Source organism: Pseudomonas sp. dw_612, from assembly GCF_018449725.1.
GTDB lineage: Bacteria > Pseudomonadota > Gammaproteobacteria > Pseudomonadales > Pseudomonadaceae > Aquipseudomonas.
In genome coordinates this window covers 1-57,671 of the sequence record NZ_JAAVVC010000029.1, presented here as the reverse complement: position 1 = coordinate 57,671, position 57,671 = coordinate 1, and the positions used below count along the sequence as shown (strand labels likewise).

At 61.7% G+C, this 57,671-nt stretch carries 26 protein-coding genes and 2 pseudogenes (1 of these 28 running past the window's edge); 19 read left to right on the top strand and 9 right to left on the bottom strand.

All coding sequences use genetic code 11. The annotated features are described in order from the left end of the window. Together HB680_RS30010 and HB680_RS30005 are read left to right on the top strand one after the other, a co-directional pair. On the top strand, positions 1–468 hold the 3' portion of the coding sequence (locus tag HB680_RS30010; protein WP_213941919.1) for a S8 family serine peptidase. The gene continues 210 nt to the left of window position 1, outside the view; only the last 468 of its 678 coding nucleotides appear in the window; its start codon lies beyond the left edge, outside the window; its stop codon occupies positions 466–468. Continuing rightward, positions 465–1,790, top strand: a complete 1,326-nt coding sequence (locus HB680_RS30005; RefSeq protein WP_213941918.1) for a tryptophan 7-halogenase — start codon at positions 465–467, stop codon at positions 1,788–1,790. The genes HB680_RS30010 and HB680_RS30005 overlap by 4 nt, the downstream gene beginning before the upstream one ends. A gap of 425 nt (positions 1,791–2,215) precedes the next feature. Here HB680_RS30005 and HB680_RS30000 read toward each other — a convergent pair whose 3' ends face one another. Beyond that, positions 2,216–3,706, bottom strand: coding sequence for an aldehyde dehydrogenase family protein (locus tag HB680_RS30000; RefSeq protein WP_213941917.1), 1,491 nt, complete (start codon positions 3,704–3,706; stop codon positions 2,216–2,218). Between the two features lie 448 nt (positions 3,707–4,154). Here HB680_RS30000 and HB680_RS29995 point away from each other — a divergent pair, with 448 nt between their 5' ends. From HB680_RS29995 to peaD, 5 genes are all read left to right on the top strand, one after another. Continuing rightward, on the top strand, positions 4,155–5,792 hold the full coding sequence (locus HB680_RS29995; protein WP_213941916.1) for a methyl-accepting chemotaxis protein: 1,638 nt from the start codon (positions 4,155–4,157) through the stop codon (positions 5,790–5,792). 350 nt (positions 5,793–6,142) lie between these two features. Further along, on the top strand, positions 6,143–7,723 hold the full coding sequence (gene peaA / locus HB680_RS29990) for a quinohemoprotein amine dehydrogenase subunit alpha (RefSeq protein ID WP_213941915.1): 1,581 nt from the start codon (positions 6,143–6,145) through the stop codon (positions 7,721–7,723). A gap of 81 nt (positions 7,724–7,804) precedes the next feature. Beyond that, positions 7,805–9,235, top strand: coding sequence for a quinohemoprotein amine dehydrogenase maturation protein (gene peaB / locus HB680_RS29985; protein ID WP_054053441.1), 1,431 nt, complete (start codon positions 7,805–7,807; stop codon positions 9,233–9,235). Between the two features lies 1 nt (position 9,236). Continuing rightward, a complete protein-coding gene (gene qhpC, locus HB680_RS29980) occupies positions 9,237–9,560 on the top strand; it encodes a quinohemoprotein amine dehydrogenase subunit gamma (RefSeq protein ID WP_054053439.1) in 324 nt (107 codons plus the stop codon). 23 nt (positions 9,561–9,583) lie between these two features. Beyond that, positions 9,584–10,702 (top strand): quinohemoprotein amine dehydrogenase subunit beta, encoded by a 1,119-nt coding sequence (peaD, locus tag HB680_RS29975; protein WP_213941914.1) that lies wholly within the window; start codon positions 9,584–9,586, stop codon positions 10,700–10,702. Between the two features lie 146 nt (positions 10,703–10,848). On the opposite strand, the gene HB680_RS29970 is transcribed toward peaD, so the two are convergent. Further along, positions 10,849–11,226 carry a lysozyme inhibitor LprI family protein gene (locus tag HB680_RS29970; RefSeq protein ID WP_213941913.1) on the bottom strand — a complete coding sequence of 126 codons (378 nt, stop codon included), beginning with the start codon at positions 11,224–11,226 and terminating at the stop codon, positions 10,849–10,851. Positions 11,227–11,307: 81 nt separating this feature from the next. Here HB680_RS29970 and HB680_RS32975 point away from each other — a divergent pair. Then, a pseudogene (locus HB680_RS32975) lies at positions 11,308–11,385 on the top strand (DUF4381 domain-containing protein); the annotation flags it as partial. Between the two features lie 22 nt (positions 11,386–11,407). On the opposite strand, the gene HB680_RS29965 reads toward HB680_RS32975, so the two are convergent. Then, positions 11,408–11,806 carry a GFA family protein gene (locus tag HB680_RS29965; protein ID WP_213941912.1) on the bottom strand — a complete coding sequence of 133 codons (399 nt, stop codon included), beginning with the start codon at positions 11,804–11,806 and terminating at the stop codon, positions 11,408–11,410. 165 nt (positions 11,807–11,971) lie between these two features. On the opposite strand from HB680_RS29965, the gene HB680_RS29960 reads away from it, so the two are divergent. Then, the gene (locus HB680_RS29960) at positions 11,972–12,460 is read left to right on the top strand and encodes an SRPBCC family protein (RefSeq protein WP_213941911.1); all 489 of its coding nucleotides are present in this window, start codon (positions 11,972–11,974) and stop codon (positions 12,458–12,460) included. Continuing rightward, positions 12,461–13,261, top strand: coding sequence for an aminoglycoside phosphotransferase family protein (locus tag HB680_RS29955; protein ID WP_213941910.1), 801 nt, complete (start codon positions 12,461–12,463; stop codon positions 13,259–13,261). Between the two features lie 650 nt (positions 13,262–13,911). On the opposite strand, the gene inhA is transcribed toward HB680_RS29955, so the two are convergent. Continuing rightward, entirely contained in the window at positions 13,912–14,598 is a 687-nt protein-coding gene (inhA, locus tag HB680_RS29950; RefSeq protein ID WP_213941909.1) for an isonitrile hydratase, read from the bottom strand. Positions 14,599–14,688: 90 nt separating this feature from the next. Between inhA and HB680_RS29945 the strand changes: the two genes are divergently transcribed. Next, complete coding sequence (locus tag HB680_RS29945; RefSeq protein WP_213941908.1) at positions 14,689–15,687, top strand: GlxA family transcriptional regulator; 999 nt, start codon at positions 14,689–14,691, stop codon at positions 15,685–15,687. Here HB680_RS29945 and HB680_RS29940 read toward each other — a convergent pair. The 4 genes from HB680_RS29940 to HB680_RS29925 form a co-directional block, all read right to left on the bottom strand. After that, positions 15,641–16,540 carry an alpha/beta hydrolase gene (locus HB680_RS29940; protein ID WP_346657424.1) on the bottom strand — a complete coding sequence of 300 codons (900 nt, stop codon included), beginning with the start codon at positions 16,538–16,540 and terminating at the stop codon, positions 15,641–15,643. The genes HB680_RS29945 and HB680_RS29940 overlap by 47 nt on opposite strands. Before the next feature lie 217 nt (positions 16,541–16,757). Further along, the gene (locus tag HB680_RS29935; protein ID WP_213941906.1) at positions 16,758–17,147 is read right to left on the bottom strand and encodes a hypothetical protein; all 390 of its coding nucleotides are present in this window, start codon (positions 17,145–17,147) and stop codon (positions 16,758–16,760) included. 547 nt (positions 17,148–17,694) lie between these two features. Continuing rightward, positions 17,695–19,521, bottom strand: coding sequence for a glycoside hydrolase family 15 protein (locus tag HB680_RS29930; protein WP_213941905.1), 1,827 nt, complete (start codon positions 19,519–19,521; stop codon positions 17,695–17,697). Continuing rightward, the gene (locus HB680_RS29925; RefSeq protein WP_213941904.1) at positions 19,514–20,314 is read right to left on the bottom strand and encodes a glucose 1-dehydrogenase; all 801 of its coding nucleotides are present in this window, start codon (positions 20,312–20,314) and stop codon (positions 19,514–19,516) included. Before HB680_RS29925 ends, HB680_RS29930 begins: the two co-directional genes overlap by 8 nt. Positions 20,315–20,575: 261 nt before the next feature. On the opposite strand from HB680_RS29925, the gene HB680_RS29920 reads away from it, so the two are divergent. Continuing rightward, positions 20,576–21,748, top strand: a complete 1,173-nt coding sequence (locus HB680_RS29920; RefSeq protein ID WP_213941903.1) for an MFS transporter — start codon at positions 20,576–20,578, stop codon at positions 21,746–21,748. Between the two features lie 110 nt (positions 21,749–21,858). Here the strand turns inward: HB680_RS29920 and HB680_RS29915 are convergent, their stop codons facing one another. Next, on the bottom strand, positions 21,859–22,992 hold the full coding sequence (locus HB680_RS29915) for a cupin-like domain-containing protein (RefSeq protein ID WP_213941902.1): 1,134 nt from the start codon (positions 22,990–22,992) through the stop codon (positions 21,859–21,861). Between the two features lie 130 nt (positions 22,993–23,122). Between HB680_RS29915 and HB680_RS29910 the strand changes: the two genes are divergently transcribed. From HB680_RS29910 to HB680_RS29885, 7 genes and pseudogenes are all read left to right on the top strand, one after another. Further along, positions 23,123–23,857 (top strand): alpha/beta fold hydrolase, encoded by a 735-nt coding sequence (locus HB680_RS29910; RefSeq protein WP_213941901.1) that lies wholly within the window; start codon positions 23,123–23,125, stop codon positions 23,855–23,857. Positions 23,858–24,106: 249 nt separating this feature from the next. After that, positions 24,107–36,460, top strand: coding sequence for a non-ribosomal peptide synthase/polyketide synthase (locus HB680_RS29905; RefSeq protein ID WP_213941900.1), 12,354 nt, complete (start codon positions 24,107–24,109; stop codon positions 36,458–36,460). Next, positions 36,460–50,001, top strand: a complete 13,542-nt coding sequence (locus HB680_RS29900) for a non-ribosomal peptide synthase/polyketide synthase (protein WP_213941899.1) — start codon at positions 36,460–36,462, stop codon at positions 49,999–50,001. Before HB680_RS29905 ends, HB680_RS29900 begins: the two co-directional genes overlap by 1 nt. After that, a complete protein-coding gene (locus tag HB680_RS29895) occupies positions 49,998–53,225 on the top strand; it encodes a non-ribosomal peptide synthetase (protein WP_213941898.1) in 3,228 nt (1,075 codons plus the stop codon). Before HB680_RS29900 ends, HB680_RS29895 begins: the two co-directional genes overlap by 4 nt. Before the next feature lie 60 nt (positions 53,226–53,285). Continuing rightward, positions 53,286–53,387, top strand: a pseudogene (locus tag HB680_RS33165) (metal ABC transporter ATP-binding protein); the annotation flags it as partial. Between the two features lie 362 nt (positions 53,388–53,749). Then, positions 53,750–56,230, top strand: coding sequence for a TonB-dependent siderophore receptor (locus tag HB680_RS29890; protein WP_213941897.1), 2,481 nt, complete (start codon positions 53,750–53,752; stop codon positions 56,228–56,230). 634 nt (positions 56,231–56,864) lie between these two features. Beyond that, positions 56,865–57,233 carry a DUF6124 family protein gene (locus HB680_RS29885; protein ID WP_213941896.1) on the top strand — a complete coding sequence of 123 codons (369 nt, stop codon included), beginning with the start codon at positions 56,865–56,867 and terminating at the stop codon, positions 57,231–57,233. Positions 57,234–57,671: the final 438 nt, after the last annotated feature.

Here is a 57,671-nt window from a genome sequence, read left to right as displayed (position 1 = left end):
GATCAGCGCGGCGTGACCAGCGCGTTGCAGATTGCCACGGCGATTGATTGGTTGGTGACGCAGGAGGTGCGGCTGATCAATTTGAGCCTCGGCTTGCGCCAGGATCGCAGCTTGTTGCGTGAAGCCTGTGCCGCAGCGGTGGCGCGAGGTGTGTTGCTTTGCGCGTCGAGTCCGGCCCAGGGCGAGGGCGTGTATCCGGCGAATTATCCACAGGTGCTGCGGGTGACCGGTGATGCCCGTTGCGCTGAAAACGAATGGTCGTGGCTCAACAGCGCCCAGGCGGATTTCGCCGCGTGTGTGCACGGGACGTATCCGGGCCAGTCCGGTGCCAGCCTGGGGTGTGCGGCGTTGAGCGGGCACATTGCCGGTTTCCTCGTCGCGCATCCCGATGCGAGCAATCAACATGTCATTGAATGGCTGCGGGATCACGCGCGTTATCGCGGCCCTGAACGGCGCTTCGGCCCATGATTCTGGTTCTGGGCGCCGGGCCTGCGGGTGCGGCGGTGGCCTTGGGGCTGCGCCGGCTCGGTTACCCGGTGACGCTGGTCAGCGAATGGCGCCGCTTTGCCGCGCTGGAAGGGGTTTCCGTGCGGGTGCTGGAAGCGTTGCGCGGCGCAGGATTGAACCACGCGTTGGCGGATGCAGCGTTGCCTTCCCAACGACAGGTGTCGTGGAACGGTCAACAGCATGCACAGAACATCGAATATTTGCTGGACCGTCCGGGTTTTGATCGAGGCCTGCGTGAGGACTTGCGTGTAGCCGGGGTCGAGTTGATTGAGGGACGGGTGCTGAAGGTGCGGTCGTCGGTTGCGGGGCATTGGGTCGAGATTGAAGGGCGCGAAACGTTGGTCGCGGACTTCCTGGTGGAAGCTCGCGGACGTTCGGCGCCTGCCCTCGGCAAAGGCCTGCGCGGGCCGGAGACGGTCAGCCTGCTCAATCGCTGGCAGACAGCGCCGGGCGACACCGCCAGCGCCGTGGAAAGCCTGGAGGACGGCTGGGCGTGGATGGCGCGGCGGGCGGACGGTCAGTGTTATTGGCAATGGACGGTGGATGTGGCCAGCGCTGCGTTGCCGGGTAAGGCGATGTTGCTTGATTACTGTCGCCAGCGGCGTCTGGATTCAGCAGTGGCACGGGCGTTTTTTGGCGATGGCGTGGAAACCGATCTGCAGCTGCATGCCCGCAGCAGCACCGCGATTTTGTGCCCGCAGGTGTGCGGCTATAACTGGATTCGGGTGGGCGACGCGGCGATGGCGGTGGACCCGCTGTCGGGCAACGGGATTTTTCAGTCCCTGTCCTCGGCACTGCAGGCGCCCACGGTGATCAACACCCTGTTGCGTAAACCCGAGCGGGCGGCCTTGGCCCAGCGTTTTCATCAGCAGCGGGTGGAACAGTTATTTTTGCGTTTTGCGCGGATCGGCCGGGATTTTTATGCCGATGAGCAGCGCTGGCCGGAGCAGCCGTTCTGGCAGGCGCGACGGCAATGGCCGGACGCGGAGGTGGCGCATGCCGAGGCGGATTTTGCAGCGCTGAAGATTGAGCGGGCCCCGGTGCTGCGGGACGGGTTGGTGGATGAGGCTGAGGTGGTGATCACGGCGGATCAGCCGCTGGGGATCTGGCATGTGCAAGGGGTTGAGTTGGCGCCGTTGGTGAAGCGGTTGTGGCGTGAACCGGCGGAGCAAGCGTTGGCGGGGCTGACGGTGGAGCAGGGCAGGGTGGTTCGGGGTTGGTTGTTGAGTCAGGGGTATCGACCCCTCACCCTAACCCTCTCCCCAAAGGGGCGAGGGGACTGACCGAGGTGTTCTTGGATCTACATCGACCTGAAAAATCGAGTTGAACTCAGGTTTGAAAACAACACAGATCGGCTCCTTTTCCCCTCTGGGGAGAGGGCTGGTTCTTGAATTGCACACCGACCGATGGAGTAGGTCCTGATGCTGTTTCGAATTGAATAAATCGAGCGGAACTCAGGTCTGGAAAACCATGGAGATCGGCTCCCTTTCCCCCTCTCCCCCTTGGGGAGAGGGCTGGGGCGAGGGGTGGCTTTTGAGTTTCACACCGACCGATGGAGTAGGTCCTGATGCTGTTTAGAATTGAATAAATCGAGCGGAACTCAGGTCTGGAAAACCATGGAGATCGGCTCCCTTTCCCCCTCTCCCCCTTGGGGAGAGGGCTGGGGTGAGGGGTGGCCTTTGAATTTCACACCCTGCCCGCAGACTCATTACAACTTAATCAACACCGACTTCAACTCGGTGTAATGCTCAATCGCCGCGTACCCCATCTCCCGCCCGACCCCGGACATTTTGTACCCGCCAAACGGTAACGCCGGATCCAGCGCGCTGTGGCAATTGACCCACACCGACCCCGACTTGATCCGTGGAATCATCCGGTGCACCGCCGCCAGATCATTGGACCAAATGCTCGCTCCCAACCCATACGGACTGTCATTGGCCATGCGCAACGCATCCGCTTCATCATCGAACGGAATCGCCACCAGCACCGGGCCGAAGATTTCTTCTTGCACCAGTGAATGCTTCTGGTCGACATCGACAATCACCGTCGGTTTGACGAAGAACCCCGGCCCGAATTGCTCGCCACCACAGGCGATGGTCGCGCCGCTTTCCCGGCCTTGTTCGATGTAGCCGTAGACCCGTTCCTGCTGGCGCTTGGAGATCAACGGCCCCATCTCGACCGTCGGGTCCATGCCATTGCCGATCTTCATGGCGTTGGCGATATCGGCAATGTCCGCCACCACATTGTCGAAATGCTTGCGCTGCACATACAGCCGCGAGCCGGCGCAGCAGACTTGGCCCTGGTTGAAGAAAATTGCACTGGCGGCGCCCGATGCGGCGGACTTCAAATCAGCGTCGCCCATGACGATGGTCGGCGATTTGCCACCCAGTTCCAGGGTCACCCGGGTCATGGATTCCATGGCGATCTTGCCGATCTGCTTACCGACGGCGGTGGAGCCGGTGAAGGTCAGCTTGTCGACCAACGGGTTGTGAGTCAACGCCGAACCGGCGGTGATCCCCGTGCCGGTGACCACGTTGAACACGCCTTCGGGGTAACCGGCTTCGAGCACCAATTCGGCGAGTTTCAACGCGCTCAGCGGGGTTTCGTCGGCGGGTTTGAGCACCACGGTGCAGCCGGTGGCCAAGGCCGGGCCGAGTTTCCAGCAGGCGAGCAACAGCGGAAAGTTCCAGGCAACAATGGCGCCGACCACCCCCACCGCTTCGCGACGGATAAAACTGTGGAATTGATCGTTGGGCATCAGCGGCAACGACACCTCGACGCTGGAGCCTTCGATCTTGGTCGCCCAACCGGCCATGTAACGCAGGAAATCGATGGACAGTTGCACGTCCATCACTTGGGCCACCGCCGCACTTTTGCCGTTGTTCAGGCATTCCAGTTGCGCCAGCAGCTCGGCGTCGCGTTCCATCAGGTCGGCGAGTTTCCACAACAGGTTCTGCCGCTCACGCGGGCGGGTGCGGGTCCAGGGCGAATCATCGAAGGCCCGGCGCGCGGCGAGTACGGCGTGGTCCATATCTTCGGGCGTGGCCCGTGGCACCACGCACAACACTTCGCCGGTGGCCGGGTTGTGCAGGGGCATGGTCTGGCCGTCGGCGGCCTCGACCCAGTCACCGCCGATCAGCATGCGCGGCGCGCGCTGGATAAACGCCGATGTGGCGGGAAGCAGATAAGGAAGGGACATGGCGAAACCTCTTGTTATGCGTGAATAGAGGTCTTTGGCAATGGCTGTGCCAAATGCGCGAAGGCACTGCGCAAGCCCTGCCGTTGCGGCCTTGGCCGGCGCTGGCATCTGGACGAGGCGGTGCGTGACTGTCGCAAATCGCGACAGTGGATGAGATTCAAGACGTGAAATTGCTCGGACAAAGTAGTGCGGCAGTAGGGTAATCCCGAGAAAAAATCAGTCGTTGCCGATTACCGTGGGTGGCACTTGGCCGGTACTCTTCAAGAGCGTCAATAGGCTCGGTTACCGACTGACATGACCTGCCAGCGAGCGATATTAGACCGCTTCCAAATAGACCGGAGTCTTGAACTAACCGGCGTCCTTTAGTGGTTCACCCCTGCATCTGAGCTGCCCGGTCTGGACGCACTTGTGCGCCCGGTTCTCCCTAAAACCACCTTCGGTATATGAAATGAGCACGTCGTTCACTTTGGCTCAGCGGATTGGGCTGGGCTTTGCCATGATTATCGTTTTACTGATGCTGTTGACCGGCGTAGGTGTGCAGCGCGTAGGCCTGATCGACAGCGCCTTGACTAAAGTGAGTGAAAACGCCGCACTCAAACAGCGTTATGCGATCAACTTTCGTGGCAGTGTTCATGACCGTGCGATCGCTCTGCGCGATGCGGTACTGGTCGAAACAGTCCCGGAAATGAACAGTTTTCTAAGAAAGGTCGACGACCTTAAAAAGGCCTATGACGACTCTTCCGCGCCCATGGATAAGGTCTTCCTGTCGGCAGGCGCGACCGGCGAAGAACGCCAATTGCTGGCGGCCATCAAGGATATCGAGCACACCGCGCTGGTCTCGACGCAGAAGTTGATTGAAACCCGCAGTAGCGGCGATGTTCCGGCGGCGCGAGCGTTTTTGCTCAATCAGACCTCGGCTCATTACACCGAGTGGCTCAAACGAATCAACGCCCTGATCGATTTTGAAGAGAAAGTGATCAGCGAACGCATTGGCGAAGTCCGCTCCGTTGCCAGCGGTTTCAGCATGCTGACGCTGATCGCCACGGCGTTTGCCTCCGTGCTGAGTGTGGTGGTGTCGCTGGTGATCATCCGCTCGGTCAACTCGACCCTGGGGGCAGAGCCTGCTGAAGTTGCGCGGATTATCCGCAATCTGGCCGAAGGTGATTTGAATCAGCCGGTTCACACGACCTATCCCGACAGTGTCATGGGGGTGTTGAAAAACACTCTGACGCTATTGCGCGGGACTATCACCGAGGTTCGCGCCGCTGCGGGTGAAGTCAGCCAGTGCTCGCAGCGTTTGCAGGCGACGTCCGAAAGCAATAACCGCCAGACCCGATTGCAAACCAGCGAAGCCGAGCAGATCGCCACCGCAATCACCGAGATGGCCGCCACCGTCAACCAAGTGGCCGGTTTTGCCGGACAAGCCTCCAGTGGCACGCAGAAAGCCGATGGCGAAGTCGAGGTGGGTAACCACAGGGTCGGTGAGGCCGTGGGTGCGATCCAGAATCTGGCGCGCATCCTGGAGGAAGCGACGACGCTGGTCAGCCAGGTGTCCAGGGACAGCGAAAGCATTGAAACAGTGACTGAAGTGATCAACTCGATCGCTGCCCAGACCAACCTGCTGGCGCTCAATGCCGCGATCGAAGCGGCGCGTGCCGGCGAGCATGGACGGGGCTTTGCCGTGGTGGCCGATGAAGTTCGCTCGCTGGCGACCCGGACCCAGGAGTCGACGCAAGAGATTCGGGACATGATCAACAAACTGCAAACCGGCACTCAGGAAGCCGCCGGTGTGATGCAGCGTTGTTGTGAGCTGGCGCGCCAGACCGTGGAGCAAACCGATCTGGTGCAAACGGCACTGACCAGGATCAGCAAGGAAGTGGGGGCGATCAACGACATGAACGCGCAAATCGCCAGTGCTTCGGTCGAGCAGAGCGCGGTGGCCAAAGAGGTCAGCCAGAATATCAACCGCATCCACAGCTCCACGCTCGAAGCCGCGGGCGGATCACAAATGGTCACGGCGTCCAGTCAGGAGCTGGCTGACCTGGCTGATCGACTGACCAGCAAGGTTATGTTCTTCAACGTCTGAGTCAAAAACACCGCCACCCCTGTCCTGAAATCAGCCACGTCGCGCCCTGCGGTGTGACGTGGCGATTGTGCGCTGCCGGCCCATCGCGCGCCGCTGCCCGTTCTATGCTTGTCTCAGACTGCAACAACTGTCGCGATATTAGACGTCGGGGCGCTTCCCTATGCCTGGTCTGCGCCCACGGTTGTCTGCTAACTCATTGATTAAAAAGACAATCGGTAAGCTGGCACGCTCCGTGTATTGCTCATCGCAGACGTTTCTCTTGCCTCCGTCAGCGGTGCGCCGCTGGCGGCAGAAACCATAAAAACGATAAGCCACAACAATAAGAAAGCACCGTGCGAGGTTCGACGTTGATGAAGAGAAGACTCCGATCAGGCATGAGCGCCGGCCTGCTGGCCGTGGCCGCTTGTGTGGCGCTGCATTCGCCTTACAGCCTGGCAGCCCGCGATGCCCAGACCATCCTCAAGGAAACCTGTCAGGGCTGTCACACCCCCGAAGCCGATAACGCCCTGAGCCGCATCAGTCACCAGCGCAAGACCCCGGAAGGCTGGCTGATGAGCATCGCCCGGATGCAAACCATGCACGGTTTGCAGATCAGCGATGACGACCGCCGGACCCTGGTCAAATACCTGGCTGACACTCAAGGGCTGGCGCCGAGCGAAACCGATGGCGTGCGGTATGCGTTGGAGCGTCGCCTTAATACCGTCGAAAAGTTCGACGACCAGACCAGTCAGATGTGCGGACGCTGCCACTCCGGCGCGCGGGTCGCCCTGCAACGGCGTCCGGCCCAGGAATGGGAACGACTGGTCAACTTCCACCTCGGCCAATGGCCGTCCCTCGAATACCAGGCCTTGGCGCGGGATCGCGACTGGTTTGATATCGCCCGCAAAGACATGGTGCCGCTGCTGGCCAAGCGTTATCCGCTGGACAACCCGGCCTGGAAAAAATGGCTGAGCACCGCGCCGAAAAGCGACGCGCTGGTTGGCGACTGGAGCTTCAGCGGTCACTTGCCGGGTAAAGGTGAATTGGCCGGGGTGATGAGCGTCAGCGCCGATGGCAACGACACCTTCAAGGTCAGCGTCAAAGGCCAATATGCCGACGGCAGTCCGTTTAACGGCGACGGTAGCGCGATTCTCTACAGCGGCTACGAATGGCGCGGCAACGTGACCGTTGATGGCGTGACCATGCGCCAGGTTTTTGCCGCCCAGGGCAATGCGATGCAAGGCCGGATGTTCGAGGCCGAGCACGATGAACGCGGTCTGGATTTTGTGGCGGCGAAGCAGGGCAGCAGTCGGTTGCTGGCGGTGCAGCCGGGCTACGTGAAGGCTGGCGCAGAAACCGAAGTGACGCTGGTCGGCAGCGGCCTCACCGGCAAACCGAACTTCGGCAAAGGCGTGGAAGTGGTCGAAGTCGTCGAGCAAAGCCCTGAGCGGATCAGGGTCAAACTCAAGGCGGCGGCGAATGCCCAACCGGGTCTGCGCGACGTCACCGTCGGCACGCTGAAAGGCCCGAGCCTGTCGGTCTACAACACAATCGCGTCGGTCAAAGTCGTGCCGGAGTTCTCCGTGGCGCGGATCGGCGAGGGCGGTGGTTCGACGCCGAAAGTCCAGGGTCGGTTCGATGCCGAGGCCTGGGGCAAAGGCGCCGACGGCAAACCGTATCGCATCGGTGTGTTCCCGGCGCAATGGAAGGTTGAAGCCTTCGATGATCGCGCCAAGGAAGACGAAGACGTGAAGTTCGCCGGCACCATGCAGGCCGACAGCGGCGTGTTCACCCCAGGCGATGCCGGGCCGAACCCGCAGCGCAAGATGTCCACCAACAATGCCGGCAACCTCAAGGTGATCGCCGTCGTCGACGACGCAGGAAAATCCCTGACCGGCGAAGGCCACATGATCGTCACTGTGCAACGCTGGAACAATCCACCCATTCCATGAGTTGGCTGAACCTACCCGTTTTCAGACACTTTTCGGAATGACCGCAGGCCCCGCCAGGCAGGGTTTGCACAGGAGGTTGCAATGGGCGCTATTTTGAATCTGGTCGAACGGAACCTGCACGAAGTGCACGTCGATGCCGACCGCATGCTGTTTCACATCCCTAGCAGTTCGCTGTTCGCCAGCGATGAACTGACGGGCACCATCATCGACACCTTGCGCGGTCCCGGCTGTTCCTCGGACGACCTGATTCAGCGTTTGGCCGCGCGTTTCAACGGTGAGGAAATCACAGAAACCCTGCGCGAGTTGATGGCCCTGGAACTGGTCAGCGACGGCTCGCCATTGACCCCGGACATCGGCACCAAACGGGTCGAGCGCACGGCGATCAACACCGTGGTGCTCAACGTCAACACCGGGTGCAATTTGAGTTGCACCTACTGCTACAAGGAAGACCTCGACAAACCGTCGGCGGGCAAAAAAATGGACGTCGAAACCGCAGTGGCCTCCGTGGAAATGCTGCTGCGTGAATCCCCGGATGAAGAGCGTTTCACCGTGGTGTTTTTCGGTGGCGAGCCGCTGAGCAACCGCAAGCTGATCGAGTACATGGTCGACTATTGCGAGAAGCGGTTTGCCGAGGCGGGCAAGTTCGTCGAGTTCGTCATGACCACCAACGCCACGCTACTCACCGAAGACACCGTGGACTACCTCAACGCCCACCGTTTCGGGCTGTCGGTAAGTATCGACGGGCCGAAAACCGTGCACGATCGCAACCGCATCACCGTGGGCGGGCAGGGCACGTACGACGTGGTGCGGCGCAAGGCCGAGATGCTGCTGTCGCGTTACAACAGCCGTCCGGTGGGGGCGCGGGTGACCTTGACTACTGGCGTGACTGACGTGGAAACCATCTGGGATCACCTGTTCAACGAACTGGGGTTTGCCGAAGTCGGTTTCGCCCCGGTGACGTCGGGCGATATCAGCACCTTCAACCTGTCCAGCGACGAGCTGATCGAAGTCTTCGCCAACATGAAGAAGCTCGGTCGACGCTATCTGGAAGCAGCGCTGGAACACCGCAATATCGGTTTCTCCAACCTGCACCAGTTGATTACCGACATCCACGAAGGTCACAAAAAAGCCCTGCCGTGCGGCGCCGGTTTGAAAATGCTGGCGGTGGATCACAAAGGTGAATTGAACCTGTGCCACCGCTTTACCGGTTCTTCACTGCCGACGTTTGGCAACGTCCACAGCGGTGTGAAACAGGTGGAGTTGAACGACTTTCTGTCCCAACGCCTGGACCGCACCAACACCGGTTGCGAGGACTGTCAGATCCGCAACTTGTGCTCCGGCGGCTGCTACCACGAAAGCTATGCCCGTTATGGCGACCCGACCCACCCGACCTATCACTACTGCGAACTGATGCGTGACTGGGTCGACTTCGGCATCGAGGTCTACACCCGGATCATGGCCCACAACCCTGCGTTTATCAGCAGCTACATCACTCCGCGCAAGGCTCACTGATATGAAACATCTCAAGGCAATCAATAACAAAGCGCTGAAAATGGACAAGGCCGCGGAGGAAAACCGCATCGAAGAAGTGGTGGCGATGAGCTCCGTCGCCGGCTGCGCCTCGACCACTGACCCGGGCTGGGAAATCGATGCGTTCGGCGGCGTGTCGTCGCTGTGCCAGCCGATGGAAGCCGACTTGTATGGCTGCTCCGACCCGTGCTGGTGGCCGGCCCAGGTGCCCGACATGATGAGCACCTACCCGGACTGGAACAAGGACGCGCAGGCCTCCAACGACAACTGGCGCAACCTCGGGACTGTCTTTCCAAAAGACAAGTGATCGGACCTCAAAAGGATTCCAGCATGCGTAGCATTAAAGCCTGCGGCCTGGCCGCGTTCGCCGTCCTGAGCGTCTGTTCGCTCACTGTTCTGGCCGATGAAAACACGGCACTGCAAGACGGTCACGAGTACATGTTGACCACCAATTACCCGAACAACCTGCACGTGATCGACCTGGCCACCGACACCCTGTTCAAGACCTGCAAGATGCCGGACGCCTTCGGCCCGGGCACCGTGCAACTGTCGCCGGATCGCAAGACCGCGTATGTACTGAACAATCACTACGCGGACATCTACGGCGTCGAACTGGACAGTTGCAAGCAAGTCTTCCACGCCAGCATCACCCAGAAACCGGGGGAGAAAGCCAAGTCGATGTTCGCCTTCACCTTGAGCCATGACGGCAAGGAATTGTTCGCCATCGCCAACCCGACGTTGATGCTCAACGACCGCTATGAGGTGCAGCAACCCCGGCTCGATGTCTACGCCACCGACGCCGGCATGGACGCCAAACCGGTGCGCAGTTTTCCGGCGCCCCGGCAGTTGACCATCATGCAAAGTGGCGACGACGGCACGCTGTATGTGGCGGGGGCGGACGTATACAAGGTGAATGTGAAGACCGGCAAGTTCGACGTGCTGATCCCCAGCCGTCACTGGAAACGCGAGAACTACAGCGCGCCGGACGTGCTCTACGTATGGAACCAGCAGACCTGGCGCCATGACTTCTCGCTGCTCTACACCGCCGCGAAATTCAAGGACAAGAAGCAGGATCCGTTGACCGCCGAGTACCTCTACGGGCTGTTCAGCATCGACCTGAAAACTGGCAAGACCGAAACCACCGACTTCGGCCCTTTGACGGAAATCTATTTCAGCGGCATGCGCTCACCCAAGGACCCGAACCTGATGTTCGGCGTGCTCAACCGCTTGGCCAAGTACGACATCAAGCAGAAGAAAATGCTCCAGGCGGCGACGCTGGATCACTCCTACTACTGCATTTCCTTCAACAAGGACGGCAGCAAGATCTACCTGGCCGGGACGTTTAATGACGTGGCGATTTTTGATGCCGAAAGTATGAAGCAGGTGGGGAATATCAAGTTGCCGGGTGGGGATATGGCGATTACCACGGCGCAGATATTTGTTCGGTAATTACGGCGCCTGAGAGGACGCCTTCGCGGGCAAGCCCGCTCCCACATTGGTTTTGCGTCGATCACAAATCCAGTGTGGGAGCGGGCTTGCTCGCGAAGAGGCCCTAGAAAACAATCGAGAAATTACTGCCCCGGCACCGGGCAACTCTAATCCCCTTCCTCACACTTCAAGTAAGTCTTGAACGCCTCGACCCGTGCCTTGGTCAGCCCGGTGGTGCAGTTGCTGTAAATCAACGGATACACACTGCCACCCTCAACCCCGGAGGCCGAGAACTTGCACTCCGCATCGCGAAACGCCACCCAACTGCGCTGGGCGCTGACCAACAGCTTCTTGGCATCGGGACTGTCCTTCAACCGCTGGTTGATCTGCTGATACAGCGTATTCAACTCTTTGTCCGCAGCCTTGTACTGCTGCGCGGCGCACTGATTCATATCGCCCTGGGTGTTGGCGTTGTCACAGTCCACGGCATGGGCGGCGGTGGTGAACAGCAGCGGCAGCAGCGCCAGGAGAAAGCGTGGGGGCATGGGATTCTCACGGTGAAGTTGGAAAGTTGGGGGGCAGTGTAGCGAATCCGCGATTCATCACTATCCCCTGTGGGAGCGGGCTTGCTCGCGAAAGCGGTGTGTCAGGCAACATCAATGTCGACTGACACACCCTCTTCGCGAGCAAGCCCGCTCCCACAGGGAATTATGTGACCTGATGAATCTATGCCTGCCCCTCCGGACATTTTTCAACCGATTCATATTCAAGCCAAGGCACATCATGCACCGTCCAGATATGCGCCTGCGGCCTCACGCCCGGATCAACATCAAGCGTCGCCACCCGCACAATCACGTGCGGCTGCGCCAAGCGCTCCGCCATTAACTGCGAGCCACACACCGAACAGAAATGCCGCAGCTTGCCCGGCGACGACTCATAGCTGCTCAACCAATCCTGACCCTTGGTCCAGCGAAAGTGCTCGCGCATCACCCCGGCGGTCGAGGCGAACGCAGCGGAGTGGGCCTTACGGCAGGTCTGGCAATGGCAGTGGGCGATGGGCATGTCGAGGCTGTCGAGCTGGTATTCGATGGTTTTGCACAGGCAACTGCCGGTGAGGCTATTCATGAGGTTCTCCGGTGGGGCTAGCCAACGCTTATCGTTAATCCAGAATGGATGGGCTGAAATACAGCCTAATATTTCAGACTATGTTGATAGTCGCACTGGCTTGATACAACTTTAGGGTTGGTCTTGTGGTCTTACAGGCCTACTGTTCAGTACAGGAGGTGACTTATGAATCCAGCATCAGATCGCATCGAAAGAAAGATTTTGCTCAAGGCGCCGCGTTCGCACGTTTGGCGCGTGTTGGCCAATGCCGAGGCGTTTGGCCAGTGGTTTGGCGTGGCGCTTGAGGGCAAGCGCTTTGTTGCCGGTGAGTGGACGCAGGGGCAGATCACGTATCCCGGTTATGAACACTTGTTGTGGAATGTGCTGGTGGAGCGAGTCGAGCCGGAGCGGGTGTTTTCGTTTCGCTGGCACCCGTATGCCGTGGAACCGGACGTCGATTATTCTCAGGAGCCGACCACACTGGTGCTGTTCGAACTCGAAGACATGGATGACGGCACCTTGCTGAAGGTGACCGAGTCCGGTTTCGATCATATTCCGCAAACCCGTCGGCTCAAGGCTTTCCGCATGGACAGCCGAGGGTGGGATGAGCAGATGAGCAATATCGAAGAGTTTCTGAAAACCAGCGCCAAGGCCCGGGAACATCAGGGAGAGTGAATGTTTGAACCCTGGTTGAAGCGCTGGGCGCTGGTGCCGGAAGGCGAGCCGATCATCACGCCTGGCAGTCGTTTGCTGCCGGTACGGATGGGTGAAGTACCGGCGATGTTGAAGGTGGCGCTGGATGCCGAGGAAAAATTCGGCAATCTGCTGATGACCTGGTGGGACGGCGAGGGCGCCGCCCAGGTGTTCGCCCATCACGGTGACGGATTGTTGATGGAACGCGCGATGGGCCGGCGTTCACTGAGGAACATGGCGCTCAACGGGCAGGATGACGAAGCCAACCAGATCATGTGCGCGGCGGTGGCGCGTTTGCATGCGCCGCGCACGTCGCCATTGCCGCCGCTGGTACCGTTGTCGCAATGGTTCCGCTCGTTGTATTGGGCAGCCGAGCAGTACGGCGGCCTCTATTCGCTCAGTCTTTCCACCGCCGAAGCCTTGCTGGCTGAACCACAGGATGTGGTCGTGCTACACGGCGATATCCACCACGACAATATTCTGGATTTTGGCCCGCAAGGCTGGCTCGCCATCGATCCCAAGCGAGTGATTGGTGAGCGCGGTTTCGATTACGCCAACCTGATTTGCAACCCTGAACTGCCGACGGCAACGGACCCGCTGCGCTTTGCGCGACAAATCAAGGTCGTGTCGAAAGCGGCGGGGCTTGAGCGTCGGCGCTTGCTGCAATGGGTGTTGGCTTTTGCCGGATTGTCGGCGGCATGGTTTTTGGAGGACGGCGAGAGCCTGGCGGCCGAAGGTCAGCTGCACGTCGCTAAACTCGCGGCTTCCATGCTGGATGCCTGAGGTGTCTAAGGGTTTTCGGAAGGGGTGGTATAGCGAATGTCTTACACGCGGTAGTAGCTATGTCGTCTATTGCACATTGGATCCGAAGCGTAATCTAGCCTCATCAACTGAAGCACAGGAAGTGCTCAGGATCACGGACGATCGACCATAAGCAAGGATTCGCTGCCGACAGGGAGTCGACATGGTCTTGGGAAAAACCCGCTTCGGCGGGTTTTTTTTCGCCTGCTGAAAAGTGGGCTGGATTTGTGGAAGTGAGCCATACCCAAATACCGCGCCGAACCGAAATCTCCCTGTGGGAGCGGGCTTGCTCGCGAAAGCGGTCTGTCAGTGACATGGATGCTGGATGTGCCGCCGTCTTCGCGAGCAAGCCCGTTCCCACAGGGAAAAACGGCCATCAATGGTCAATCGCTTACACGCACTCGCGGGTATGTCGTCTGTTTAAGCTTCGGCGATGCGCCTATTCTGGATCCATCAACTGAAGCACAGGAAGTGCTCAGGATCACGGATGATCGACCATTAGCCAGGAAGGCTGCCGACAGGATGTCGCAATGGTCTTGAGAAACCCGCCTCGGCGGGTTTTTTTATGGACGATGGAAAAGTCCGTGCGAAACCTGTGGTGGCAAGGGCATTGGCCCCGCCGCCCCGATTACTTAATTCAGGTTCAACCTGGTCGCTACCCGCTCGGTGATCAGTTTGCGCTGCACGAACGATGGCGCCGCACGCCGTTGCGCTTCTTCTACAATGCTCTGCGGCGCAGTTGCCGGGCTGCCGGCCTGGAATGGTGGCGCTGGCGCGTATTCCAGTTGCAACTGCACCACTTGCGCCGTGTCCTTGCCGAACAACTCGGCGGCCAGGGTCAGGGCAAAATCGATACCCGCGGTGATGCCGCCACCGGTAAACAGATTGCCGTCGCGCACGACCCGATCTTTCACCGGGATCGCGCCCAATGTTTCGAGCAAGTCGTGATAAGCCCAATGTGTGGTAGCGCGTTTGCCCTTGAGCAGGCCTGCCGCACCGAGCACCAGCGAACCGGTGCACACTGAGGTGACGTAACGGGCATTCGCCGCCTGCGTCTTGATGAACGCCAAGGTAACTTCATCCTCCATCAACGGCCCGACACCGGCGCCACCCGGGATGCAAATCACATCCAGCGCCGGGCAATCGTCGAAGGTGGTGGTCGGTTTCAGCACCAGCCCGGTGCTGGCAGTGACCGGCACCAAATCCTTCCAGATCAAATGCACCTTCACGTCCGGCAGCGAGGCCAACACGTCATAAGGACCGGTGAGGTCCAGTTGCTGAACCTGCGGAAACAATAGAAAACCGATCTGCAACGTCATGGCGTTTATCTCCTGATGGGGGTGGACGGCTTCACTGTAGGCTCGTAGGCTTTGGCGTATCCGCCAATTACCCCACGAATTACGCCAATCATGCCGAAATCCATTCATGTGCTCGCGTTTGCCAACGTGCAAGTGCTGGACGTCACCGGACCGTTGCAGGTATTCGCCTCGGCCAATGACATTGCCCGGCAACTGGGTTTGCCGACGCCCTATGCTCCGACGGTAATTGCCAGCGGTGGTGGGGCGTTGATGTCGTCTGCGGGCTTGGCGCTGTTGGCCGAGCCGTTGCCTTTGGGCGGCAGCGACACGTTGATCATCGCCGGTGGCTGGGGCGTTTACTCGGCGGCGGAGGACGCGCAACTGGTGGAATGGGTGCGCGAACAAGGAGCCGGTTGCCGACGGGTGTCGTCGGTCTGTACCGGCGCATTTTTGCTGGCAGCCAGTGGCTGGCTCGATGGGCGGCGGGTGGTGACCCACTGGACCCGTTGCGAGGAATTGGCGCAAAAGCACCCGCGCCTGCACGTCGAACCCAACCCGATCTTCATCAACGACGGCCCGGTCTGGACCTCGGCCGGCGTCACCGCCGGCATCGACCTCGCGCTGGCGATGGTCGAAGAAGACCTCGGTCGCGCCATGGCCCTGGACGTTGCCCGGCAATTGGTGGTGTTTCTCAAACGCCCGGGCGGCCAGTCGCAGTTCAGCGTGACCTTGTCCTTGCAGCAGGAAGGCAACCGTTTCGACGAACTTCATGCCTGGATCAGCGAAAACCTGACCAAAGATCTCGGGGTCCCAACCCTGGCTTTGCAAGCCGGCATGAGCGAACGCAGCTTCATTCGTCACTACCGCACCGACACCGGCCAGACCCCGGCCCGGGCCATCGAACTGATTCGGGTCGAAACCGCACGACGACTGCTCAGCGATACCGGTGTGCCAATCAAACGGGTCGCGGTGCAATGCGGGTTCGGCAGCGAAGAAACCCTGCGCCGCAGTTTCCTGCGGGCCATGGGGGTGACGCCGCAGGCCTATCGCGAGCGCTTCAGCGTCAGCCTTTCAGTAGATCCGCTTTCAGTAGATCCAGCAGTGCCTTGATCGTCGCGTCGGGCGCCTCTTCGGGAATGTTATGCCCGACACCTGCCAGCACACGCCGCTCGTAACGACCCGTAAAGTGCTCGATGTCGTCGTCTTCCTCCGGCGCCGGCCCCACACCGTCGTCAGCCCCGCACAGGGAAATCGTCGGCACGCTGATCGGCGGTTGTTTGGCTAATGCCTGTTCCATCCCTTCCAGCGCCGGATCGCCCGCGACATACATGAACCGATGCCGATACGAGTGAATCACCACCTCGACGAAATCCGGGTTATCGAAGGCCGGCGCACTCAACGGATAACGCTCGGCGTTTCGGGCCCAGGTCGGCGACCACAGGCGCCAGAGCCATTCGCAGAAGGCGCGGCGATTCTGGGTCAGGCCATCTACCCCACGCTGTGTGTGGAAGTAGAACTGATACCAGAGCCGATGCTCGGTCTGCGGGTCTCGTGGTTTGATTGAGCGGGGAATGTTCTGCAGATTGTAGCCATCCCCCGTGACCAGGCAGCGAACCCGCTCCGGCCACAGCGCCGCCACAATGCACGCCGCGCGTCCGCCCCAGTCATAGCCGCAAAACGCGGCTTGCGGGATGGCGAGGGCGTCCATCAAGTCCAGCAGATCCCGGGCGAGCGCCGCTTGTTGGCCGGAACGCAGGGTGTCGGGGCTGTTGAAACGGGTCGGGCCGTAGCCGCGCAGGTACGGGACGATGACGCGATAGCCTTGTGCGGCGAGAGTCGGAGCGATTTCGTCGTAGGCGCGGGGCGAGTAGGGGAAGCCGTGAAGCAGGATGATGGGGTCGCCGGTGGTGGGGCCGTGGTGTTCGTAGGCGATGGTCAGAGTAGGGGTTTCAACAGTGTGAATGGCGGGTGGCTGGGTCACGGGCAAACTCCTGAGCGAAGGCATCCGACAACACTAGATCATCTACATGACTTTAAGTCGACGCTGAACCTGTGGCGAGGGAGCGTGCTCCCGTTCGACTGCGCAGCAGTCGCGAAGGCTGATGGGACCGCTTCGCGCTCCAGCGGGAGCAAGCTCCTTCGCCACAGATGTCATTTCGGTCAAAGAGGTTATTTCAGCCTCAGACTTCCACTTCCACCACCTGATTAAAATACTTCGACCGATCCGGCGTAAACGTCACCACCATTCTGGTCCGCGAGCAGGTCAACGCGCGCTCTGCCGCCAGATCAATATCCAGGTCTTCCCCGCGCAAACCCTGCCATTGCGCCAGGTATTTGAGCGATCCGTACTTTTCGAGTTTTTTCAGGCTGCGGCTCACGCCACCTTTCCAGCCCAGCACCGGCAGTTCGCCGGCGAGGCACTGTTGGGCGATGTCGGGGAATCGGGTAGCGCGTTGGCGGCCGATTTCCCAGCATTTGATCAGGCCCTTGTCGTGGGCTTCCCACAGTTCATTCCGGTTGAGGCCGGAACGCAGTGGCGCGTCGATGGTGCGGTGGATGTGCTGGGTCATTCTGTTTCCTTGAATTCGGGTTTTGTTGGACAGCTCCGCTGTACCCGTTGACGGTGGATGTTAGGGGGGGATGTAACGGCTGGCAACAAGGTATTTCCGGCTGTAGGAAACATAGGCGGGAAGGTTGAGTGATGAGGTGTGTTTGGTTGTCGTAGGTCCCTGGCCTACACACCTTTGTGGCGAGGGAGCTTGTCCCCGCTCGGCTGCACAGCAGCCGTAAAACCAGCAAATACGGTACTTCTGGCGCGATGAGGTGGCTGGTTAGGAGGGGCCGCTGCGCGACCCAACGGGGGCAAGCCCCCTCGTCACAGGGGATGTGCGGTGGTCAGAAGGGGGGGTGTTTTATTTGTTGTTTGCATTGTGAAAGGGATATTTCCGACAAGATCTATCGGTTTTGGATGACGGGTTCAGGTCGCTGTTTTTTGCGGTTTTGCTGATGGCCTCTTCGCGAGCAAGCCCGCTCCCACATTTTGGAATGCATTTCCTCTGTTGGAATACATTCCAAAATGTGGGAGCGGGCTTGCTCGCGAAGGCATGCGACACGATCTCAAGGCTGCCAGTAATTCTTCTCCCCACTCAATTTCCGATCGAGAAAACTCGCCGCGCTGATCAGCGCCAGATGGGTCAACGCCTGCGGCGTATTCCCGAGGTGCCGCGCATGGCTGTCGAACTCTTCGGCATATAGCCCAAGAGGGTTGGCATACCGCAGCAACTGTTCAAACTCCAGGTGCGCCTTTTCCACCTGGCCGGCCCGGGCCAGGCATTCGACGTACCAGAACGAGCACGCGGCGAAGGCGCCTTCGGTGCCGGATAAGCCGTCGATCTGGCTGTCGTCGTTGCGGTAGCGGTAAACCATGCCGTCGCGTACCAGGGTTTTCTGGATCGCTTCCAGGGTCGAGAGCCAGCGCGGGTCCTTGGCGCTGACGAAACGCACCAGCGGCATCAGCAGCATCGAGCCGTCGAGGGCGGTGCCGCCAATGTGCTGCACGAAGTGCCCGCGCTCTTCGTTCCAGAAGTTGTCCCAGATGTCGGCGTAGATCGCCTGGCGGGTCTGGTCCCAACGGGCGAACGGGGCGGGTAACGAACGTTTCGAGGCGAGGCGAATGGCCCGGTCCACGGCGACCCAGCACATCAGTCGCGAGTGCAAAAAGTGATGCTGCTCGCCGCGCATCTCCCAGATGCCGACGTCTTCGGTCTGCCAGGTTTCGCAGACTTGATCCACCACTTCCACCGTGTGTTTCCAGCCTTCATGGGAAATGGCTTCGCCGTATTTATTGACCAGGTACACCGCGTCCATCAGTTCGCCGAAGATATCGAGCTGGATCTGATCGTAAGCCTGATTGCCGATGCGCACCGGTTTGGCGCCGCCGTGGCCGGACAGGTGGGTGAGTTCGGTTTCCGGCAATTCCTGGCGCCCGTCGATGGCATAGAGGATGTTGATTTTCATCGACTGGCCATGGCAATCGCTGACCCGATGGCGCATCCATTTCATGTAGGCGTTGGCTTCCTCGACAAAACCCAGGCGCATAAAGGCGTAAACGGTAAACGAGGCGTCGCGGATCCAGGTGTAGCGGTAGTCCCAGTTACGCTCGCCGCCCGGGGTTTCCGGCAGGCCGAAGGTGGCGGCGGCGAGAATCGCGCCGTGTTTGCGTGAGGTCAGCAGTTTCAGGGCCAGGGCCGAGCGGTTAACCATTTCGCGCCAGCGCCCGCGATAGTTGGACTGGCCGATCCAGTCGCGCCAGAACTTCAGGGTGCGTTCCATGCACAGTTCGGCGGCGCCTTCCTGGAAGCGCGGATCGTCGATGGCGCCCAGCAGAAATGCTGCGCTTTCACCTTGTTTGAGGGTGAATTCGGCGATGGTGGCGTTGCCATCAAGGCTCAGGGATTGGTCCGAAGACAAGCGCATCGCTGGCTGATCCGCAGCTTCAAAGGCCACATCCTGGCCATCCATGCGCGCGCGGGTCTTGGCGCGGGCGTAGTCATGCCGCACCGCGCAACGCATGCGCATCGTCGCGGTGCCGCTCACCACCCGCACCCGGCGCATCAGCATGGGCAAGTCGTCTTCGCTGTCGCCGATGGGCAGCAGGTCGGTGACTTCGACCACGGCGCGATCGCTCAGCCAGCGGGTTTGCAGCACGTTGGTGTCCGGCAGGTAGATTTGCTCGCGTCGCGCGTCGGGGAGGTCCGGGGCCAACTGGAAGATCCCGGCCTCGGGGGTGTCCAGCAGCGAGCAGAAAATCGATGGGCTGTCGAACTCCGGCCAGCAGAAGAAATCCACGCTGCCCTTGTCGTTGACCAGCGCCGCGCTGCGCATGTCGCCAATGATGCCGTGGGCGTCGATGGCGCTTTGTCGTTCGGGATGATGATCAGCCATTGCCACGGAACTCCGGATAGAGGCTCATGCCGCCGTCGATAAACAGGGTGGTGCCGACGATGTAGTCGGACGCATCGGAGGCGAGGAACACCACGGCGTTGGCGATATCGTCGACATCACCGATGCGGCCGTAGGGGATGAGTTTAAGCAGCTCCTGCGCGGCGTCGCCCTCGGTTTCGGCACGGTTTATCGCCGTGCGAATCGCCCCCGGCGCGATGCCGTTGATGCGGATTTTATGCTGGCTGACTTCCTGGGCCAGGGTCTGCATCAGCATGTCGACGCCGCCCTTGGACGCGGCGTAATTGACATGCCCGGCCCACGGAATGCGCTGGTGCACCGAACTCATGTGAATGATCTTGCCGGCCGCCTTGGACACGCCTTGGCGAATGCCTTGTTGATTGAAAATCCGCAACGCGGCGCGGGCACAGAGGAACTGGCCGGTGAGGTTGACACCAATCACCTGGTTCCAGTCGGCGAGGCTCATGTCCACCGCTTTGGCGTCTTTTTGCATCCCGGAATTGGCCACGAGAATATCGAGGAAACCGAAGGCTTCCAGGGTCTGGGCGAACAGCCGTTCGACGTCGGCTTCTTTCGAGACATCGGCGCCGATGGCGATGGCGCGACCGCCGCCGTCATTGATCTGCCGGGCCAACGCTTCGGCGGGTTCGGCCTGGGAATTGTAGTTGATCACGACCGCAGCACCGGCCGCCGCCAGGGCCTTGGCGGCGCCGGCACCGATGCCGGAACTGGCGCCGGTGACCAGGGCAACTTGTTGCTCGAGGGAAATCTGCATGCAGGTTAGCGCCTTGAAGGGAGGGCTTAAATAGCTGACTGATAGGCAGCTATGAGAGTTCAGCGTTGAACATGAAAAGATCGCAGCCTTCGGCAGCTCCTACATGGAAATGCGATCCCCTGTAGGAGCTGCCGAAGGCTGCGATCTTTTGATCTTCAAGGCTTTACCGCACCGAGGCCTTCACATTCCCCCAACAATTCCCCGCTTTCCCCTCAACTCGCCTTATGGCAACTTGCAGGCCCGAATCGAGGCCCGCAACCCATGGCAAACCCCTACCGTGAACTGTTCAAAGCCCCCGGCGCCGGGGCCTTCGTGCTGGCCGGGATGATCGCGCGCATGCCGATTTCCATGACTGGCATCGGCCTGATCACCATGCTCTCGCAGTTAAAGGGCGGCTACGGTTTGGCCGGCGCAGTAGCGGCAACCTTCGCCCTGGCCACGGCATTCTGTGCGCCGCAGGTCTCGCGCCTGGTGGATCGCTACGGTCAGGGGCGGATCCTGCCGGTGTCGGCGCTGCTGGGCGGGGGAGCGCTGTTGATGCTGTTGCTCTGCACCCGATTGCAGGCGCCGCACTGGACGCTGTTCGCATTCGCCGCTCTGGCCGGTTGCATGCCGAGCATGTCGGCGATGGTCCGGGCGCGCTGGACCGAGCTCTATCGCGGCCAGCCGCAGCTGCAAACCGCGTATGCCCTGGAATCGGTGCTGGATGAGGTCTGCTTTATCGTCGGCCCACCGCTGTCGGTGGGGCTGTGCGTGGTGGCGTTCCCCGAGGCCGGGCCGTTGGCGGCGTTGTTGATGCTGGCGATCGGGGTTACGGCGTTTGTGTTGCAGCGTGGCACCGAACCGCCGGTGCATCCCCACGAAGTTCAGCATCAGGGCTCGATCATTCGCTCCGGTGAAATCCGCCTGCTGATGCTGCTGATGACCGCCATGGGTGTGATCGTCGGCGTGGTGGACGTGGTCAGCGTCGCCTTCGCTCAGCAGCAGGGGCAACCGGCGGCGGCGAGTATCGTGCTGTCGGTGTACGCCATCGGTTCGTGCCTGGCCGGGTTGGCGTTTGGCGCATTGCGCTCTAAATTGCCGTTGCCGAGGCTGTTCCTGTATGGCGGTGTGATGACCGCCATCACCACGTTGCCGCTGCTGTTGGCGACGAATGTTTTCGGGTTGGCACTGGCGGTGTTTGTAGCGGGGCTGTTCTTTGCGCCGACACTGATTGTGGCAATGGCCTTGGTGGAGCGTATCGTCACGCCGGCCAAACTGACCGAAGGCCTGACGTGGCTGATCACCGGGTTGAGCATCGGCGTGGCAATTGGCGCGGCGAGCTCCGGGTGGCTGGTGGATGCGTTTGGTGCGCGTAGCGGGTTTTGGGTGGCGATTGCGGCGGGGGCGGTGGTGCTGGGATCGGCCATCCAGAGCTTCCGCCATTTGAAATAAATAACCCCCTGTGGGAGCGGGCTTGCTCGCGAAAGCGGTGTGTCAGTCGACGAATAGGCTGAATGACCCACCGCTTTCGCGAGCAAGCCCGCTCCCACAGGGGATCTTTATTACCAGCCCCGGCCCGAGTTAACCCAGAAATTCACTGACAACGATGTCGACACCGACTCCACCTGATGGAACCAGCCCTCCGGCAAAAACAGCAAATCCCCAGCTTCTAATGTCACCCGCATAAACGTCACATCCCGCGCCTGCGGGAAGCGCTGATAATCCGGCGCATCCGGGTTGAAGTCGCAGCCGTCCAGTCCGCCCTTGGGCGCGGTGGACCAGGTGCCGAGCGCTTCGCGGTGATGCGGCGCGGCGAGGGTGAAGGTTTTCTGGCCCCAGACCTGGGCGAACAGGTTATCGGTGTCGTCGCGGTGCAACGGTGTCAGGGTGCCTTTGGGGCCGATCCAGATTCGTGGTGGGATGAACAGCGACTGATCGAAGTACGGCGGGTACTTGATCTGCTGCATCAACTGCGCCGGCAGGATGTTGTTGCCCATATATGCTGGTGGCTCGCCGTTCGCGCCTTTGACCGCCGGGCTGTCCAGTGAGGCAATGAACTCGGCCATGGACGTGGAGCGGAAATCCCGCTCGGTGGAGAAGGTTTTCTTCACGTAGTCGCCATGGCGGGTGATGCCCTGCAGTTCGGCGAAATGCACCAGCGACTCTTCGCGGCTGAGCTTGAACAGAGGCCAGTCCTGCAAGGCGTCGCTGATGACCAGCGGGATGCCGTTGGGCAAATAGTGGGAATCGAATTCGTGCTTCGACAGTTCGCTGCGCGGCCGGCGTTCGACCGTGCGCTGGGTCGGCAGGCTGGCGGTGAGCCGTTCGCTGAAGCGCGGCGGGGTCGGGTAGCGCTTGTTCATGTCGACCTTTTCCACCACCGCAGCGCCATGCCGGGCGTGGTCGATGATCTGCGGCAGCATCGTCGCCAGGCCCATGTTGCCGCCAATCTTCAAGCGGCCGCTGGCGAACAGTTCCTCGACGTTGGCCACGCCGCCCATGATTCCGAGAAAGTCTTTTTCCGCCACTTCAATGGTCACGTCGGGGCTGGCGTGGCGTCCGGCTTCGGTGCGGCTGCTGGCCTTGACCTCGGACCAGTACGCCTGGTGCGGGCCGAAGACGAATTGAAAAACCCCTTCGATGCCGACGGCGCCGGCATTGGCGAACAGTTTGCCCAGGATGGTCTGCAGGTCCACGACGTTCACTCTTGTTGGTTTTGGTCTGAAGAAAGAACGAGCACTTGCGCGGGAAATTTAACCCGTCGCGACTAATTTGCGCGGGCGTTGAAGCGTTCCTTAGTACAGACATCTTTTTGAGGAACCCGCGGTGACCAAGCTGACTCTGCTGTGCCTGCCGTATTCCGGCGCCAGTGCCATGGTCTACAGCCGCTGGCGGCGCAAGTTGCCGGAGTGGCTGCAACTGCAACCGGTGGAATTACCGGGCCGTGGCGCGCGTTTCGACGAACCGCTGCACACCGATATGCGTGCGCTGGCCATGCAATTGGCCAAGGAACTGCGCCCGACGTTGAAAGCGCCGTATGCCTTGTTCGGCCACAGCCTCGGCGCGTTGATGGCCTGCGAACTGGCCCACGCCTTTCGTGCGCTCGGTTGCCCTGAGCCCGTTGCGCTGTTCGCCTCAGGCACTGCCGCGCCGACCATGCGCGCTGATTACGACCGTGGTTTCGCCGAGCCCAAGACTGACGCCGAGCTGATCGACCAGTTGCGCACCCTCAACGGCACCAGCGAAGAAGTATTGGCGAATGAAGAGCTGATGAGCCTGACCCTGCCGATCTTGCGCGCCGACTTTTTGTTGTGCGGGCGTTTCCAGCCGGTGCAGCGCCCCTTGCTCAAATGCCCGGTGCACGTGCTCGGCGGCAAGGCCGACAAGGCCACCACCGAACAATTGATCGGCTGGAGCAAGGAAACCCACGGCAGCTTCTCGGTGGACATGCTGGCGGGCGGGCACTTCTTTATTCATGAGCACGAAGCCAAGGTGCTGCGGGTGATCAAGGATCAACTGGATGTGCACCATCGGCGGTATGCCATGGCTGTCAGCGCCTGACTATTCACCCACTCTTCCCCTGTGGGAGCGGGCTTGCTCGCGAATGCGGTGTGTCATTCAGTAAAGATGTTGACTGACACACCGCATTCGCGAGCAAGCCCGCTCCCACATTGATTCATGACAGCCCTGAGCCCCCGCAATACCTCCTTTCTGATACTTGTTCTCAATCGCTAATTTTTCCGGTCTGCATTCGTTTTATAGGGACGACGTGCCTTTGTGCTTCCTGCCTACTGATCCGGATGCTAAGAAATGAATGCTGAAGACTCCTTGAAACTTGCTCGCCGGTTTATCGGGTTGCCCCTGGAAAAGCGCCAGATGTTCCTTGCGGCCTTGCACAAGGAGGGCGTGGATTTCGCCCGTTTCCCGATCCCTCAGGGGGTTGAGGCCGAAGACCGGCAAGCGCTGTCCTACGCCCAGCAACGCATGTGGTTCCTCTGGCAACTGGACCCGCAAAGCGGCGCCTATAATTTGCCGGGCGCGGTGCGCCTGACGGGGCGGCTGAACCTGGCGGCGCTGGATCAGGCGTTTGCCAGCCTGGTCGCGCGTCATGAAACCCTGCGCACGGTGTTCCAGCGTCAGCCGGACGACAGCCTGCAACAAGTGCCGGCCAGTGCGCCGCTGGTGATCGAGCAGGTCGATTTCAGTGGGATGCCGGTGGACCAGCGTGAACACGCGGTCGCCCAGGCAGCCCAGCAGCAGTCGTTGCTGCCGTTCGACTTGGCGGTCGGCCCGTTGCTGCGGGTCAAGTTGCTCAAGCTTGCCGAGCAGGAGCACGTGTTGCTGCTGACCCTGCACCACATCGTTTCCGACGGCTGGTCGATGAACGTGTTGATCGACGAGTTCATTCGTTGCTACGACGCCCATGATGCGGGCGCGCCACCGCAACTCGCGCCGTTGCCGATCCAGTACAGCGACTACGCCTTGTGGCAGCGCCGCTGGCTGGAAGCGGGGGAGCAGGCGCGGCAACTGGAATATTGGCAAACGCAACTGGGCGACGAGCATCCGGTGCTCGAGTTGCCCATCGATCACCCGCGCCCGGCGATGCCGAGCTATCGCGGCACGCGCCATGAGTTCGCGGTGGACGCGCAACTGGCCGAGCAACTGCGTGCGACCGCACAGAAGCACAACATCACTCTATTTATGCTGCTGCTCGGCGCGTTCAATGCGCTGCTGCATCGCTACACCGGGCAGACCGACATCCGCGTCGGCGTGCCGATTGCCAACCGCAACCGTGGTGAAATCGAAGGACTGATCGGTTTCTTCGTCAACACCCAAGTGTTGCGCACCCAGCTCGATGGCCAGACTCGCGTGGTCGATCTGCTCGCCCGCATCAAGGAAACCGCCCTCGGCGCCCAGGCCCATCAGGACCTGCCTTTCGAGCGCCTGGTGGAAGCCTTGAAACTGGAACGCAGCCTGAGTCACACGCCATTATTCCAGGTGATGTACAACCACCAGCCGCAAGTCGCCGACATCACCACAGTGACCACGGCCTCGGGCCTGGAGCTGGGCATGATTGACTGGGAAGGGCGCACCACCCAGTTCGACCTGACCCTGGACACCTATGAAAAGGCCGGCAAGCTGCACGCCGCGCTGACCTACGCCAACGACCTGTTCGACGCCGACACCATCGCGCGCATGGCGCGGCACTGGACGCGTTTGTTGCAGGCCATGGTCGGCGATGTCACCCAGCGCATCGGTGAACTGCCGCTGCTGGACGCCAGCGAACACCAGACCCTGGTCCACGACTGGAACCACACCGCGCAAGCCTATCCGACCGAACAGTGCATCCATCAGTTGATCGAAGCCCAGGCTTCACGCACGCCAGATAACGTCGCGCTGGTGTTCGGCGATGTGACCTTGAGCTATGGGCAACTGGACGCCAAGGCTAACCAACTGGCGCAACTGCTGCGCGAACAGGGCGTGGGCCCGGATGTGCTGGTGGGGATCGCCGTTGAGCGGTCGATTGAAATGGTCGTCGGGCTGCTGGCCATTCTCAAGGCCGGTGGCGCCTATGTGCCGCTGGACCCGGAATACCCCGAGGAACGCTTGGCCTACATGATCGAAGACAGCGCGATTGCGCTGTTGTTGACCCAAAGTTCCCTCGTGCCGCGTCTGCCGACCGAGGGCGTGACGGTGATCACCCTCGATCAGCCGGCGGATTGGCTGGATCGCTACAGCGCTGCCCGCGTACCGGTGGCGATGCACAGCTTGAACCTGGCTTACGTGATCTACACCTCCGGCTCCACGGGTAAACCCAAAGGCGCCGGCAACAGCCATGCGGCGCTGGTCAACCGTTTGTGCTGGATGCAACAGGCGTATGGCCTTGATGGCAGCGACGCGGTGTTGCAGAAAACCCCGTTCAGCTTTGACGTATCGGTCTGGGAGTTTTTCTGGCCGCTGATGACCGGTGCCCGTCTGGTGGTGGCCGCTCCGGGTGAACACCGCGAGCCGGCACGCTTGATCGAGACCATTGGCCGGCACCAGATCAGCACGCTGCACTTTGTGCCGTCGATGCTCCAGGCGTTCATTCATGAACCCGGCGTTGAAGTCTGCAGCAGCCTCAAACGCATCGTGTGCAGTGGCGAAGCGCTGCCGCTGGATGCGCAGTTGCAAGTGTTCAGCAAACTGCCGAAGGCCGGGTTGTATAACTTGTACGGCCCGACCGAAGCGGCCATTGACGTCACCCACTGGACCTGTGTCGATGAAGGCGCCGACAGCGTGCCCATCGGCCAGCCGATTGCCAACCTGCGCACCCATGTCCTCGACGCGCAGTTGCTGCCGGTGCCGGCGGGCGTGGCGGGTGAGTTGTACCTCGGTGGCGCCGGTCTGGCGCGCAGCTACCACCGTCGTCCGGGGCTGACCGCCGAGCGCTTCGTGCCGTGCCCATTCCATGATGGCGCGCGCCTGTACCGCACCGGCGACCGCGTTCGTCAGCGTGCGGACGGGGTGATCGAATACCTCGGGCGGCTCGATCATCAAGTCAAACTGCGCGGCTTGCGCATCGAACTGGGCGAGATCGAAACCCGTTTGATGCAACACCCGCTGGTGCGTGAAGCGGTGGTGCTGGTCCAGGGCGGCAAACATCTGGTCGGTTATCTGGTGCTGGAAAGCGCCGAAGCCGAAGCGCAATGGCAGCAAACCCTCAAGGCCTGGTTGCTCGGCAGCTTGCCGGAATACATGGTGCCGACGTACCTGATGCCACTGGCCAAACTGCCGGTGACCGCCAACGGCAAACTCGACCGCAAAGCCTTGCCCGAGCCGGAAGCCGCCGTGCAGCAAGCCTTTGTCGAACCCCAGGACGCATTGCAAAAAGCCCTCGCGGCGATCTGGCAGGACGTGCTGGGTGTCGAGCGCATTGGCCTGGAAGACAACTTCTTCGAACTGGGCGGTGACTCGATCATCTCGATCCAGGTGGTCAGCCGCGCCCGCCAGGCCGGCATTCGCCTGAGTCCGCGTGACCTGTTCCAGTACCAGACCGTGCGCAGCCTGGCGCTGGTGGCGACGGTTGATCACCTGACCAGTGTCGATCAAGGCCCGGCCACGGGTGCTGTGCTGCTGACGCCGGTGCAGCATTATTTCTTCGAACAACCAATGGCCGAGCGCGGGCACTGGAACCAGTCGTTGTTGCTGGCACCGCGTGAAACGCTAAAAGCCCAGTGGCTGGAAAGCGCACTGACGCGCTTGATCAATCATCACGATGCCTTCCGTTTGCGTTTTGTCGACGGCGCCCAAGGCTGGCAGCAAAGCTATGCCGGCGAAGTGACCGAGTCCGGCCTGTGGCAACGTCAGGCCGACAGCGCTGAAGCGTTGGCCGCCCTGTGCGATGAAGCTCAGCGCAGCCTTGATTTGCAGGACGGTCCACTGCTGCGAGCGATGCTGGTGACGCTGGCCGATGGCGCCCAGCGCCTGTTGCTGGTGATCCATCACCTGGCGGTGGACGGCGTGTCGTGGCGCGTGTTGCTGGAAGATTTGCAGCAGGCTTACACGCAACTGGAAAGCGGCGGCGCGATTGTCCTGTCGAGCAAGACCAGCGCTTATCAGGCCTGGGCCGAGCGTCTGCAACAGCACGCGCCAGCGCTGAGCGAACAGCTCGGTTACTGGCAGCAACAAACCAGCGCACAGGCCTTGCCGTGTGATCGTCCCGACGGTCGCCTGGACAATCGCTTCGGGCAAAAAATCGAATGGCGCCTCGACAGCGAACTGACCCGCCAGTTGCTGCAAAGTGCGCCGGCGGCTTACCGCACCCAGGTCAACGATTTGCTGTTGACCGCACTGGCGCGGGTCATCTGCCGCTGGAGCGGCCAGCCAGCGGCGTTGATTCAGCTCGAAGGTCACGGTCGCGAAGACCTGTTCGATGAACTCGACCTGACCCGCAGCGTGGGCTGGTTCACCAGCCTGTTCCCGGTCAGCCTGCAACCGGCGGCGACGCTGGCGGACTCGATCAAAACGGTCAAGGAACAACTGCGCGCCGTGCCGGGCAAGGGCCTGGGTTATGGCGTGTTGCGCTACCTCGGCGAGCCGGCGCAGCGCGAACAACTGGCGGCCCTGGCGCCGCCACGGATCACCTTCAACTACCTGGGGCAGTTCGATCGCCAGTTCGACGAAACCGCACTGTTTGTGCCGTCCACCGAAGGCAGCGGCCAGGCTCAGGATCCGTCGGCGCCGTTGGCCAACTGGCTGACCGTCGAAGGGCAGGTCTACGGCGGCGAATTGGCCATGAGCTGGGGTTTCAGCCACGAGATGTTCGACGCGGCGACCATCCAGCAATTGGTCGACAGCTACGGCGCCGAACTCCGCGCGCTGATCGAACATTGCGCTGCGCTGGAGACGCCGCAAGCCACGCCATCGGACTTCCCGTTGGCGCGTATCACTCAGGCACAACTCGACGCGCTGCCGGTGTCCGTAGGTCAACTCGACGACCTGTATCCGTTGTCGCCGATGCAGCAGGGCTTGCTGTTCCACACCCTCTACGAACAAGCGGCCGGCGAGTACATCAATCAGTTGCGCGTCGACGTTCAAGGGATTGATCCCGAGCGTTTCCGCGCCGCGTGGCAGGCCACCGTCGATGCTCAGGACATCCTGCGCAGCGGGTTTGTCTGGCAGGGTGAGCTGGAACAGCCGTTGCAAATCGTCCACAAACACGTGCAGTTGCCGTTCAGCGTGCTGGACTGGCGCGCCCGTGGCGATGACGCCGCCGCCCTCGACGGCCTGGCCGAGGCTGAACGCCAACAAGGTTTCGACCTGACCCAGGCGCCGTTGCTGCGTCTGGTGCTGGTGCAAACCGCCGCCGATCAATGGCACCTGATTTATACCCATCACCACATCCTGATGGATGGCTGGAGCAACTCGCAGCTGCTCGGCGAAGTCTTGCAGCGTTATCGCGGCCGAGCGCCGCTGGCGGCTGCCGGGCGTTATCGCGATTACATCGGCTGGCTGCAACGTCAGGACGGGCAACTGAGCGAAGACTTCTGGGGCGAGCAACTGGCGTTCCTGCAAGAGCCGACCCGGTTGGCGCGGGTGGTGTCGGGCAACGAAGCCCTGAGCGGTCACGGCGATCATTTCCAGACTGTGCAAGCCACTGGCACGCAAGCGCTGGAGGCGTTTGCCCGTCAGCAGAAAGTCACCCTCAACACCCTGGTGCAAGCGGCGTGGCTGCTGTTGCTGCAACGCTACACCGGTCACGAAACCGTGGCCTTCGGCGCCACGGTCGCCGGGCGTCCGGCGGATTTGCCGGGCATCGAGCAACAGGTCGGCCTGTTCATCAACACCTTGCCGGTCATCGGCACGCCGCGTCCGGACCAGAGCGTCGGCGCCTGGTTGCAAACCGTGCAGGCGCAAAACCTCAGCCTGCGCGAGTTCGAACACACGCCACTGGCGGATATTCAGCGCTGGGCCGGGCAGGGCGGCGAGGCGTTGTTCGACAACATTCTGGTGTTCGAGAACTACCCGATTGCCCAGGCGCTGCAACAGAGCGCGGAGCAAGGCGTGGTATTCGGCGAGGTCACCAGCCTTGAGCAAACCCACTATGCGTTGAGCGTCGCCGTGACCCTCGGCGAGACGCTGGCGCTGCATTACAGCTTCGACCGCGCGCATTTCGCCAGCGATGCCATCGAGCGCATCAGTGCGCAGTTGCTGCAACTGCTGGAGCAGTTCGCCGAGTCCGCCGCACGCAACCTCGGCGAAATCGCCCTGGCCAGCCCGCAGGAACGGGCGCTGCAACTGGCCAACAACCAGCCGCAACCGTACCCGGTGGATGTCGCCGTGCATCAGCGCATCGCCCAATGGGCGGCCCAGGGCCCGGAGCGCACGGCGGTGATTTTTGCCGGCCAGCGCTTCAGCTATGGCGAGATCGACCGCCGCGCCAATCAACTGGCCCACGCCCTGATCGCTCGCGGTGTCGGCCCGGAAACCCGGGTCGGCGTGGCATTGCCGCGCAGTGAAGGGGTGATCGTCGCGTTGTTGGCGGTGCTCAAGGCCGGTGGCGCGTATGTGCCGCTGGACACCAGTTATCCACGGGAACGCCTGGCGTACCTGATCGAGGATTCCGGGCTGGCGTTGCTGCTGACGGATTCCCGTGTCTCGGCGCAATTGCCCCTCGACGAAGCCACCCAAGTCTTGGAACTTGACCGCCTCGACCTCAGTGGCCAGTCACTCGATGCGCCGCAGGTACAACTCGATCCGCAGAACCTCGCCTACGTCATTTATACCTCCGGCTCCACCGGTAACCCGAAAGGCGTGAGCGTGGCCCACGGCCCGTTGGCGATGCATTGCCTGGCGATCGGCGAGCGCTATGAAATGCGCGACAGCGACTGTGAATTCCACTTCATGTCGTTTGCTTTCGACGGTGCCCATGAACGCTGGCTGACCAGCCTGACCCACGGTGCGTCGCTGCTGATCCGCGATGACAGCCTGTGGACCCCGGAACAGACCTACAACGCCATGCGCGATCACGGCGTCACCGTGGTCGCCTTCCCGCCGGTGTACCTGCAACAACTGGCCGAACACGCCGAGCGCGAAGGGCATCCGCCGAAGGTGCGCATCTACTGCTTTGGCGGCGATGCGGTGCCGGCCGCGAGTTTCGAGCGGGTCAAGCGCGCCCTCGATCCGGACTACATCATCAACGGTTATGGCCCGACCGAAACCGTGGTCACGCCGCTGATCTGGAAGGCCGGGCGCGAGGTGCCGTGCGGCGCTGCATACGCACCCATCGGTAGCCGCATCGGCGACCGCAGCGCCTACGTGCTCGACGCCGACCTGAACCTGTTGCCCCAAGGCATGGCCGGTGAGTTGTACCTGGGGGGCACCGGTCTGGCCCGAGGTTACCTGAACCGTCCGGGCCTGACCGCCGAGCGTTTTGTGGCGGACCCGTTCAGTAACATCGGTGGCTTGCTGTACCGCACCGGCGATCTGGTACGCCAACGCGCCGACGGCACGTTTGACTACCTGGATCGCATCGACAACCAGGTGAAGATTCGTGGTTTCCGTATCGAACTCGGCGAAATCGAGGCGCGTCTGCAAGCCCTCGATGGCGTGCGCGAAGCGGTGGTGGTCGCCCAGGAAGGCACCGCCGGCAGCGGCAAGCGTCTGGTGGCCTACGTGGTGGCCGATGCGTTGAACGCCGCGCGCGGTGATTTTGCCGACAGCTTGCGCGAGCAACTGAAAGTCGCCTTGCCCGCGCACATGGTGCCAGCCTATTTGCTGTTGCTCGAACGCCTGCCACTGACGCCGAATGGCAAACTTGATCGCAAGAACCTGCCGAAGCCGGATGTCAGTCAGTTGCAGCAAGCCTATGTGGCGCCGCAAAGCGCACTGGAGCAGCAACTGGCGACGATCTGGCAGGACGTTTTGAAGCTTGATCAGGTCGGCCTGAGCGACAACTTCTTCGAACTGGGCGGCGATTCGATCATCTCGATCCAGGTGGTCAGTCGCGCCCGCCAGGCCGGGATTCGTTTCACGCCGAAGGATTTGTTCCAGCACCAGACCATCCAGGCCTTGGCCACGGTGGCGCGCCTGGGTGAACAGGCCCAGCTTATCGATCAGGGCCCGGTCACCGGTGAACTGGCGTTGTTGCCGGTGCAGCAAGTGTTCTTCGCCCAAGCCATTCCGGAGCGTCAGCACTGGAACCAGGCCGTGATGCTCAAACCGACGCAAGCCCTTGATGCTTTTGTCCTTGAACAAGCGATGTGCGCGTTGATTGCCCATCATGACGGCTTGCGCTTGAGCTTTGTCGATCAGGCCGAGGGCTGGCAGGCGCAGTACCGCGCGATCAATGAACAAGCTGACGGGATCGTCTGGGCCGTCGATGTCGCCGACGCGACCGGGCTGGAAGTCGTGGCCAATGAAGCGCAACGCAGCCTGAACCTGCAAGACGGGCCGCTGGTGCGTGCGGTACTGGCCAACCTCGACGACGGCAGTCAACGCTTGCTGTTGGCAATCCACCACTTGGTGGTGGACGGCGTGTCGTGGCGGATTCTGTTTGACGACCTGCAAACCGCGTATCGCCAATTGGCGGCGGGTGAACCGCTGCAATTGCCAGCCAAAACCAGTGCCGCCAAAGCCTGGGCCGAACAGCTGCAAACCTATGCGCGCAGTGCGCCGTTGCAACAGGAATTGGCTTATTGGCAACAGCAGTTGCAAGGCGCCGACGTGGTCCTGCCATGCGACAACCCTGAGGGCGGCCAACAGAACCGCCATGCGCTGACCGTGCGCACGCAATTGAACAAGGCCCTGACCCGGCAACTGCTGCAAGACGCTCCGGCGGCTTACCGCACGCAGGTTAACGACCTGCTGCTGACTGCACTGGCTCGGGTCATGGTGCGCTGGACCGGCGCCGACAGCACGTTGATCCAGCTCGAAGGCCATGGCCGCGAAGAGTTGTTCGACGGCGTGGACCTGACCCGCACCGTGGGTTGGTTCACCAGCCTGTACCCGGCCAAACTGACGCCGACCGCCGACCTCGGCGGCTCGCTGAAACAGATCAAGGAACAACTGCGCGGCATTCCGAACAAAGGCATCGGTTTTGGTGCGCTGGCGCATTTGGGCGATGACGCCGCACGTGAGGCGCTGGGTCAATTGCCGGTGCCGCGCCTGACGTTCAACTACCTGGGGCAGTTCGACGGCAGTTTCACCGAAGCCGACGGCGCGCTGTTCGTGCCGTCCAGTGAAGCGGCCGGCGACGAACTGAATGCCGGGGCGCCACTGGCCAACCACCTGGCACTCAACGGTCAGGTGTACGGCGGTGAATTGAACCTGGGCTGGACCTTCAGCCGCGAGATGTTCAACGAGGCGACCATCCAACAACTGGCCGACGATTACGCGCTGGAACTGCAAGCGCTGATCGCCCATTGCTGCGAGGCCGGGCAACACGGCGTCACGCCATCGGACTTCCCGCTGGCGCGCTTGAGCCAGGCGCAACTCGACGGTTTGCCAGTGGCGCCGCAGTTGATCGAAGACCTTTATCCGCTGTCGCCGATGCAGCAAGGCATGCTGTTCCACGCGGTGTACGAAGAAGCTACTGGCGATTACATCAACCAGATGCGCCTCGACGTCGAAGGCCTCGACCCCGAGCGTTTCCATCTGGCCTGGCAAGCGGCGGTGGAGGCCCATGACATCCTGCGCACCCGTTTCGTCTGGCAGGGTGAACTGGATGCGCCGGTGCAAGTGGTCAGCAAACACGTGCAGATGCCTTACAGCCTGCACGACCTGCGCGCCGAGCCGCAGCTTGAACACGCGTTGCAGACCCTCGCCGACATCGAACGCCAGCGCCTGGACCTGAGCGCATCGACCTTGTTGCGCCTGGTGATTGCGCGGGTCGACGACAACCGTCATCACCTGATCTACACCAACCATCACATCCTGATGGACGGCTGGAGCAACTCGCAGTTGCTCGGCGAAGTGCTGCAACGCTACAGCGGTCAGTTCCAGGCTGTGCAGGGTGGGCGCTATCGCGATTACATCCATTGGCTGCAACGCCAGGACGCCGCCGCCAGCGAAGCCTTCTGGCTGCCGGCGCTGCGCAACCTCGACGAGCCGACGCGCCTGGCGCAAGCCGTGGCCCGGCCAGCGGACGCCGACGACCAGGGTTATGCCGATCACTTCCAGGTACTGGACGCCGAACAGACCTTGCGTCTGAGCGAGTTCGCCCGTGCCTCGAAAGTCACGGTCAACACGTTGGTGCAAGCGGCGTGGCTGCTGTTGCTGCAACGCTACACCGGTAAAGACACCGTGGCCTTCGGCGCGACCGTGGCCGGACGGCCTGCGGACCTGCCGGGTGTCGAGCAACAGATCGGTCTGTTCATCAACACCTTGCCGGTGATCGCCAGCCCGAGTGCGCAGCAGTCGCTCGGCAGTTGGTTGCAAGCGGTGCAGGCGCAGAACCTGGCGCTGCGCGAGTTCGAACACACCGCGTTGTTCGATATCCAGCGCTGGGCCGGGCAGGGCGGCGAAGCCCTGTTCGACAGCATCATGGTGTTCGAGAACTACCCAATTTCCCAGGCCTTGGAACAGGGCGCGCCGCAAGGCCTGCGCTTCGGCGCGGTGGCCAACCACGAACAGACCAACTACCCGCTGACGCTGTTGGTGAGCCTGGACCGTCAGTTGTCGGTGCACATGAGTTATCAACGCGGCAGTTTTGCCCAGGCGACCATCGAGCAACTGGCGGCGCATCTGCAGCATCTGTTGAGCCAAATGACCGCGCCGGAACGTTGCCTCGGTGAGCTGGTCTTGCTGGACGAAACTGAACAACAGCAAGTCTTGCTGGACTGGAACCCGACCGACGAAGCGTTCGCCCAGGACCTGTGCATTCACCAGTTGATCGATCAACAAGTGGCGGCGCAACCGAACGCATTGGCGGTGACCTTCGCGTCCCAACAACTGACCTATGCCGAACTCGATGCCCGGGCCAATCGCCTGGCGCACAAGTTGATTGAATTGGGCGTCGGCCCGGAAGTGCGGGTCGGCGTGGCGATGCAGCGTTCCGACAGCCTGTTGGTCGCATTGCTCGCGGTGCTCAAGGCCGGTGGCGCTTACGTGCCGCTGGACCCGGATTACCCGGCCGAGCGGGTCGCCTACATGCTTGAAGACAGCCGTGCGTTGGTGCTGCTGACCGAACAAGCCATCGCCGCCACCCTGTCGGTGAACGCCAATACCCAAGTGCTGTGGATGGATCAGGTCGAAGCGCAACTGGCGGCTTATCCGCACACCGCGCCGGTCACCCGCGTCACGCCGGACAACCTGGCCTACGTGATCTACACCTCCGGTTCCACCGGCCAACCGAAAGGCGTGTCCATCGCCCATCGCAACGTATTGGCGCTGATCGACTGGTCGCAGTCGGTCTACAGCCGCGACGATATTCAAGGCGTGCTCGCATCGACCTCGGTGTGTTTCGACCTGTCGGTGTGGGAGCTGTTTGTCACCCTGGCCAACGGCGGCTCGCTGATCATCGCGCGTAACGCACTGGAACTGGCGCAACTGCCGGCCCGGGATCAGGTGCGCCTGATCAACACCGTGCCGTCGGCGATCAATGCACTGCTGGGCGCCGATCAGATTCCGCCGAGCGTGCGCATTATCAATCTCGCCGGTGAACCGCTCAAGCAAAGCCTGGTGGATGCACTCTACGGGCAAGCGACGGTCGAGCATGTCTTCGATCTGTATGGCCCGTCGGAAGACACCACCTATTCCACCTGGACCCGACGCGAGGCGGGCGGCAGGGCGAACATCGGTCGTGCGCTGAAACACACCGCCAGTTACCTGCTGGATGCCGATCTGCAACCGGTGCCGGTGGGGGTGTCGGCGGAGTTGTACCTGGCCGGCGCCGGCATCACTCGCGGTTACTTGGCGCGTCCGGGCATGACCGCCGAGAAGTACGTGCCGAACCCGTTCTCCACTACGGGCGAACGCCTGTACCGCACCGGAGACCTGTGCCGTTATCAGGCCGACGGCGTGCTCGAATATCGCGGCCGCATTGACCATCAAGTGAAGATCCGCGGTTTCCGCATCGAGCTGAGTGAAATCGAAGCACGGTTGCTGCAACAACCGCAGGTTCGCGAAGTGGCGGTGCTGGCCCAGGACATCCAGGGCGGCCAGCAACTGGTGGCTTACGTGGTGGCGCCGCAACTGGACCTGAATGCCGCTGACGCCCAGCGTCAATTGCGCGATGAACTCAAGGCCGGGCTCAAGGCCAGCCTGCCGGACTACATGGTCCCGGCGCATCTGTTGTTCATCGAACAACTGCCGCTGACGCCCAACGGCAAGCTCGACCGCAAGGCATTGCCGACGGTGGATGCGAGTCAGTTGCAGGCCTGCTATGTGGCGCCAGGCAGCGAACTTGAGCAGCAGGTCGCCGCGATCTGGCAGCACGTGCTGACCGTCGAGCGCGTCGGTTTGAACGACCACTTCTTCGAGCTCGGCGGCCACTCGTTGCTGGCCGTCAACGTGGTCTCGCGGGTCGCCCTCGAACTGGGTCTCAGCCTGACCCCGCAATTGCTATTCCAGTACCCCGTCCTGAGTGATTTTGTCGCGCAACTCGACAGCGACGGCGGGGCCATCAACGAACAGAAACTGAACAAGCTGGAAAGCCTGCTTGACGAAATGGAGGAAGTCTAATGGACAAGAGTGTTGCTTTGAGGATTGCCAAGCGCTTTATCACTCTGCCGCTGGACAAGCGTAAGTTGTACCTGGAGAAGATGCTCGAAGAGGGCGTGTCCCCGGCGAACTTGCCGATTCCCGAGGTCAAGTCCGGGTTTGAATCGATCCCGTTGTCCTACGCCCAGGAACGCCAGTGGTTCCTCTGGCAGATGGACCCCCACAGTACGGCGTATCACATCCCTAACGCGTTGCGCCTCGTGGGCGAACTGGATGTGCCGGCGCTGGAACGCAGCTTCAATGCGCTGGTGCAGCGCCATGACAGCCTGCGCACGACCTTCATCGAGCAGGACGAAAAAACCGTCCAGGTGATCCATGGGCAGATGCCGATCAGCATCGAGATTCAAGCACTCGACGCTGACCTCGCCCCGGCACTGCTGGACGAGCGGATCAAGGCCTTTGTCGAACACGAAACTCACCGCCCCTTCGATTTGCAGCACGGGCCGCTGCTGCGGGTGTCGCTGCTCAAAGTGGCTGACGACGATCACGTCCTGGCGCTGATCCAGCACCACATCATCTCCGATGGCTGGTCGATGCAGGTGATGGTCAAGGAATTGATCCAGCACTATGTCGCCCAGACCTCGGGCCAACCCTTGACCCTGCCGGAACTGACGGTGCAATACGCCGACTACGCGATCTGGCAGCGCCACTGGCTCGAAGCCGGGGAGCGCGAGCGCCAACTGGCGTACTGGACCGCAACGCTGGGCGGTGAGCAAACCGTGCTGGAGTTGCCGATCGATCATCCGCGCCCGGCGCTGCAAAGCTTTCGCGGCGCACGCCTGGACCTGAACCTGCCGCCCGCCCTGGCTACCTCGCTCAAACAACTGGCCCAGCGTGAAGGTGCCAGCCTGTTCATGGTGTTGCTGGCCTCGTTCCAGGCCTTGCTGCATCGCTACAGCGGCCAGGCCGACATCCGCGTCGGCGTGCCGGTGGCCAACCGCAACCGCGTGGAAACCGAGGGTTTGATTGGCTTTTTCGTCAACACCCAAGTGCTGAATGCCCAGGTGCACGGGCAGTTGCCGTTCAATCAATTGCTGGCCCAGGTCAAGCAATCGGCGATGGCCGCTCAGGCGCACCAGGACTTGCCGTTCGAACAACTGATCGAAGCGCTGCAACCGGAACGCAGCCTGAGCCACAGCCCGGTGTTCCAGGTGATGTACAACCACCAGGCGCTGAATGACCAGACCCAGCAACAGAGCCGGGTGCAACTGCCGCAACTGAGCGTCGAAAGCATTGTCTGGGAAGGGCGCACCGCGCAGTTCGACCTGACCTTGGGCACGTATGAATCAAACGACGGCGTGTCGGCCGAGCTGACCTATGCCACGGATTTGTTTGAACCGGCGACCATCGAACGCCTGGCGCGGCATTGGCAAAACCTGCTGCAAGGTATCGTTGAGGATTGTTCTCAGCGGATCGGCGAATTGCCGCTGCTCGACAGCGGAGAGCAAAGCGTTCTGTTGCAGGATTGGCATCGCGTGGTCGAGCATTCCGTGCAAGCGCCGTGCGTGCAGCAGCGGATTGCCGCTCAAGCGGAACAAACGCCGGATGCCGTCGCGCTGATCGTCGGCGACGATTGTTTGACCTACGGGCAACTGGACGCCCGCGCCAATCAGCTCGCGCACAAACTGATCGAAGCGGGTGTCGGCCCGGATCGACTGGTGGGGATTGCCGTCGAGCGCAGCGTGGAAATGATTGTCGGCCTGCTGGCAATCCTCAAGGCCGGCGGCGCTTACGTGCCGCTGGACCCGGCGTATCCCGAGGATCGCCTGGCCTACATGATCGAAGACAGTGGTCTTGAACTGCTGTTGACCCAGTCGCATCTGCAAGCGCAATTGCCGATTCCGGCCGGGCTCAACACCTTGCTGCTTGATCAGCCGCGCGAATGGCTGGCGGCGTATCCGCAGACGTGCCCAACAGTGGCGCTGAGCGGCGAACATCTGGCGTATGTGATTTACACCTCCGGCTCCACCGGTAAACCGAAAGGCGTGATGGTGCGCCACGCCGCACTGTGCAATTTCGTCGAAAGCATGGTCAATCAACCGGGCCTGAATCCCCAGGACCGCATGCTGTCGCTGACCACGTTTTCGTTCGATATTTTCGGCCTGGAAATCTACGGTCCATTACTGGCCGGCGCCCGTGTGGTGCTGACCGGAAAAGACGTGCATCAAGATCCGCACGCCGTACTCGAACTGATCGAGCGTCACGGCGTAAGCGTGTTGCAAGCCACGCCCTCGACCTGGCGCATGCTGCTCGACCACGAGCAGGCATCGATTCTGGCTGGTCGCACCTTCCTGTGTGGCGGTGAAGCACTGCCGCAGGAACTGGCCGAACGCATGCTCGCGCTGTCGCCGAAGGTCTGGAACCTCTACGGCCCGACCGAGACCACGATCTGGTCGGCGCTGCATCCATTGACCGGCGAGAACCCTCGGCCGTACCTCGGCAAGCCAATCGACAACACAGCGCTGTACATCCTCGGCAGCGACCTGGAACTCAACCCGATCGGTGCGCCGGGCGAACTGCTGATCGGCGGCGACGGCCTGGCGCGCGGTTATTTCGAGCGTCCATCGCTGACCGCCGAACGCTTCGTGCCGGACCCGTTTTCGTCCAGCGGCGAACGCTTGTACCGCACTGGCGACCTGACCCGTTATCGCGCCGAGGGCGTGATCGAGTACATCGGCCGCATCGACCATCAAGTGAAAATCCGTGGCTTTCGCATCGAACTCGGCGAGATCGAAGCGCGGCTGCTGGCCCTCGACAGCGTGCGTGAAACCGTGGTGGTGGCGCAGGACGGCCCGACCGGTCCACAACTCGTGGGCTATGTGGTCGCGGCGACAGCTGTCGAGGATGAAGCCGCGTTGCGCGCCGAACTCAAGGCCAGCCTCAAGGCCGAATTGCCGGAATACATGGTGCCCGCGCACCTGTTGTTCCTCGCGCAATTGCCCCTGACCCCGAACGGCAAGGTTGACCGCAAGGCATTGCCTTCGCCGGACGCCAGCCTGTTGCAATCGACATACATCGCGCCGCAGACCGCCACGCAACATAAGGTGGCCGAGATCTGGCAAGCGGTGCTCAAGCTTGAGCAAGTTGGTCTGAGCGACAACTTCTTCGAACTCGGCGGCCACTCGCTGCTGGTCACCCAAGTGATCTCGCGGGTGCGTCAGGCTTTGAATGTTCAGGTGCCGTTGCGCACATTGTTCGAGCACAGCACCTTGCAGAACTTTGTCGCGGCGCTCGGCGTCGAGCCGGCCCACGCCGAGCCCGCCATGGTTGCGCTGCCACGTCAGCAACCGATGGCGTTGTCCTATGCCCAGGAACGCCAGTGGTTCCTCTGGCAACTGGAGCCGACCAGCAGCGCCTACCATGTGCCGGCGGCGTTGCGCCTGCGCGGCAGCCTGGACCTGGCGGCGTTGCAGAACAGCTTTGATACGCTGATCACCCGCCACGAATCCCTGCGCACTCGCTTCATTCAACAAAACGAACAGACCTGGCAGCAGATCGACGCGTCGTCGTCCCTGGCCCTCACGGTGCAAACACTCGATGGTGGACTCGACGACGAACGCCTCAAGGCACTGGTGGCCGAAGAAACCCTGGCGCTGTTCGACCTGCAACAAGGTCCGCTGCTGCGGGTCAAGTTGCTGAAGCTGGCCGCCGACGATCACGTCCTGGTCCTGACCCTGCACCACATCGTCTCCGATGGCTGGTCGATGCAGGTCATGGTCGATGAGCTGATCGAACTCTACGCCGGTTACAGCGTGGGGCAGCCGCGTCAATTGCCGGCGCTGGCGGTGCAATACGCCGACTATGCGGTGTGGCAACGGCAGTGGATGGAGGCCGGTGAGCGGGAGCGCCAACTGGGTTACTGGACCGCGCAGCTGGGCGGCGATCAGCCGTTGCTGGAGTTGCCGGCGGACCGTCCGCGTCCAGCCGAGCAAAGCTATCGCGGCGCACGCCAGGACATTCCGCTGAACGCGGAACTGGCCGCTGCCCTGAAGCGTGTGGCACAGCAGGAAAACGTCACCCTGTTTGCCCTGTTGCTGGCCTCGTTCCAGACCTTGTTGCACCGCTACAGCGGCCAGGCCGACATTCGCGTCGGCGTGCCGGTGGCCAACCGCAACCGCCTCGAAACCGAAGGCTTGATCGGGTTCTTCGTCAACACCCAAGTGTTGAAGGCCGAGATCGACAGTCAGCAGACCTTCCGTGGTTTGCTGCAACAGGTCAAAAACACCGTGCTCGGCGCCCAGGCCCATCAGGACTTGCCGTTCGAACAACTGGTCGATGCCCTGCAACCGGAACGCAGCCTCAGCCACAGTCCGTTGTTTCAGGTGATGCACAACCACCAGAGTCAGGCCCGTGAAGCGCGGGGCGCGGCGCGTCTGCCGCAGATCGAGATCGAAGGGCTGACCTGGGTCTCGCATACGGCCAAGTTCGACCTGACCCTCGACACCTTCGAATCCGTCGACAATGTCTGGGCCGAACTGACCTACGCCACCGACCTGTTCGACGCCGAAACCATGGCGCGAATGGCGCAACATTGGACGAATCTGCTGAACGCCATCGTCGCCGATTGCGGCCAGCGCATCGCCGAGTTGCCGTTGCAGGACAGCGCCGAACGCGAGGCCACGCTGTTGCAGTGGAACCCGACCGTGGCGGATTTCCCAAGCCAACGTTGCCTGCACGAGCTGATCGAAGCCCAGGCCTTGCGTGCTCCTGAAGCGATTGCCGTGACCTGTGGCGAGCAAAGCCTGAGCTATGCCGAACTGAATGCGCGGGCCAACCCGCTGGCGCACAAGCTGATTGAAAGCGGCGTCGGGCCAGACGTGCGCGTCGGCCTGGCGGTCGAGCGCAGCCTGGACATGCTGGTCGGCCTGCTGGCGATCCTCAAGGCCGGCGGCGCTTATGTGCCGCTGGACCCGACGTATCCCGAAGAGCGCCTGGCCTACATGATCAACGACAGCGGCATTCGCTTGCTGTTGACCCAAAGCCATCTGTTCGGTCGCCTGCCGGTGCCGGACTCGGTGCGCAGCCTGATGCTGGACCAGGAGCGCGACGGCCTCGAAGGCTACAGCGATGCCAATCCGCAGGTAGTCATGAGCCCGGACAACCTGGCGTACGTGATCTACACCTCCGGTTCCACCGGCCAGCCGAAGGGCACTTTGCTCGCCCATCACAACGTATTGCGCCTGTTCGAAGCGACCCAGGACTGGTTCAGCTTCGGCCCGCAGGACGTGTGGAGTTTGTTCCACTCCTACGCCTTCGACTTCTCGGTCTGGGAGATTTTCGGCGCGCTGCTGTACGGCGGCAAACTGGTGGTGGTGCCGTACGAGGTCAGCCGTTCGCCGGAAGATTTCTACGCGTTGCTGTGCCGTGAGCGCATCACAGTGCTCAACCAGACGCCGTCGGCGTTCAAGCAGTTGATGCAAGTGGCTTGCGCGCCGGAACATGCCGCGCTGCAACCGTCTCTGCGTTACGTGGTGTTCGGTGGTGAGGCACTGGAGGTCAAGAGCCTGCGCCCGTGGTTCGAGCGCTTTGGCGACCAGGCTCCCCGACTGATCAACATGTACGGCATCACCGAAACCACGGTCCACGTGACCTACCGCCCATTGACGATGGCCGACCTGCAACGTGACGCGAGCAGCCCGATTGGTGAGCCGATCCCGGACCTGTCCTGGTACTTGCTCGACGGTGATCTGAACCCGGTCGCCAAAGGTTGCATCGGCGAGTTGTACGTCGGTCGCGCCGGTCTGGCCCGGGGTTATCTGAACCGCGCCGACCTGACGTGCCTGCGCTTTATCCCGGACCCGTTCGCCGCTGACGGTGGCCGCTTGTACCGCACCGGCGACCTGGCGCGCTATCGCGCCGACGGCGTGATCGAGTACATCGGGCGCATCGACCATCAAGTGAAGATTCGCGGCTTCCGCATCGAACTCGGCGAAGTCGAAGCGCAACTGCTGGAACAGGCCGCCATCAGCCAAGCAGTGGTGCTGGCGCAACCGGGCCTCAGTGGCCAGCAATTGGTTGCCTGGCTGGTGCCGGCCGACGCTGCATTGCTCGGCGCCGACCCGACCGAACAAGGCCAGTGGCGCGACAGCGTGCGCGCCGCGCTCAAGGAAAACCTGCCGGATCACATGATCCCGGCGCACCTGTTGCTGCTGGCGCAATTGCCCTTGACCGGCAACGGCAAACTCAACCGCAACGCCTTGCCGTCCCCGGACGCGAGTCAGGCGCAGCAGGCTTATCAAGCCCCGCAAAGCGAGCTGGAACAGCGCATCGCCGCGATCTGGCAAGACGTGTTGAAGCTGCCGCAAGTCGGGCTCAACGACAACTTCTTCGAACTCGGCGGCGATTCGATCATCTCGATCCAGGTGGTCAGCCGCGCCCGTCAACTGGGGATTCGCCTGAGCCCCAAAGACCTGTTTCAGCACCAGACCGTGCAGCGTCTGGCGCTGGTGGCCCAGGTCGGTGACGGCGAGTCCGGCATCGATCAACAAGCGGTCAGCGGCGCGGCGTTGCTGTTGCCGATCCAGCAGCAGTTCTTCGACGATGAAATCCCGGAGCGTCATCACTGGAACCAGTCGGTGTTGCTCAAGCCGCGAGTGGCGCTCGACGCGGAAAAAATCGAGCAGGTCCTGCGTGGGTTGGTGGCGCATCACGATGCGTTGCGCCTGAGTTTCACCCAACACAACGATGGTTGGGCGGCAGAGCATCAGTCGATTGAACAACTGCAACAGCCATTGCTTTGGCAGGAAGCGGTTGCCGATGCCGCAGCACTCGAAGCCTTGGGCAACCGCGCCCAGCGCAGCCTCGATCTGCAACAAGGTCCTTTGTTGCGTGCGGTGCTGGCGACCTTGGCCGATGGCAGTCAGCGTCTGTTGCTGGTGATCCATCACCTGGCAGTGGACGGCGTGTCGTGGCGGATTCTGCTGGAAGACCTGCAAAACGCTTATCAGCAATTGCTCGACGGCCAGGCCCTGAAGCTGCCGGCCAAGACCAGTGCCTTCAAGGACTGGAGCGAACAGTTGCAGCGCTACGCCAACAGCCCGGCGTTGCAACAGGAACTGGCTTACTGGCAAGCCTGCCTCAGCGATGTGAACACCGATTTGCCGTGCCTGCGCGCCGATGCCGGCCAGCAGAATCATTTGCGCGTAAACGTCCAGACCCGTCTGAATCAAAGCCTGACCCGGCAATTGCTGCAAGAAGCCCCGGCGGCGTATCGCACTCAGGTCAATGACCTGTTGCTGAGCGCGCTGGCACGAGTGATCGGGCGCTGGACCGGCCAGCCCTCGACGCTGATCCAGCTCGAAGGCCATGGTCGCGAAGAATTGTTCGACGGCGTAGACCTGACCCGCACCGTGGGTTGGTTCACCAGCCTGTTCCCGGTGCGCCTGACCCCGGCCAGTGAACCCGGCGCAGCGATCAAGCAAATCAAAGAACAACTGCGCTCGATCCCGAACAAGGGCATCGGCTTCGGCGCCCTGCGTCACCTCGGTGATGAGCAGGCGCAGCTATCCTTGCGCGCACTGCCGAACCCACGCATCACCTTCAACTACCTCGGCCAGTTCGATGGCAGTTTCGAAGGCGATGACGCGGCGCTGTTCACCCCGGCCCAAGACAACGCCGGGCTCGATCAAAGCCTTGAAGCGCCGATGGGCAACTGGCTGACCCTCAATGGTCAGGTGTATGGCGGCGAGTTGAGCGTCGGGTGGAGTTTCAGCCGTGAACGTTTCGACACGGCCACTATTGAACGTCTGGCCGAGGAGTACGCCGAGGAACTGGCGGCGCTGATCGCCCACTGCGTGACCCCGGGCGTGCAGGGCCTGACGCCGTCGGACTTCCCGTTGGCCGGCCTGACCCAGGCGCAACTCGACAGCGTGCCAGTCGCACCGCAGCAAATTGCCGACATCTATCCGTTGTCGCCGATGCAGCAGGGCATGCTGTTCCACACCCTCTACGAGCAACAGGCCGGCGACTACATCAACCAGATGTGCGTGGATGTCGAAGGCCTGGATGTCGAGCGTTTCCACGGGGCCTGGCAAGCGGCGGTGGACGCCCACGATGTGCTGCGCAGCAGTTTTGTCTGGGACGGTGAGTTCAAGCGTCCGTTGCAGGTGATTCACAAACAATTGGCCGTGCCGTTCACCTTGCACGACTGGCGCGCCCACAGCGATGTGGCCCTGGCGCTCAGCGAATTGGCGGCCACGCAGCGCCAGCAGGGTTTCGACCTTGCGGCCGCGCCGTTGCTGAACCTGACCGTGGTGCGTCTCGACACCGCGCGTTATCACCTGATCTACACCAGCCATCACATCCTGATGGACGGCTGGAGCAATTCGCAGCTGCTCGGTGAAGTGCTGCAACGCTACAGCGGTCAGGCGCCGGCGAACACGGCGGGGCGCTATCGCGATTACATCGAATGGCTGACCCAGCAGGATGTGCAGGTCACCGAAGGCTTCTGGAAAGGCCAATTGGTCGCGTTCGACGAGCCAACCCGGTTGGCCAAGGCACTGGTGTGGACCGGCAGCGAAGCGGCCAACACCGCCCAGGGCGAACACTTCCTGACTCTGGACCTGGCGCAGACCGCCGGGCTCAATACCTTTGCCCGGGAACAGAAAGTCACCCTCAACACGATGGTGCAAGCGGCCTGGCTGCTGTTGTTGCAACGCTACACCGGGCTGGACACGGTCTGCTTCGGCGCCACGGTGTCCGGGCGTCCGGCGCAACTGGCCGGGGTCGAGCAACAAATCGGTCTGTTCATCAACACCTTGCCGGTGGTCGCCAGCCCGCGTGCCGAACAGCCGCTGGCGCAGTGGTTGCAACAGGTGCAGGCGCAGAACCTGGCGTTGCGTGAGCAGGAACACACCGCGTTGTTCGACATCCAGCGTTGGGCCGGGCAGGGTGGTGAAGCCCTGTTCGACAATATCCTGGTGTTCGAGAACTACCCGATCTCCGAAGCCTTGCAACAGGGCGCACCGCAAGATCTGCGCTTCGGTGAAGTGGGCAACTTCGAACAAACCAACTACCCATTGACCCTGGCGGTCAACCTCGGCGCCGAGTTGTCGTTCCAGCTGAGTTTCGACCGTCAGCAGTTCGATGAGGCGGCGATTGAGCAACTGGCCGGGCACCTCGCGCACTTGCTGTTGCAGATGGTCGAGGCACCGGCCGCCAGTCGCGTGGGCGACCTGACGCTGGTCCCGAACGCGGTGCGCGAGCCGCTGGCGCTGCCGGCCGATGGTCTGGGCGTGCAGCGTTTATTTGAGCTGCAAGCTGAACGCACGCCGGACGCCTTGGCGCTGATTTTCGACGAGCAACGCCTGAGCTATGCGCAACTGAATGCCCAAGCCAACCAATTGGCGCGCGTGCTGCTGCAACACGGTGTCGGCCCGGAAGTGCTGGTGGGCATCGCGGTCGAGCGCTCGACGCAGATGATCATCAGCTTGTTGGCGGTGCTCAAGGCTGGCGGCGCCTATGTGCCGCTTGACCCGGAATACCCGGCCGAGCGTCTCGGCGCGATGATCGAGGACAGTGGCCTGCGTGTGCTGTTGACCCAAAGCCACCTCGCGGCGACGTTGCCAACGGCGGCGGGCGTGAGCGTCCTGAGCCTGGATCAACTGGTTTATCCCGCCGATACCAACAATCTGCCCGAGCGCAGCGGCCCGCAAAACCTCGCGTATGTGATGTTCACCTCGGGTTCCACCGGGCGCCCGAAAGGCGTCGGCATCACGCAATCGGCGCTGACCCGTCACACCCAAGTCGCTTTGGACGTGCTTGGCCTCAGGCCGCAGGACCGTTCCCTGCAATTCGCCACGTTCAACTTTGATGCCTTTGTTGAACAGCTTTACCCGGCGCTGATTTGTGGCGCTTCGGTGGTGCTGCGCGGTCAGGACATCTGGGACAGCGAAACCTGGTATCGCGAATTGCTCGACAAGCAGTTCAGCATCAGCGACTTGACCACCGCCTACTGGAACATGTTGGCCAAGGACCTCGCAGCGGCGGGTCATCGCGACTATGGCGTGCTGCGCCAGATGATCGTCGGTGGCGAAGCCATGCCGCCGGAAGGGGTCGCCACTTGGGGCCAGGCTGGCCTGGGCCATGTGCGCCTGCTGAACACCTATGGCCCGACCGAAGCCACGGTCAGCGCCACGGTGCTCGATTGCAGCGACTACGTGTCCGGCCGCCACCCGTTGCCGGTGAGCATGCCGATTGGCCGGGCGTTGGGCGGCCGGGCGATTCATGTGCTCGACACCCAGGGCCAACCGGCGCCGGTTGGCGTAGTCGGTGAACTGGTGATTGGCGGTGAGCTGCTGGCGCGCGGCTACTTCCAGCGCCCGGAATTGACCGCCGAGCGCTTTATTCCTGATCCGTTCGATCCAGTCGGCGGTGGCCGCGTGTACCGTACCGGCGACCTCGCGCGCTATCGCGCCGACGGCGTGATCGAGTACGTCGGGCGGGTCGATCATCAAGTGAAGATTCGCGGTTTCCGCATCGAGCTGGGTGAAATCGAAAGCCATCTGTTGCAGGTTCCAGCGGTGCGTCAGGCCCTGGTGGTCGCGCAACCGGGCGCCATCGGTCAGCAATTGGTGGCCTACGTGGTGTTCGACGATCCGGCACAAGCCAGCGCCGATGCATCCACGCTGGCGGCGCTACGCGATGAGATCAAGGCACGGCTGAAAGCGAGCCTGCCGGATTACATGGTGCCGGCCCACGTGCTGTTCCTCGAAGGCCTGCCCCTGAGCCCGAATGGCAAGCTCGATCGCAAGGCCTTGCCGGGCGTCGATGTGAGTCTGGTGGCGTTGGACTTTGTCGCACCGCAAGGCGCACTCGAACAGCAGATCGCCACGGTCTGGCAGGACGTGCTGGAACTGGATCAGGTCGGCCGCGACGATCACTTCTTCGAACTGGGCGGGCATTCCCTGCTCGCGACGCAAGCGGTCTCGCGCCTGCGCAAACTCACGGATTGCACCTTGAGCCTGCGTGACCTGTTTAGCCATCCGCGACTCAAGGACCTGGCGGCGTGGATCGCGCAGCAGCAGGGCACACCTGAGCCGAACGGTCACGGTGTGGTGCTCAAGGCCCACGGCACTCGGCACAGCGCACCGTTGTCGCTGGTGCAGCGCCGCTTGTGGATCGCCGAGCAACTGTCCGGCGGCACGGCGGCGTATGGCATGCCGATGGCCTTGCGCTTGCGCGGCGAGTTGTCGGTGGAACGGCTGATCGGCAGTTTCGCCGAGGTGGTGCGTCGTCACGAAGTGCTGCGCACCGCGTACACCCAGGACGATGAAGGTGATCCGATTGCGGTGATTGCCGAGCAGGTCGAGGTGGATTTCCCGGTGATCGACCTGTCCGGTCTGTCGCGCAGCGCCCAGGAAGAACAGGTGGCCCAAGCCGCCCTGGAAAATGCGCGCACGCCGATTGATATGGAACACGCGCCGTTGTTGCGTGGGCGGATCCTGCACCTGGGACCGACCGAGCACGTGATGCTCTATGCGATGCACCACATCATTTCCGACGGCTGGTCGATGGGCCTGTTGGTCAACGAACTGGTGCAGATTTACGAGCGCACCAAGGCCGGTGACCTGAACCCGCTGCCGTCACTGGACGTGCAGTATTCCGACTTCGCGCTGTGGCAACAGGAACTGGAGCAGCAAGGCGTGCTGGCGCGTCAGGCCGAGTACTGGAAAACACGCCTGGCCGGCTACAACGGGCAACTGAAATTGCCAGCGGACAACCCGCGCGGTTTGACGCCGTCCTATGAAGGCGACGCGGTGCAGTTCCAGCTCACCCCGTCACTCAGCGCGGCGTTGCGCAAGGTGTCGATGGACGCGGGCGTCACGCTGTACAGCACGCTGCTGGCGTCGTTCCAGGTGTTGTTGCACCAGGTCAGCGGTGCGGCGGATGTGCTGGTCGGTGCCGACGTGGCCGGGCGTGAACAGCCGGAACTGGAGCGCTTGATCGGCTTCTTCGTCAACGTCCTGCCGTTGCGTTCGCAGTTCGATGGCGCCGCGCCGTTCGCCCGATTCCTGGCCCAGACCCAGGAAGCCTTGCTTAGCGCCATGGAGCATCAGGACCTGCCGTTCGACATGATCGTCGACGCCTCGGACGTGCCACGCCACAAGGGCATGAACCCGCTGGTGCAGGTGTTGTTCGTGATGAATAACCTGCCGGGCCGCACCCAGTCCATGGGCGGTTTGAGCGTGGAATCGCTGCCGGCGCTGGAGACCCATTCTAAATTCGACATGGCGTTGTTCGTTGACGATGAAGAAGGGCAATTGCTGGGTAATTGGCAATTCGCCACAACCTTGTTCGGACACGAGCGCATTCAGCACCTGGTCAAGGCCTGGATAGCCCTGTTGGAACAGATCGTCGCTGATCAGGACATTCAATTGGGAGCTATCAGCATGCCAGTCGACAATTTAGCGGTGGCCGCCAAGCCTGCCGTCCCCGGACCCAAGGCCGACAAACTCGGCAAGTTCCTCAAGCGCGGCGCCGCTCCGGCGGCCAAGGCCCGGCCAGCGCCGATCCGCGAATCGCTGATCGCCGCGCCACAGCCGTTCCCGCTGCTGCTGGAACCGAACGAGCCGCACCTGGACTTGATCGAGTGGATCAACCACAACCGGCCGCTGATCGAAGAGAAACTCGCGACGCACGCCGGGATTCTGTTCCGTGGTTTCGAACTGGACGGCATCCAGGGTTTCGAGGCGTTTGCCGAAGCGATCCAGCCGGGGCTTTACGGCCAGTACGGCGATCTGCCGAAGAAGGAGGGTGGCAAGAACACTTACCGCTCCACGCCGTACCCGGAACGCAAGATGATCCTGTTCCACAACGAGAGCTCCCATCAGGACCGCTGGCCGCGCAAGCAGATGTTCTATTGCGAGCAGGCCGCGCCCGTCGGCGGTGCGACGCCGGTGGTGGATTGCCGGTTGATGTACGAAAAACTGCCGGCGGACCTGCGGGACAAGTTCGAGGAAAAGGGCCTGCTGTACGTGCGCACTTTCACCGACAGCCTCGACGTGTCCTGGCAGCACTTCTTCAAGACCGAAGACCGCGCCGAAGTCGAGGCCCGTTGCCGGGCCGGTGGCATCGAATGGCGCTGGCTCGACAACAACGAACTGCAAACCCGCACCCCGGGCCCGGCGATCATTCGTCACCCGGTGACCGGCGCCAAATCGTTCTTCAACCAGGTGCAACTGCATCACATCTATTGGCTGGAGCCGGATGTGCGCGAAGACCTGCTGTCGATGTTCGGCCTCGATCGCATGCCGCGCCACGTGTTCTACGGCGACGGCACACCGATCGAAGACGAAGTGATGCAACGCATCGGCGACTTGTACGAAGAGTGCGCGGTGCGTTTCGACTGGCAAAAAGGCGACGCCATCCTGCTCGACAACATGCTGGTGGCCCACGCCCGTGATCCGTTCGAAGGCCCGCGCAAGATTGTCGTGGCCATGGGCGACATGTTCGACCGCAGCGCCCTTGAGCGCGTAATGAACACCGAGGAAACCGGAGCATGAACGAGGTATCGATGGACCAGCAGGACCTGGGATACGCCTTGACGCCTGAACAGCAGTTGATGCTGGAGCAGTTGCCCAAGGCCCCGGCCTGCGCGGATGCGCTGCGTTTCCTGGAGGTCGAGATCAGCGGCGCCCTCGATCCGCAGCGGCTGCAAAGCGCACTGGACAGCGTGCTCGTGCAGCAACCGATGTTGGTCGCGCGGTTGGGCAAGGCGCCGGGTTTCCATGGTTTGCGCCAGTTTGTCGGGGGCGCCGAGCGCTTCCCGCTGACCGTGCAGGCGCGGGTCGAAACCCCGGCCGGTATTCAGGCTCAGCTCAGCGAATGGGCGGAACGTTCTTTTGTGGTCGGTGAGTCCGAGGGCGCGCAAGCGGTGCTTTATCGTCTGGCCGATGCTCAATGGAAACTGGTGTTGGGCGTGGCCCGGCACAGCCTCGATGCAAGCGGCGTGCGCTTGCTGTATCAGCAATTGGTGCAGGCCTACGGGCAAGACACGGCGGCGGACGATGAAGAGAGCGGTGAATTCACTCAGTACCTGGAATGGCGCAGTGAAGTGGTGCTCGACGAAGATGCGGCCGGGGCGCGGGTTTATTGGCAGGAACACCTGCAAGGCGCGGACCCGGATCTGAGTACGCCGTGGTTGGCGTATCGCAATCCTTCTTCGTCGGTGGTTACTGAATCCCTGACGCTGAGCCTCGAACCGGCACTGCGCAACGGTTTGCAGCAAGTGGCCGGTGTTCTGGAGCAATCGCCGCGCGTGGTGCTGCAAGCGGCCTGGTGGGTGTTGCTGGGGCGGCTTAGCGGGCATGAACAAGTGCTGGTCGGCGTGCGGCATGACAGCCGCGAAGATTACGAATACTTCAGCGATGCGGTGGGCGTGTTCGCGAAAACCCTGCCGCTGAATCTGTCACTGACCGCGAATACCGCGTTCAGCGCTTGGGTGACCGAGTTGGCGGCGCGTCTGGATGAGCATCGTACGTGGCAGGAATACTGGTCGCCTGAACTGGCGCCGACGGCGGCGCGTCCGGCGTACGGTTTTGCCGTTTGCCGGGCCACGCAGGCCACGACGTCCGATGGTTTGCAATGGGCGCCCCGTTCGGCTGTTCGCGAAGCGCTGTTTGAATTGCTGCTTGAACTGGAAACGGACGAGGTGGGCAGTGCCCACGCCTTGCACCTGCGTTTCAACCCGTCCCGCTACTCGGTTCAGGCGATCGAAGGCCTGCTGGCGCAGTGGCACGTATTGCTTGAAAACATCGTCGCCAATGTTCACGCCGAACTCGGTCAACTGAGTGTGTTGGGTGCTGCTGAACAACAACGCTTGTTGTCGATCAATCCACCCGTGACAGCGTTGGCGGATAGTCGATTCCTGCCGCAGCGGATTGCCGACTTTGCCCGGACGACACCGGACGCCGTCGCCCTGACTGACGGCGATCAATGCCTGAGTTATGGGCAATTGCAGGTGAAGGTCGAGGCGTTGGCCCAGGCACTGAAAGCTCAAGGTCTGGCGCCGGGGGCGATTGTCGCGCTGGCCTTGCCACGCTCGGCAGAGCTGGTGGTTGCGATGCTCGCGGCGTGGCGCATTGGCGCGGCATACCTGCCGCTGGACCCGCAATGGCCGCAGGCCCGTCAAGCCTTGATGCTGGAACAGGCCGGCGCCGCATTGCTGCTGGTCGACGCCGCGCACATCGCGCAATGGCACGATCATCCGTTGCCCCTGGCGACCGTGGATCGCGTGCTGCAATCGGCCCCGGCGGCGACGTCGGCGATCACGCTAGACACTCAGGGCGATCACGCGGCGTACGTGCTGTTCACGTCCGGCTCCACCGGTGTGCCGAAAGGCGTGGTGATCGAGCATCAACAATTGCTCAACTACACCGCTCACGTCAGTCAGGCCCTGGGGCTGGAGCAGTGCCGGCAGTTCGGCTTCACCTCCACGGTGGCGGCGGATTTGGGCAACACCGCGCTGTTCGGTGCGTTGTTCAACGGCGCGGCGCTGCATGTGGCCAGCGATGAGCAAATGCAGGACGGCAATTTGTTTGCCGGTTTCCTGCAACAACAAGCCATCGATTGCCTGAAGATCGTCCCGTCGCACCTGGCCGCGCTGCTCGACAGCGAACGCGCGCAACTGCCGCGCACGTTGATTCTGGGCGGTGAGCCAATTGCCCCGGCATTGGTGCAACGGATCGCCGGTTTGCGCAGTGATTGCCGGGTGTTCAATCACTACGGCCCGACCGAAGCCACGGTCGGTGTGCTGGTGCATCCGCTGCGCCTGGACGGGTTGGTGGCGGACGCCGGCGTGCTATCCCAGGTGTTGGGCAACAATCAGGTGTTTGTGCTCGACGAGCATCTGCAACTGGCGCCGGTGGGTGTGCTGGGCGAGGTGTACCTCGGTGGCGCGCAGTTGTGCCGCGGCTATGTGAATGTCGAGGCTGATTCGGACGTGTTCATCCAGAGCCCGTTTGATCCAAAAGAACGGCTGTACCGCACGGGCGATCTGGCGCGTTATCGCCCGGATCTGGCGATTGCGTTGCACGGTCGGCGCGATCAGCAAATCAAGGTGCGGGGTTTCCGTATCGAACTGGCCGAGGTCGAAGCTGAACTGCTGCGTCTGCCGCAGGTTGCGCAGGCACTGGTGTTGCCGGGGCAGTCTGCGCAGGACGGAATGCTCGCGTTCATCGTCCCGCATCAAACAGCTTCGGCGACGTTGCTGGATGCCGTTCGCGATGAGTTGGCGCTGCGCCTGCCCAGCGTGATGCTGCCGCAACACGTGCAGTTGATCGACAGCTTCCCGCGACTGGCCAACGGCAAGGTTGATCGCAAGGCGTTGCAACAACTCGCGTCCACCTCGGCGGACGATGAAGGCCTGCAACCTCGCGATGCCCTGGAGCAATTGCTGGTGACGCGCATGGCGCAACTATTAGGTGTCGAACGTTTGGGCATCGACCGGGACTTTTTCGCCGCCGGGGGCCATTCCTTGCTGGTGATCAAACTGGTGGCCGGCATTCGCAAGTTGTTGCAGTGCGAAATCCAGCCGGGCGTGGTGTTTGATCATCCGACCGTGGCCGGTCTGGCGGCGGCGTTGCGTGCCCGGGAAAGCAGTCCGGGGCAGTTGGAGAAAATCGCCCAGGCGCGGATGCGTCTGGACAACATGAGCCCCGAAGAAAAAGCGGCGCTCACGGAAAAAGCCCGGCAATTGCAAAACGCCAAGGCTGCGCAAAACGGTTAAGCCCTGCGTAACCCTGTGGGAGCAAGCTTGGCTCCTGCAGGGGAGTGTTGTCGGGCACAAATCCAGTGTTCACCAAAAACCAATGTGGGAGCGGGCTTGCTCGCGAAGGCGGTGAGTCAGTCAACATCATTGTTGGATGACACTCCGCTTTCGCGAGCAAGCCCGCTCCCACAAGGGGATTTTCGTTGCCTTCAGGACGAGACAAGGATCACAAAAATGGCCGATGCCCAACGCATCGGCCTTTTTTTAATTTTTTGCGCGAATGATAAATAAACTCATTCCGGTTTTTGCGCGGTGCTACGTCTTACTTAGGTAAGCAGACAAATCGAGCCGGGCAGGGTAGCCACAGGGTTCAGTTTTTCCCAGCTGTACACCTTTTTTACCGCTGCCCGGACACACGATCGAGCCCGGGGAGGGGCCGATCATCGACTTGCGGTGTCGCAAGCGGTTCACAGGTCCAGGCAGCGGCAGGGCACTCGGTTGCCCATGGGTCCTATCCATTTCGACTAATAATAGAGAGCACGATGTCAGCAATTCATGAGTTCAAACCTCTGTTCAAGGCTTTGGTCATCGCCCGAACCCTGCGCTCGCGTCGTTCGCTGGCCGGTCTGGGTATGGCGTGCCTGCTGCCGCTCAGCGCGCAGGTCCACGCCGAAGACTTCACCCTTAACATTCCGGCCCAGCCGTTGCCTCAGGCATTACAGGCGTTTGGCGCGCAGACCAATCAACAGGTGATCTACAACGCCGATGACATGGCCGGCCTGCGCAGCACCCGCGTCAGTGGCAAGTTGAGCAGCGCAGCGGCGATTGCCCAGTTGCTCAAGGGCACGGGCGTGCATTACAGCTTTGAAGGCAACACGCTGATGCTGGTGCGCGGCAGCTCGACCGAAGGTCTGGAACTGGGCGCCACCACCATCAATGCGAAACAGGTCAGCGCGACCACCGAAGGTTCCAACTCGTACACCTCGAATGCCGTGACCATCGGCAAGGGCACCCACACCCTCAAGGAAATTCCGCAGTCGGTCACGGTGATGACCCGCAAGCAAATGGACGATCAGGACATCGTCGACCTTAAGGACGCGGCCAACAAGACCACCGGCCTGGTCGGTGCCCAAGGCGTGGGTCGGGGTTTGATCCTGTCGTCGCGCGGTTTCCAGATTGATGACTGGCAGTACGACGGTGTGCCGATCCCGCGTAACACCTACGCGATCGGCAACTGGGCTACCCAGGACCTGATTTTCTTCGACCGCATGGAAGTGCTGCGCGGTGCGTCGGGCTTGCTGCAAGGCACCGGCAGCCCGGGTGGCGCGGTCAACCTGGTGCGCAAACGCGGCCAGGCCGTTCCGACCGTGACCCTGACCGGCAAGGCCGGCTCATGGGACCACTACGGTCTGCAACTGGACGCCGGCGGCCCGTTGAACCAGAACGGCACGATCCGTGGCCGCTTCGTGGCCGACCAGGACGACACCCACACCTTCGTCGATTCCGAATGGTACAAAACCACCTCGCTGTACGGCGCGCTGGACTTCGACCTGAGCGAAGCCACCACCGTGGGCGTGGCGGTCAGCCAGTCCAGCGGCGAATCCCGCGCGAACGTTCGCGGCTTCCCGCGTTATTCCGACGGTAAACCCATCGACCTGCCGCGCAGCACGTACACCGGGGCGAAGTGGAACCACTCGGACATCGACGTGACCACGATCTACACCGATCTGGAGCACCGTTTCAACGACGACTGGGCCTTCAAGGTCGGCGCCGTGCACATGACCGAAACCAACAAGGCCAAGAACCAGCGGGTGCAAACCACCGGCAGCGGCATCCGTCCCGATGGCACCGGCATTCAGTACGCTGACTTCGTGACGGACCTGGACTCCACCAAAGTCGCGCTGGACATGAACGTCACCGGCAAGTTCGAAGCCTTGTCCATGCAGCAGGAAGTCATGCTGGGCGGCAACTATTCCAAATACACCTCGGACGACAAATACGCCCGGACCTTCAACGCCAGCACCGACAACATCTTCGACATTAATAACAACCGTCCGGAAATCAGCTACGACGGTTTGGTCAACACCCCCGGTGGTCGTGGCTTCCCGAGCAAATACGACATCCGCCAGAAAGGCCTGTACGGCAACTGGCGGGTCAAGCCGGTTGACGACCTGACCGTGGTGCTCGGCTCGCGGGTCAGTTGGTACGACTACAGCTACACCTCTCAGATCGAGACCCCGACCAGCATTACCGACGATACGAACAGCACCGCCACCGAAACCGGTGAAGTCACGCCGTACGCCGGGATTATTTATGACCTGAGCCGTGAATGGTCGGTCTACGCCAGTTACGCCGACGTCTTCACCCCGCAAACCGAACGCGACACTACCGGCGCGGTACTTAAACCGATCATCGGTACTAACTACGAGATCGGTCTCAAGGGCGAGTTGATGGACGGCCGGATCAATACCTCCGTGGCCCTGTTCCGTTACGACCAGGAAAACCGCGCCGTTCTCAATACGGCAGGTGCGCAAACCTGCGACGGCTGGTACTGCTCGACGGCCTCCGGCAAGGTACGCAGCCAGGGTCTGGACGCTGAAATCAGCGGCGAAGTGACCGACAACCTGCAACTGTTTGCCGGCTACACCTACAACACCACCAAATACCTCGACGACCCGGACAACGAAGGCAAAATCTTCAGCTGGTGGACGCCTAAACACATGCTGCGCGTGTGGGGCAATTATCAGATGACCGGCGACTGGAGCCGTGTGAGTACTGGCCTGGGCTTTACCGCACAGACCCACACCGTCGGTTTCGACCACTCCGTCAACGTCCCGGGTTACACCGTGTGGAACGCCCGCGTCGGCTACCAACTCACACCGGAAATCGAGCTGGCGATGAACGCCAACAACCTGTTCGACAAGACCTACTTCGCAGCGGCTTACAACCAGATCAACGGCAACAACAACTACGGCGATCCACGCAACGTGATGTTCAGCGTGAAATACACCCCGCAGTTCTGATTCATCCCCCGCTGGTATGAAAACGGCCCGTGTCCCTTTTGAGGGGCATGGGCCAATTCCCCTCTAAACCCGAACAGCCACCGCAGTCCCCCTGTGGGAGCGAGCCTGCTCGCGAAGGCGTCGGCACAGCCAAAAAAACATGTCGCCTGACACACCGCTTTCGCGAGCAGGCTCGCTCCCACATGGGTTTGGTGTTGTGCGCAGGATTTGTGGCCGACACAGTCCCTTGTAGGAGCAAAGCTTGCTCGCGATGGCGGCAGTTGGCGCACTGCATAAACATGTTTAACGGCGGGTGTTTAAAGACACTCGGTGTTACGTCATAAGCGGCTACAACGCCTTGCGTCGTTACCTACGCGTACGCCAGAATTCGCCGGCTTGTGCGGCTTTGGGGTGGGCTATATCGTTTCCGGGTCACTGCAAAACAGTGATCGGGTTTGGTAGCCCGTCGTGATAGTCGTATGGCAACACCTTATGCAGCCCTGCTGTTGGGACTCGCTTTATGGTGGTCATGCGTGGGGCTCCTTCGGGAGCGCCGGGTTTCTGTCGCGCCGGTCTACCAACCCACGTATGGCCGCCACCCATTCGTTTGGTAGCGAGGGTGATGGCTCCTTAAGTTTGCGATGGAGTTTTATCTATGTTCAAAGTTACGCCTAACCCCCCGAATACTGATCCAGTAGCGTTTGACGCCCCTTTTATTGTTGACCCTGAAAAAATGAAAGCGGCGGCCGACCGTGCGCTCAGCTTCTACCTCAACCCCGGGGCGACGAAAACGCAGATACCGTCCCGCAGATCCGGCACCTTCTTCACCATCGACGCAGCGGTGGATGACGAAACGTTGCTGGTCGAGGTCTTCGAAGCGTTATCAACGGCTCGCGCCATGGTCAACGACCTCGTCGAGCTGTCGGACGGCCCGCGACGCCACACGATGCTGGTGTTGCATCGGTCGCTCGTGATGGGTGAGATGGCGGCGAATCGCGTACTGGATAACCACAAGCCTGTGTAGGAGCGACGCTTGCTCGCGAAGGCGTCACGCCTGACACACCGCGTCATCGTTCTTCGCGGGCGAGCCTTGCTCCTACATTGTTGAGTGTTGTTCACGAATTTTGCATTCAACACCTTTCCCCTGTGGGAGCGGGCTTGCTCGCGAAAGCGGTGTGTCAGCGGCATGGATGTCGGCTGACACGCCCTCTTCGCGAGCAAGCCCGCTCCCACAATTGTTTAGTGATGCTCACAATATTTGCAGCATCGCCGATCCCTGTAGGAGCGAAGCGTGCTCGCGAAGGCGTCACGCCTGACACACCGCGTCATCGTTCTTCGCGGGCGAGCCTTGCTCCTACATTGTTGAGTGTTGGTCACGAATTTTGCATTCAACACCTGTCCCCTGTGGGAGCGGGCTTGCTCGCGAATGCGGTGTGTCAGCGGCATGAATGTCGGCTGACAC

What these genes read in the sequence shown, in the direction of transcription:
- HB680_RS30005 (WP_213941918.1), top strand. Translation starts at nt 465, where the DNA reads ATGATTCTGGTTCTGGGCGCCGGGCCTGCGGGTGCGGCGGTGGCCTTG.
- HB680_RS30000 (WP_213941917.1), bottom strand. Translation starts at nt 3,706, where the DNA reads ATGTCCCTTCCTTATCTGCTTCCCGCCACATCGGCGTTTATCCAGCGC.
- HB680_RS29995 (WP_213941916.1), top strand. Translation starts at nt 4,155, where the DNA reads ATGAGCACGTCGTTCACTTTGGCTCAGCGGATTGGGCTGGGCTTTGCC.
- peaA (WP_213941915.1), top strand. Translation starts at nt 6,143, where the DNA reads ATGAAGAGAAGACTCCGATCAGGCATGAGCGCCGGCCTGCTGGCCGTG.
- peaB (WP_054053441.1), top strand. Translation starts at nt 7,805, where the DNA reads ATGGGCGCTATTTTGAATCTGGTCGAACGGAACCTGCACGAAGTGCAC.
- qhpC (WP_054053439.1), top strand. Translation starts at nt 9,237, where the DNA reads ATGAAACATCTCAAGGCAATCAATAACAAAGCGCTGAAAATGGACAAG.
- peaD (WP_213941914.1), top strand. Translation starts at nt 9,584, where the DNA reads ATGCGTAGCATTAAAGCCTGCGGCCTGGCCGCGTTCGCCGTCCTGAGC.
- HB680_RS29970 (WP_213941913.1), bottom strand. Translation starts at nt 11,226, where the DNA reads ATGCCCCCACGCTTTCTCCTGGCGCTGCTGCCGCTGCTGTTCACCACC.
- HB680_RS29965 (WP_213941912.1), bottom strand. Translation starts at nt 11,806, where the DNA reads ATGAATAGCCTCACCGGCAGTTGCCTGTGCAAAACCATCGAATACCAG.
- HB680_RS29960 (WP_213941911.1), top strand. Translation starts at nt 11,972, where the DNA reads ATGAATCCAGCATCAGATCGCATCGAAAGAAAGATTTTGCTCAAGGCG.
- HB680_RS29955 (WP_213941910.1), top strand. Translation starts at nt 12,461, where the DNA reads ATGTTTGAACCCTGGTTGAAGCGCTGGGCGCTGGTGCCGGAAGGCGAG.
- inhA (WP_213941909.1), bottom strand. Translation starts at nt 14,598, where the DNA reads ATGACGTTGCAGATCGGTTTTCTATTGTTTCCGCAGGTTCAGCAACTG.
- HB680_RS29945 (WP_213941908.1), top strand. Translation starts at nt 14,689, where the DNA reads ATGCCGAAATCCATTCATGTGCTCGCGTTTGCCAACGTGCAAGTGCTG.
- HB680_RS29935 (WP_213941906.1), bottom strand. Translation starts at nt 17,147, where the DNA reads ATGACCCAGCACATCCACCGCACCATCGACGCGCCACTGCGTTCCGGC.
- HB680_RS29930 (WP_213941905.1), bottom strand. Translation starts at nt 19,521, where the DNA reads ATGGCTGATCATCATCCCGAACGACAAAGCGCCATCGACGCCCACGGC.
- HB680_RS29925 (WP_213941904.1), bottom strand. Translation starts at nt 20,314, where the DNA reads ATGCAGATTTCCCTCGAGCAACAAGTTGCCCTGGTCACCGGCGCCAGT.
- HB680_RS29920 (WP_213941903.1), top strand. Translation starts at nt 20,576, where the DNA reads ATGGCAAACCCCTACCGTGAACTGTTCAAAGCCCCCGGCGCCGGGGCC.
- HB680_RS29905 (WP_213941900.1), top strand. Translation starts at nt 24,107, where the DNA reads ATGAATGCTGAAGACTCCTTGAAACTTGCTCGCCGGTTTATCGGGTTG.
- HB680_RS29900 (WP_213941899.1), top strand. Translation starts at nt 36,460, where the DNA reads ATGGACAAGAGTGTTGCTTTGAGGATTGCCAAGCGCTTTATCACTCTG.
- HB680_RS29895 (WP_213941898.1), top strand. Translation starts at nt 49,998, where the DNA reads ATGAACGAGGTATCGATGGACCAGCAGGACCTGGGATACGCCTTGACG.
- HB680_RS29890 (WP_213941897.1), top strand. Translation starts at nt 53,750, where the DNA reads ATGTCAGCAATTCATGAGTTCAAACCTCTGTTCAAGGCTTTGGTCATC.
- HB680_RS29885 (WP_213941896.1), top strand. Translation starts at nt 56,865, where the DNA reads ATGTTCAAAGTTACGCCTAACCCCCCGAATACTGATCCAGTAGCGTTT.